A 57,671-nucleotide genomic window follows, 5' to 3' on the forward strand; every position below is an offset into this window, starting at 1 on the left:
CGCACCGGCGACACCACGGCGGCGGAGCGCCGGTCGTTCGGGAAAACCCCGCCGGACGTGCTGGTCACCACGCCGGAGTCGCTGTTTCTCATCCTCACGTCCTCGGCGCGGGAATCGCTGAAGGGCGTCGAGACGGTCATCGTCGACGAGGTGCACGCGGTCGCGGGCGGCAAACGCGGCGCGCACCTGGCGTTGTCGCTGGAACGGCTCGACGCGCTGCTGCCCAAACCGGCCCAGCGCATCGGGCTGTCGGCCACCGTGCGCCCGATCGACGAGGTGAGCGCGTTCCTCGCCGGCGGCCGTCCGGTCACCGTCGTGCAGCCGAAGCTCGCGAAGACGATCCAGGTGCGGGTCGAGGTGCCCGTCGAGGACATGGCGAATCTCGACGGCCCGGCGCCCTCGCCGATGGAGCGGCTCGACGACCTCACGTCGCTGTCGCAGCTGCCCTCGGAAGGCGGGATCGGCACCCAGGAAGAGGTGGCAGGCGCGGCGGTGCAGCGGCCGTCGATCTGGCCCGCGGTCGAGGAACGGGTGCTGGAGCTGATCCGCGCGCACCGCTCCACCATCGTGTTCGGCAACTCGCGGCGGCTCACCGAACGGCTCACCGCGCGGCTCAACGAACTCGCGTCCGAGCAGACCGGTCTGTCCCGGAGCGACGCGTTCCCGGCCGAGGCGGTCGGGCAGTCCGGCGTCACGACGGGCGCGGAGCCGGTCATCGCGCGGGCGCACCACGGGTCGATGTCCCGCGAGCAGCGCACCCATGTCGAAGAGGAGCTCAAGTCCGGGCGGCTGCCGTGCGTGGTGGCCACGTCGTCGCTCGAACTCGGCATCGACATGGGCGCGGTGGATCTGGTCGTGCAGATCGAGGCCCCGCCCACGGTGGCGTCCGGGCTGCAGCGCGTCGGCCGGGCCGGGCACCAGGTCGGCGCGGTGTCCTCCGGCGTGATGTTCCCGAAATTTCGCGGCGATCTGGTGTCGTGCGCGGTCGTCGCGGAACGGATGGCGACCGGGGCGATCGAGGCGGTGCGGTACCCGCGCAACCCGCTCGACGTGCTGGCCCAGCACGTCGTCGCGATGGTGGCGCTCGAACCGTGGACGGTGCCGGAGCTGGCGGCGCTCGTCCGGCGGGCGGCTCCGTTCAGCTCGCTGCCGGACGACGCGCTGCACGCGGTGCTCGACATGCTCGCCGGCCGCTACCCGAGCGAGGAGTTCGGCGAACTGCGGGCACGGATCACGTGGGACCGGGTCGGCGGCGAACTTCGCGGACGGCCGGGTTCGCAGCGGCTGGCGGTCACCTCCGGCGGCACGATCCCCGACCGCGGGCTGTTCACCGTGATGACGCCGGGCGACGAGGGCAAACCCGGCTCGCGCGTGGGCGAGTTCGACGAGGAGATGGTGTACGAGTCGCGGGTCGGCGACACGATCCTGCTCGGCACCTCGTCGTGGCGGATCACCGACATCACCCATGACCGGGTGATCGTCGTGCCCGCTCCGGGCCAGCCCGCCCGGATGCCGTTCTGGAAGGGCGACGCCGCGGGACGGCCGCTGGAACTCGGCCGGGCGCTCGGCGCCTTCGTCCGCGAACTGTCCACTTCGGACACCGCAGCGGCGCGAGAACGGGCCGCCGCGGCCGGGCTCGACCAGCGCGCCTGCGACAACCTGCTGGCGTATCTGGAAGAACAGAAGTCGGCGACCCGGCACGTGCCCAACGACCGCGTCATCCTGCTCGAACGCTACCGCGACGAACTGGGCGACTGGCGGATCGTGCTGCACTCGCCGTTCGGCGCGCAGGTGAACGCGCCGTGGGCGCTCGCGATCGCCGCGCGGCTGCGGGAAAACCGCGGCGTCGACGCCCAGGTGGCGCACTCCGACGACGGCATCGTGCTGCGGCTGCCCGACGCACTCGATGCCGACGGCGGCGAGGTCGCCATCACCGCCGACGACGTCCTGCTGGATCCGGAGGAGGTCGAGCAGTTGATCGTGGCGGAGGTCGGCGGCTCGGCGGTCTTCGCGGCGCGGTTCCGGGAGTGCGCGGCACGCTCGCTGCTCCTGCCGCGCCGGGATCCGCGGCGGCGCACGCCGTTGTGGCAGCAACGGCAACGGGCGTCGCAACTGTTGTCGGTGGCGGCGAAGTACGAGCGGTTCCCGGTCGTGCTGGAGGCCCTGCGCGAGGTTCTGCAGGACGTCTACGACGTCGGTGGCCTGCGGGAGCTGATGGCCGATGTCCGGGCGCGCAAGGTGCGGCTGGTCGAGGTGGAGACGCCTGCCGCGTCGCCGTTCGCACGGAGCCTGTTGTTCGGGTACGTCGGGATGTTCCTGTACGAGACGGACGCTCCGCTGGCCGAGCGACGAGCGGCGGCGCTGGCACTGGATTCCGCGCTGCTGGCCGAATTGCTGGGCACGGAAGCGATCCGCGAGCTGCTCGACCCCGAGGCCGTGGCCGAGGTCGAACGGTCGTTGCAGCGGCTCGATACGGATCGGCACGCCCGGTCCGCGGAAGACGCGGCGGACCTGCTGCGGTTCCTCGGCGATCTGTCCGTCGCGGAAGCCGCGGAACGCGGGATTCAGCAGGGATGGCTGGAAGAGCTCGCCTCGGCACGGCGCGCGATCCAGGTGCGGATCGGCGGCGAGGAGCGGTATCTGGCCATCGAGGACGCCGGGCGGGTGCGGGACGCGCTGGGCGTCGCCCTTCCGGTCGGCGTGCCCGAGGCGTTCACCGAGCCGGTCGCGGATCCGCTGGGCGACCTGCTCGGCCGCTACGCGCGCACCCGCGGTCCGTTCTCCGCGACAGCGGCGGCGGATCGGTTCGGGCTGGGCTCAGCGGTCGTCACCGGCGTACTCGACCGGCTCACCGGTGAAGGCAGGCTGGTCCGCGGCGAGCTGAGCCCGGTCGGGCATCCGGAAACCCATGGCGTGGGCGTCGAATACTGTGACGCGGCCGTACTGCGGCGGTTGCGGCGCGCGTCGCTCGCTCGGCTGCGGGCAGAAGTCGAGCCCGTGGAACCGGCGGCGTTGGGCCGGTTCTTGCCCTCGTGGCACGGAATCGGCGCACGGCTGCGGTCCGCGCCGACGGCCGACGACGTGCTGTCGGTGGTCGAACAGCTTGCCGGTGCGCCGTTGCCGGCGAGTGCGGTGGAGTCGCTGATCCTGCCGAGCCGGTTGCCGGGCTACTCCCCCGCGCTGCTCGACGAACTCACCACCGCGGGCGAGGTCACCTGGGCAGGCTGCGGTTCGCTCTCCGGCGGGGACGGCTGGCTGGCGCTGGCTCCGTCCGACGTCGCGGATCTGCTGCTGCCCGAGGTCGAGGAGAATCCGCCGGCCAGTCCGCTGCACGACGCGATCGTGACGGCGCTGGAAGGCGGAGCGTTGTTCTTCCGCCAGCTCGTCGACCGGGTCACGCCGGGTCTGGAGCAACCGCCGGACGACGGCGCCGTGGTGGCCGCGCTGTGGGATCTGGTGTGGGCCGGACTGGTCACCGGCGACACGCTCGCGCCGCTGCGCGCGCAGGTCGCGGGACACGGCGCACACAAACCGCGGCGGCAAGCGCCACGCGGCCGATACGCCCGCATGCGCGCCGGCCGTCCGGCGATGCCGTCGCGCACCGGGCCGCCGACCGCGGCCGGCCGTTGGGCGCTGACCCCGCCTCGCGAGGCCGACCCGACGCGCCGCGCACATGCCCGCACCGAGGCATTCCTGGAACGGCACGGGGTCCTCACCCGAGGAGCGCTCGACACCGAACGGGTCACTGGCGGGTTTTCCGGGATCTACAAAGTGTTGCGCGGCATGGAAGACACTGGACAGGTCATCCGCGGCTATGTCGTCGAAGGTCTCGGTGCCGCACAGTTCGCTGCGAAGGGCGCGGTCGACCGGCTGCGTGCCCTCTCCAGCACCGCGCCTGCATCAACGGCCCGAAACGACAACGCGCGTGCCGTCGTGCTCGCCGCCGCGGATCCAGCACAGCCGTACGGAGCGGCGCTGTCCTGGCCCGCCGCGACAGGCGACACGAAACACCGCCCAGCGCGCAAAGCCGGAGCGCTGGCGGTGCTGGTCGACGGAATCCCAGCCCTGTACGTCGAACGCGGCGGCCGCTCGTTGCTGAGCTTCACCGAGGAACGCAGTGCGCTGCAAGCCGCCGCGGCCGCGTTGTCGACCGCGGTCCGAGAAGGCTGGCTGGGCCAGTTGGCCGTTCAGCGCGCGGACGGAGAACACGCGCTGACCTCGGAACTGGCCGAGATCCTGCAAGAAGCGGGCTTCCGCGCGACTCCGAAGGGACTCCGGTTGAGAGCTTGACACTGCCGGGGCGGCGGCTCGGCCGAGCCGCGAACGCGAGCGCGTCCGGTCGGCTCTGCCGTGCGGCCAAGCGGGGTGCTCGGTGGACCCGCGCAAGGGAAGCAGGTGGTGTCACTAGACTTCTCGTGGCCCCTCGGTGGACAAAAGGACGTTCGATCATGGCGATGCGCGAGTTGCGCTACTTCGGTGACCCGGTGCTCAAGTCCGTGTGCGACCCGGTGACCACGTTCGACAGCAAGATCGAGGCGCTGGTGAAAGACCTCCTCGACAGCGTGCAGCCGGAGGGCCGGGCGGGGCTCGCCGCGCCGCAGATCGGGGTCGGGCTGCGGGTGTTCAGCTACGACGTCGGCGGGCTGACCGGGTACGTCATCAACCCGGAGATCGCCCACCTTTCCGAGGAAACGCACGAAATCGGCGAAGGCTGCCTGTCCGTGCCGGAACTGTGGTTCCCGACGGTCCGCGCGAAGCACGCCGTGGTGCGCGGCGTCGACCTGCGCAACGAGCCGATCGAGGTCGAGGGCGTCGACGTGCTGGCCCAGTGCCTCCAGCACGAAACCGACCACCTCGACGGCAAGCTCTACCTCGACCGGCTCACTCCCGACCGGAAGAAGCAGGCGCTGCGCGAGGCGCGGGGCAAAGACTGGTTCTGGAACCGCTGACCGCCCGCGGCGTCCGGGCGGCGGCGAGCCGGAGCACCGTGCCGTCGTCCGAGCCGGTTTCGACCCGCAGCCCGGCGCGAACAGCGGTCCGGGCCATGGCGTCGTTGCCCGGAAGGCGGACCGCAATCAATTCCGTGGTCCCGCCGGCCTCGGCGAGGGCGACCAGCCGAGCGAGCAACGCCGTGCCGATTCCCTGGCGCTGCCAAGCATCCTCGACGAGAAGCGATACCTCGGCCGTGCCGTCTCGCTGGGAAATCAACTGCCCGAACCCGATCACGTCCCGGCCGCACACCGCGAGCAGGCTGGTTCCGCGCGGCGGCATGAGCAAGCGGTGCAGCCATTTCCGGGGTACCGTGCGCAGCCCCGTGTGGTAGCGGTTGAACAACGTCTTCGCCGAACAGCGAAGATGCACCGCGCCGATCGCGTCCGTGTCCCGCGGGGTACCGACCCGCAAAATGACCGCCGCCCCGTCTGGACGGTCGAGCACGACCGGACCGGCCAAGTTCTGCTCCGCCGCTGCCAGCAGTTCCAGGAAGGCCGAGGCCTGGGCAAGTTCGGGTTCGGCGAACGCCACCCATCGCCGCCGAGCGACGAACGCCTGCCCGTCTCCGAAGGGGAAAACCGCCCGGTGCCCGCCTTCGGTACGCCCCGGGTTGGCCTCGCTTGCCGGGACGAGCGTCACGAGATCCGCGGACAGGACCACCCGCAACATCGGAGCGCGGCAATCCGGATCAACAATCGCCCGCCGCGCGGCGACGAGTGCTGTGGCGGCTGAGTCGCGAAGTCCGCGAACGGTGGTTTCGGCAACTGCCTCTCGCATGACGGCATCAGCTGTTGCCTGCGCCTTCCCGCCGTCAGGTTCGGCGGCCGTCTCGCCCTCGGCGGTGCGGGAAGTTGTTGCCGGAGTGGGCAATTCCCGAATGTCAGTCCCGATGCACCACTCGCCCGCGACTGGAAGCGAAGTAGTCGCCGAAGCACGGCCTGCCTCGGCATCGAGTCCGTAAGCGGCATCCCAGCCAGAGGCGGTCGCTGCTGAAGGGGCACGGAGTTCGTGCACGGAAGCCTCGGCGGACGTCTCCCCGCTGGTGAGGGACGCAGTGGTCCGCGAAGACTCGCGAGGTCCGGTATCAACGACTGCCGCAGAGTCGACCGGCCGCGAAGTGTCCTCGGCGCTCGTCTCCTTGCCGGTGAAGGGCGCTGGAGCACTGCGTCGTCCGGGATTCGCTCCAGGGGTTGCCTCCCGACCAGCAGTTGCTGGGACGTCGAGCGGCCCCGAAGACGGCTCAGCGAGGGACGCCGATGCGTCGCGTCGTCCGGCATCGGCACCAGAAGTTGTCTCCGCGTCAGCAACTGCTGGGGCGTCGAGCGGCGAGGTGGGTTCGGTGCGTGTCGCCGGGTCGGGGATTTTTCGGATATCCGCGGTCGTCGACCGGGCAGGGGCGGGTGTTTCCGGGATGGGGGTGAGCAGTTCTCGGGCGGCGTCGGCGATCGATTCTTCGGTGGCGAGTGTGGTGGCAACTGGGGCGGGGATGGTGGTTTCGGTCATCCCCAGGCAGTCGCCGCCTTCGTCGCGGAGGGCGTCTATCAGGAGGTGCTGGGGCAAGCCTGCTGCTGGGCGCAGTACGAATTCGTCCAGGACGCCGCCTGGGGCTGGGTATCTGGTCAGGCCGAGGATGCTGCATTCGAGGTCGGCCAGTCGGATGGCGAAGCGGGCCAGCGTGCCGGGGTGGTCGTCGGAGCGGACGCGTACCCGCCAGGCTTGGGTCGGCGGGAGGTTTTCGTTGGAGTGACGTGGGTTTCGCTCGGGGCGAGGCAGGTGTGCCGGTTCGTCGGGGGTGGCGTTCGCGAGGAGGCTGCGGGGTGTCGAAGGCATGTCCATGGACGTACCGTCGCCGACGCACGTAACCAGGGGTGTCCTGTGGTGTTTCGGGTGTGTCAGAGGGTGGTCGGAAATGTGTGATCTGCGGGAAACAGCGGTGGGGTCAGTTTGAGAGCAGGAGACCGAATTCGTTGTCTTCAGGGTCGGTGAAGTGGGCCTGAGAGGCGTTGGGCTGATGGGTACCGACTGGGTGAGCACCGGCGGCTTGGATGCGGGCGGCTTCGGCGGGGTGGTCGCCGGACAGGTCTAGGCAGAGGCGGTTTTTGCCGTGTTTCGGGGTGTTCACGCGCAGGAATTCGAGGGTGGGGCCGCGGCCGGCGGGGTTGCGCAGGGTGGTGATGGCGGGTTCTTCGGCGGTGATCGGCCATGCGGTGAGCGGGGACCAGAAGCGGGCTAGGCGTGCGGGGTCCTGTGCGTCGATGACGATCGCCGCTACGGCACCGGAATTGGCGTATTCCGCGCGGGGTTCCAGCACACAGAACTCGTTGTCTTCGGGGTCGGCCAGAACGATCCACGGGACGTGGTGCTGGCCGATGTCGATGGGGCGTGCGCCCAGGGAAACCGCTCGGGCTACCGTTTCGCGCTGGTTTTCGCCGGAGGTGCTGGAGAGGTCCAAGTGGAGCCGGTTTTTGGCGGTCTTCGGGCGGGAGGTCGCGGCGAAGAGCAGGGTGAGATCGCAGCCGTCGTCGGGTGCGGGTTGGACGGTGGCCTCGTCCGGGGATTCCGTGGTGAGCTGCCAGCCTAGGAGGCCGGACCAGAAGCGGGCCAGGCGTGCTGGCTGTTCGGCGGCGATGACCAGGTTGGCCAGACGTGGTGCCATGTCGCCACGGTAGCGGGCAGGGCCGACGAAAACGGCGGGTCGCGGCGGCGCAGCGGGTGCGGGATCGGGTGAAAGAACTGTGCCGGCAAGCGCGGGGGTATCACGCTTGCCGGCACAGCCGGATCGCCACGGTGGTCTGGAAACAGCGCAGAACCGGGAAGCTTCCCCGCTTTCGGTTCTCGAACGCTATCTGGTCGCCAGTCGCAGCAGGGCCCAGGCTTGGGCGGACAGCTCGTGGTCTCCGTCGGTGTGGACCATGGTCACCGGGACTCTTCCCCAGAGCCAGAGGTACACGTTCGCGGGCGAGCCGGTGACGATCGCGTCCGCGGCGTCGGCTTCTCGGGAAGAGCAGCGCCAGGCCTCTGTCTCGCCGGGGCCTGCTCTCGCGATCCAGCTGTGGCCGCCGGTGTGGAAACCCACTGTGCCGTTTCGGGTTCCCGAGACGCCCATGGTGGTGAGTTTGTGTCCGAAGTAGAGGGTGAGGGCCTCGTCGACGCCGTCGGCGGCCAGGTCGTCGGGCACTGTCGAGTCGCCGGTTCCGGCTGCGTTTTCGGCGTCCACTCGGTGCACGAGGGTTTCGTGGAGCATGCGGCGACGCCAGAAACCGTGGGTCGGATCGGCGGACCACCAGGTGGCGGCTCGGGTGGCCGGGTCGTGGTCGGCCAGTGCGGCTTCGAGTTCGGTGCGGGCCGCGGAGTAGAAGTCCGCCACTGGCTGGCCGGGCAGGGGCTCGCGCCACGGTTCTGGCCGGCGGCCTTCGCGGATCCAGCCGAGTACCTGCCAGTAGACGGAGCCGACGTGTTTGAGCAGCTCGTTCAACGTCCAGCCGGGGGCGGTGGGCACCGGCGAATCGGGTGACGCCGAGTGCGCCACCTCCCCCAGCAGGTGCGCCTCCACGGAGAACGCCTCGAGCAGCCGGCCGTGGTCGACCGTGCCGAGTTCACGCGACATGGGCTTCCCCGGTCATCGGCAGGCCGTGCACGACCCGGCGGACGAGTTCGAGGAACTGGGCGGTCGCCTCAAGCAGGCCCGTGGCGAGTTCGGCGGTGACGCGACCGCTGATGCCCGCTTCGGCGGCGGCCCGGGTTTCGGAGTGGTCGGCGAAGAACGCCGACCACTCGCGCAGTTCGGGGGCGACGGCGTCGAGCAGCACCCAGCCGCTGGCCGGACGGCCCCTGCCCCGGCGCGGACGGCCCCGGACGGCGAGCACCGCACCGGCGCCGCGCAGGGCGGCGAGGTAGGCGCCGATGAAGCGTTCGGCTGGGTCGCGTTCGTTTTCCGCGTGGTCGAGTCCGCGGTTGGCCTGGGCGAGGAGGGCGACTGCCTCGGGAGGGGCCGGCGGGCGCAGGGACAGCGGAAGCTGCGGCTGGCCCTTGGCGCCGGAGCGGCGGGCGGACGGTTCGGCAGAGGGCCGGACCGCTGCCCGGGTGCGGTGGACGACCTGCCTCGGGGGCGGACCGCTGGGCACGGGGGCTTCGGGGACGTGGTGCACGGTTGGCTTGGGGGTTGGGGCGCGTTCGGGCTGGGGAGCCGCGGCCGGGGTGTTCTCCGACGCGAAGGGCAGCGCGGGGTTGGTCGCCGGAGCGGCAGGGTTGACTGCCGAAGCGGAGGGCACCGGCTCGGGCGAGGAACCGAGGCCGGATTCCACGGCAGGAGACTGAGCAGAGTCAGCCGCCGAGCCGCTTCCCGGCGCGGGCGACAGGCTTGGGCCAGATTCCGCAGCACCGGACTGGGCGGAGCCGGCGGCAGAACCGCTCTCCGACGCGAGCCAAAGATCGAGCCCGGGCTGAGCGGAGCCAGCCGCCGAAGCAGGCGACGGAACCGACGCGGCAGAACCAGCACCCGGCGCCTGAGCAGCGCCGCCAGCAGCAGAAGCACCAGCAGCACCCGGCCGTTCCACCGGTGCGCCGAACGTCAGCTGTTCGCCCACCGCACCAGGTCGGGGTGCCTCGGCGGCACTGTCCGCGGGGGACACGACCGAGACGGACATGGCGACCCTCCTCCTGCTCGGGTGGGCCCGGCCGGGGGCCCGAGGTGCTTCCCCCACCCCGGGACCGGCCGGTGCGCTCCCACCGGGTATCGAACGTCTGTTCGATCTGTTTCCAGAGTAGCCGCGCCGGGCAATCCGCTCAACCCCGCTGGTGGAATCCGGGCACGTGGTGCGGGACACGGCTGCACCGGCGTGGTCTCATAACGGAGTGAGCACCCACGACCATCCCGCTGTCGCCAAGGTCACCGCCGCGCTGGGCGAGGCCGGGCTGCACGCCGCCGCTGACGGAGTGCGGGTGCTGCCCGCTGAAGCGCGCACCGCCGCGCAGGCCGCGGAGGCGCTCGGCGTGCCGGTCGGCGCTATCGCGAACAGTCTGGTTTTCCGCGCCCGCAGGAATGACGGGGCGGAGGTCGCGTTGCTCGCCCTTACTTCGGGGGCGCATCGGGCCGAGGAGTTCCGGCTGGCGGAACTCGCCGGGGTCGCGGAAGTCGGCAAGGCGGACGCGGCGTTCGTCCGGGAGCACACTGGGCAGCCGATCGGGGGTGTCGCGCCGATCGGGCATCCGGAGCGGCTCGTGACGCTCGTGGACACGGCGTTGCGCGGGTACGCCGAGGTGTGGGCCGCGGCGGGGCATCCGAAATCGGTCTTCCCGACGACGTTCGACGCGCTCGTCACGCTCACCGGGGGCACCCCGGGCGATCTCGCGGGCGAAGGGGAGGATGGTCGACTGTGACCGCGATGTCCTCCTCCGGGTGCTCCCGGTACGTGCAGCTCTCCGCCGACGAGTTCCGGTCCCGGCTGCCGGAAGCGCTGGCGATCTACGTGAACGCCATGCGCTACCCCGAGGGCACGGCCGAGCAGCGCGCGCCGATGTGGCTCACGCACGCGCTGCGCGAGGGTTGGCGCTGCATAGCCGCCCTCGACGACAACGGTGTCCTGCTCGGCATCGCGTACGGCTACAAGGGCCGCGCCGGGCAGTGGTGGCACGAGCAGGTCCGGCACGGCCTGACCCGCCGTTCCGGGACCGAGGAAGCCGAGCGCTGGCTGGCGGACTACTTCGAGCTCACCGAGATCCACGTGCGCCCGGAGAACCAGGGCAAGCAGATCGGCGAGGACCTGCTGCGCAGGCTGCTCGACGGCGTGCCCAGCGCGAACGTGCTGCTCTCCACTCCGGAGGGGACCAGCCGGGCGTGGAAGCTGTACCGGCGCATGGGGTTCGTCGACGTTCTGCGCGACTACCAGTTCACCGGCGATCCGCGGCCGTTCGCGATTTTGGGGCGGGCGCTGCCGCTCGAAGCGCGGTAGGACCGCCGCGCGCCCGGTTTCGGACCGGGCGCGCGGCGCGCTCGCCTACCGCATAACACGGCCCCCAGAAGGCCCGCGCACCGGCAAATCGCGGGCGATCAGGCGCGGCCGAGCGACGGCGCCACTGTCTTGGCCACGGCGACCGCCTTCGTACAGGCGGTGCCGGTGTCGAGTCCGCTGGCGGGCTCGCCGCTGAACTGCACGGAGACGATCTCGCCGTACCCGTGCGCCTCGTCGTCCTTCGGGGTTTCGATCTTGCGCCAGGTCGCGTCGCAGCTGACTACGCTGCTGTCTTCGTCCTTCTTCTGGATGGCCGTGACGCCGCTGCCGAGGTCGGCGGGCTGGCCGTCTTCGGCGTCGGCGGGCAGGCCTTGGTACAGGTGCACCGAAACCTGCGGGTAGTGGGTGTCGTCGCCGGACCAGAAGTCGCATTCGTGCAGGCTCTTGGGCTCCACAAAGGACTTCTGCCCCAGCGCGGTCTCCACGGCCTGCTTGCCGGCGACGGCACACGGGTCGGTCGTCAGCACGGAACCGGGCATCTGCTGGTACTGCGGCGGAGTGCTGTGCAGGGCCTGCACGACCTTGGCCAGCGCCGCGCGGCCGAGCGCGCACGCGTCGCCGCCCGGAGCCTTGGCCTGGAAGGTGATCCCCAGAGACTGCTCGAACGACGTCACGACAGAGACCCAGCACGACCCTGGCTTGTCGTTGTCGACGACCAGCGGAAGGCCTTCGAGCTTCTCGGCCGGGTCCTTCGACATGATCAGCTGGTCGCCGACGCGCAGCACCAGTTCGACGGTCTTGCCGCCGGAGTCCTTGACGTTGACGCTGCACTCGCCCCATTCGGAGGACGAAAGGCTCGACTGGTCCGGAGTGCCGAGGGCGCCGAGAGTCTTGGCGTCCAGCAGCGCGCACGGATCCACTGTTCGCAGGGCCGCCGCCTGGACGGCGGGGTCGGTGATCGGGGGTTTCGCTTCGGAGGCGGGAGAACCCGCGGCGGCGGTACCCGCGGTCGAGCCGCCACAGCCCGCGAGGGCGGCGAGCAGAGTCGCCCCCGCTGCCAGCGCCGCTGCCCGGAATATTCGGTTTTCGGTGATCATGCGCGGCACCGTAGCGGAATCTGCCACCGGTTCGTGGCGAAATCTCCAAGAATGCGGACAGTCCGTGAATGATGCTCACCGGGGCTCAGGTCGCCAGTAGCCGACCGCGAGTGCCGCGACGAGCAGCACCGCGCCGCCCCACGCGAACGTGCTCAGGCGCTCGTGCAGGAAAACTACCGAAAGCACCGTCCCGGTAAGCGGTTCCAGCAGCGCGGACAGTGCGCCCAGCACCGGGTGGGCACCGCCGAGACCGCGGAAGTACGCGGCGTACGCGACGGCTGTCGGGACAACGCCGAAGTACACCGCCAACAGCAGTACGTCGGCGTTGGCGGGCAGGCTCATGCCGAGCCAGAGTGCGGCGGGTGTCAGCAGCAAACCGCCGGTCAGGCAGCCGAATGCGGTGGTAGCCAACGGTTCTAGGCCATTGACGGGCTCCGCTGTGACGAGCGTGAGCACGGCGAAACCGGTCGCCGCGAGCAGCGCGAAGCCTAGGCCGCCGACAAGCCGAGCGGGTGACGTCGCGGTCTCCGGCGACCAGCGCAACAGCACGAGCCCCGCGACGGAGCCGCCGACGGACACCAGCGTCCACAGCTGGGGCGCGCGGCGGCGCTGCACCGCGGAGACCATCGTGAGCACAACGGGTGCGGCGCCGATCGTGGTCATGGTCGCGACGCTGACCGAACTGAGCGCGACGGCAGCGAAGTAGCTGGCTTGGAAAAGCGCGAAGAGGGCGCCGACGAGAAGGAGACGGCGCCAGGTTTCCTTGGCGGGAAGGCGAAGTCCGCCGGTGAGAGCGACGTACGCCGCGCTCGCGGCGCCGCCGATCAGCAGGCGGTAGGTGGCGACGGCGAGCGGGTGCAGGCCGGCTTGCTGGGCGAGAAGCGAGCCGGACAGGCCGCCGGTTCCCCAGAGCACGCCGGCGAGGACTAGGGCGGCCGACGAGCGGGCGCGCGAAGGTACGGCAACAGACATTCGGAAGTGGGCTCCTGCGTCGAAGGAATCGGAAATCGACGACGCGGGACAGCGTGTGCCGGCCGGTTCAGGACGTCATCCGGTGGCCGCGGGCCCGGTTCGGGCGCACGCGGCGAAAACTGCCCCGCTCAGGAGGCTGGTGGTGGGATGACGACGAGAAGCCACTGCACGGGCGGGAGCTTAACCAGAGGCCGGGGAGACGATCAACGGGTTTGCGGCCCAGCGGATCTCGCCGTCCTGCCATTCGCCGGTAGCGGAGAGCCCGATCGCGGCGGCGACGGCGGCGGAGGCCCGGTTTTCCGGGTGGATGTGGGCGATGATCTCGTCCACCGGTCGCTGGTCGAGCCACGCGACAAGTCCGCGCGCGGCTTCGGTGGCGATGCCCCGGCCCTGCCACGGAGTTCCCACCACCCAGGCGATTTCGGCGACAGCGCGGCTGACCGTCGCCTGAACAGTGCCCACAAGGCCGGAATCGCGCAGCCGGATCACCCAGTTCAGCCAGGACACCGCCGGATCGGGCGAGCCCGCGGTCATCCGCTGATAACGCGCGCGGAGAGCCGCCGCCGAGTCGGGAGCACCGCCGATGTACGTGTGCAGGGCCGGATCCGACAGCACCGACGCCATCTCCTCGGCGTGCGAGACGGACAGCGGCAGCAGGTCCAACCGGGTGGTTTCGATGAGCTGAGCGGTAAACATGCGCGGAAGACCCCCGGGCCGGTGCGGAACACCGGCCCGGGAAAGCAGTCTCAGTCCAGTTGCGCCAGCTGCTCGCGCAGGGTGTCCAGCCCCATGCCGCCCATCTGCAGGGCCTTCGTGTGGAACTGCTTGATGTCGAACGCCGGCCCCTGCCGCGCACGGGCCTCGTCGCGCGCGGCCAGCCAGAGGCGTTCGCCCAGCTTGTACGCGGGGGCCTGGCCCGGCCAGCCGAGGTAGCGGTCGATCTCGTCGTGGATGTGGGCGTGGTCGGTGATCGTGCGGGTCAGCATGAACTCCAGGCCCAGATCCGGCGTCCAGCGCTCGCCCTCGTGGAATCCGGTGCCCGCCGGGATTTCCAGTTCCAGGTGCATGCCGAGGTCGACCACGACGCGGGCGGCGCGGAAGAGCTGCTCGGACAGCATGCCGAGCAGGTTGCCGTCGTCCGACAGGTAGCCCAGCTCCTCCATGAGGCGTTCCGCGTACAGCGCCCAGCCTTCGCCGTGCGCCGAGATGAACGTCATCAGCCGCTGGTACTTCGTGAGGGTCTCGGCCTGGTTGACCGCGGTCGCGATCTGCAAGTGGTGGCCCGGGACGCCCTCGTGGTAGACCGTCGAAACCTCGCGCCAGGTCGTGAAATCGTTGCGGTCCGCGGGAAGCGACCACCACATCCGGCCGGGACGGCTGAAGTCCTCGCTCGGCCCGGTGTAGTACGCGCCGACGCCGCCGCCGGGCGGGGCGATCTTGCACTCCAGCGCCATCAGCCGGTCCGGGATGTCGAAGTGCTTGCCGCGCAACGACTTCAGCGCGTCGTCGGACAGCTGCTGCATCCACGCCTCGAACTGCGGGCGGCCCTGGATGCGGTAGCGCGGGTCGGCGTCGAGCACCGCCGCGGCTTCCGCCGGCGTCGAACCGGGCTTGATGCGGTTCGCGACCGCGCGCATTTCCGTTTCGAGGCGGGAGAATTCGTGCCAGCCCCACTCGTACGCCTCGCGCAGGTCCAGCTCCGCGCCGATGAAGTAGCGCGACCACAGCCGGTAGGTGTCCTCGCCGACGGCGTCCTTCACCGGGGCCTTCGGGGCCAGTTCGGCGCGCAGGAATCCGGCGAATTCCGCGAACGCCTCGTCCGCGGCTCGCGCGCCCGAGGCCAGGTCGGACTTCAGGGAGTCCACGCCCGCGTCGGCGACCATGCCGGCGAAGAAGCCAGGTCCGTCCTTGAGTCCGGCCCACGTTTCGCACTGCTCGGCGACCTTCGAGACCTGCCGCAGGGCGGAAACCCGCCCCTTGTCGGCCGAGGCCAGCAGCGACGCGCGGACCCCGGCCAGCGCCTCGGGCACCTTCGGCAGCCGGGCCGCGACGTTCGCCCAGTCGTCCGGGGTGTCGGTCGGCATGAGGTCGAAGACCATCCGCAGGCCCTGCACCGGGCTCTCGATCACGTTGAGCGAGGCCGCGTCGAGACCCGCGTCGTGGATCTCCAGCTCGAGACCGATCCGCTCGGTGAACACGGCCTTCGCGACCCGCTCCCCCGCGTCCGCCGGTTCCGCGGCGGTCACCGCGGCCAGCGCGCGCCGCGCCAGGTCCGCGCGGGCGTCGTGGCCCGCGGGCGAATAGTCGGTCAGCTGGTCGTCGTAGCCCGCGACGCCGAGCATGGTGGCCGCGACCGGGTCCACGGCCACGTAATCGTCGACGTACCGGTCGCAGATCTCCGGAACGCTCTGTTCGGTGGAAGCCATGTCCGGCACGCTACCGGCCGGACCTGGCCGCGGCCCACAGAGTACTGTGCCGATCGTTGCTAATCCGACCACAGCCACGGCCTAATGGCTTCGCAGCAACGGTTACGTGCGGGGTGGGGGTCGGCCTGCTTTTGGTCGGATTAGTAAGTGCGGGCGGGCACCAGCCCGAGCCGGGTGACCACCTCGCGCGTCGCCTTGGACCGGTTGAAGGTGTAGAAGTGCAGGTCGGGCACGCCTTCGGCGATCAGTTTCTCGCACAGTTCGGTGACCCAGTCGATCCCCGCCGCGCGGAACGCCTTGGGGTCGTCGGAGAACGGTTCGAGCCGGTCCAGCAGCCGCTGCGACGCGGGAGCGCCGGAGAGCTTGATCGTGGTGTGCAGCGTGCGCAGAGTGGTCAGCGGCATGATGCCGGGCAGCACGAGCGCGTCGCAGCCCGCGGCGGCGACCCGGTCGCGCAGCCGCAGGAAGTCCTCCGCCTCGAAAAACAGCTGCGCGATCGCGAAATCGGCTCCCGCGCGGAATTTGCGGACCAGGTGCTTCGTGTCCGATTCCAGGTCCGCCGAACGCGGGTGGCCGTACGGGAAGGCCGAGACGCCGACGCAGAAGTCGCCGAGCGAGCGGACCAGTCCGACCAGTTCCTCGGCGTAGGTGAGGCCCTCGGGATGCGGAACCCAGTCGCCGTAGACGTCGCCGGGCGGGTCGCCGCGCAGCGCGAGGATGTTGCGCACGCCGACCGCCGCGTACCAGCCGATCACGTTCCGCAGTTCGGCCACCGAATGGTCGACCGCCGTCAGGTGGGCCATCGGGCAGAGCGTGGTTTCGGTGGCGACGCGGGCGATGCTGCGGATGGTGCCGTCGCGGCTCGAACCGCCCGCGCCGTAGGTGATCGACATGTACGCCGGGTCCAGCGGTTCCAGCTCGCGGATGGCCTTCCACAGGACGGCCTCGTCGGCCTCGTCGCGGGGCGGGAAGAACTCGACGGAGAACGCGGGCCCGTCCCCCCGCAGCCTTTCGATCACCGACGTCATGGAGTGAAATGGTAGTGGCTCGCCGCGACGCGCGGCAGAGCTGACGGGTGGGCTTGGCCACGCGCGTACCGTCAGTGGGCGAACCCCCCCGGGGAGGCGAGCCCATGAGCAGTGAAGACGATCTGGCCTGGGACGAAGACGTGCGCGTGGCCGTCTACCGCGCGTTCTCCTCCCGCGGCCGCCCGCCCACCGCGCCCGAGCTGGCGGACGCCGCGCACGGGTCGCTCGCGGTGGCGAAACAGGCGTTGCACCGGATGGCCGACCCGAGATGGCTGTGGCTGGACGAATGCGAGCACGTGGCGCTGGCCGCGCCGTTCGCGGCGGTCCCGCTCGGGTTCGCGGTGATGGGCGAGCACACCATGTGGTGGGGCGGCTGCGCTTGGGATTCGTTCGCGATCCCGCACCTCGTCTCGGGCGAGCCCGAGGTGCTGGTGGCGACGCGCTGTCCCGGCTGCGGGGAGCCGTCCGCGCTGGTCGTGCGGCGGGACCGGCCGCCGAGCGGCGCGCAGGTCGCCTACTTCCCGGCCTCGCCCGAGCAGCTCGCGGGCGACCGGGGCAAGCAGCGGCTGTACTGTGCCGAGTCCTGTGTGGACAGTCCGGGCGAGCTGCTCGGGCTCGACGCGCTGTGGCACCTCGCGAAGGACTGGTACGAAGGCTGTCTCGAACCCGGCTACCGGCCGCGCGGACCGGCCGAGGCAGCGGAGTACTTCGCGGCGAGCGGGCGTCCTGACGCGTTCCGGAGCGGCTGAGCGCGTCTGGTGCGCCACATCCGGGGGCGCCCGGCGTGACCCCGGCCGCCCTCGTCCCGGAGGATGAGGGCATGGACGCGCCCGGATTCGACGCCGACCTCCCCGCGCACGTGGAGCGTGCGCTGGCCGATTTCCTCGGCCGGGCGGGGAGCGAGATCCTGCGCACCGAGCCGAGCGTCGCGGCCGGGATCGAGGCGCTGTCCGGTTTCGTGCTGGGCGGCGGCAAGCGGATCCGGCCGACCTTCGCCTGGTGGGGCTGGCGCGGCGCGGGCGGCGCGGCGTCCGGTCCGCTCGCCGAGGGCGCGCTGCAGGCGGTGGCGAGCCTGGAGCTGATCCAGGCGTGCGCGCTGATCCACGACGACCTCATCGACTCCTCGGACTCGCGCCGCGGCAGGCCGACCGTGCACGTGGCCGCCGAGAAACTGCACGCCGACCGGGGCTGGCTCGGTTCGCCGTCGGTGTTCGGGCTGGCCAGCGCGGTGCTGGTGGGCGATCTGGCGCTGGCCTGGGCCGACGACATGTTCGCCGACGCCCCGCTGCCCGCGGAGACGATCGCGGCGGCTCGGCCCGCCTGGCGCGCGATGCGCACCGAGGTGCTCGCCGGGCAGTACCTCGACGTCCGCACGCAGGCCGTCGGCGACGCTTCGCCCGAGGCCGCGCTGCGGATCGACCGGCTCAAGACCGCCGCGTACACCGTCCAGCGGCCGCTGCACCTCGGCGCCTCGCTCGCCGGGGCGGACGACCGGCTGATCGCCACCCTGCTGGAGTTCGGCGGCGACGTCGGCGTGGCGTTCCAGCTGCGCGACGACCTGCTCGGCGTGTTCGGCGACCCGTCGGTGACCGGCAAGCCCGCCGGGGACGACCTGCGCGAGGGCAAACGCACCCTGCTCGTGGCGCTCGGCCTGCAGCTCGCCGCGGAGAAGGGCGACCACACCGCGGCCAAGGCGATCGCCGACGCGATCGGGGCCGCCGACCTGACCAACGGCACCGTGGACCAGGTGCGCGAGGCGCTGACCTCGGTCGGCGCGGTCGCCGCGGTGGAGCGCCGGATCGACGAGCTGACCGCCTCCGCGAACGCCGCGCTCGACCGCGCGCACCTCGCCGAGCCCGCTCCGTCCGCGCTCGCCGAGCTGATCCGTCTGGCTACCCAGCGGAAGTTCTGATGCGGACGGTGAACGGGCCCGCCGACCACGTCGTGGTCGTCGGCGCCGGGCTGGCCGGGCTCTCGGCGACGCTGCACCTGCTCGGCGCGGGACGGCGGGTAACGCTGCTGGAGCAGCAGAAGATGCCCGGCGGACGAGCCGGCCAGCAGGACTTCGGCGCGAACGCGGTCGACACCGGGGCCAGCGTGCTCACCATGCCGGAACTGGTGGACGAAGCACTGCACGCGGTCGGCGAGTCGCTGGCCGACACAGTGCCGCTGACCAGGCTCGATCCGGCGTACCGGGCTCGTTTCGCCGATGGCAGCACGCTCGCCGTGCACACCGACGGCGAGGCGATGGAAGCCGAGATCCGGTCGTTCGCCGGTCCGGCCGAGGCGGACGGCTACCGGCGGCTGCGACGGTGGCTCACCGACCTGTACGCGGCACAGAAGGACCACTTCATCGGGGCGAACTTCGATTCGCCCCTGGATCTTGTCCGGCCGGAACTCGGGAAGCTCGCTGCGCTGGGCGGCTTCGGTCGGCTGGGGCCGCGCGTCTCCAGCTTCTTGCGCGACGAGCGCGTACGGCGGCTCTTCTCCTTCCAAGCGCTGTACGCGGGTCTCGATCCGACGCGCGCGCTCGGCGCGTACGGCGTCATCGCGTACATGGACACTGTCGGCGGCGTCTACTACCCGCGCGGCGGCATGGGCGCGATCGCCCGCGCGATGTCCGACGCTGCGACACGCGCTGGTGCCGAACTGCGGTTCGGCACGGAAGCCGCGTGGCTTGAGCGAGTGTCGTCCCGCGTACGCGCTGTACGCACGCGCTCGGGCGAGCGTATTGAGTGTGACGCCGTGGTGCTCGCGACAGAACTTTCAGCGGCGTACCGGCTGATCGGCGCGCGTCCGCGGCGTGTGCTGCCGTTGAAGTACTCGCCATCGGCGTTCGTGCTGCACGGGCACGCGGACCGTTCATGGCCGGAACTGGACCACCACACGATTTTCTTCGGCCAGGCGTGGGAGCGCACCTTCGCCGAGATCGTCCGCGAGGGCAAGCTGATGAGTGATCCGTCGCTGCTGGTCACGCGCCCGACCGCGACCGAGCCGACACTCGCGGGCGACGGCGGCGAGATCATTTCCGTGCTCGCTCCGGCCCCGAACCTGAACACCGGCCCGATCGACTGGGCGCGCGTCGGCCCGGCTTATCGCGAAGAACTGTTGCGGACGCTCGAATCGCGCGGGCTCACCGGGTTCCGTGACGAGTACATTGTGGACGAACAGCTGACTCCGGCCGACTGGGCCGCGCGCGGGTTGGCCGCCGGGACCCCGTTCTCGCTCGCGCACACCTTCCCGCAAACTGGTCCGTTCCGACCGGCGAACCTGGTGCGGGCGGCGGAAAACGTGGTGCTCGCCGGATGCGGGACGACGCCGGGTGTCGGCATCCCGCCGGTGCTGATCTCCGGACGGCTCGCCGCGGAACGGATCACCGGCCGGTGAGCGAGCTCGACGCGGCAGGCATCGCCGAGCCCGCGCTGCGTGCCGCCTACACGGAGTGCCGGCGCATCAACGCGCACCACGGCCGCACGTTTTTCCTTGCCACGCGGCTGCTTCCGGCGCGTGCGCGGCCGGCCGCGCACGCGTTGTACGGCTTCGCGCGGATGGCCGACGAACTGGTCGACAACCCCGAGCCCGGCACCGATCCGGCGGTCGCGCTGGACAAGGTCGCCGGGCTGGTCGACGAGGTTTACGACGGGCGGGCGCCGGTCGATCCGGTGCTGGCCGCCCTTGCGGATACGGTGCGCCGCTACGACATCCGCCGCGATCTCGTCGACGCGTTCCTGCATTCCATGCGGATGGACCTGACGGTCGCGGAGTACGCGACTTACGCCGACCTCGGTGAGTACATCTACGGTTCGGCCTGCGTGATCGGGCTGCAGATGCTGCCGGTGTTCGGGACCGTCGGGCCGCTGGAGGAAGCTGCGCCGAGTGCGGCGGCGTTGGGGGAAGCGTTTCAGCTGACCAATTTCCTGCGGGATGTCGGCGAGGATCTCGACCGCGGGCGGTTGTATCTGCCCGCCGAGGAGCTGGCGGCGTTCGGAGTGGACCGCGAGAGGTTGCTCGACGCGCGTCGGCAGGACCGTTCGGATCCTCGGGTGCGGGCGGCGCTGGCGGTGGCGGTTTCGCGGACGCGTGCGGTGTATCGGCGGGCTGAGGCGGGGATTTCGTTGCTGCGGCCGGAATCCCGGCCGTGTGTGCGGACGGCGATCACGTTGTACGAAGGCATTTTGGACGAGATCGAAGCGATGGACTACGCCGTGCTCAACCGCCGCGCGGCAGTGGGCAAGGGGCGACGGGTCGCGGTCGCGGTGTCCGCGCTGGCGCAGCGTGGGCTCAGTGCCAGACCGGGACGCCCTCGCTGACTCGGGCCGGTTCGACGCTGGCGTCGTAGGAGCGCAGCCAATCCGGGGTCAGGCGAATGAGCGCGAAGTCCTCGTCGAGGGCTCGGGAGCCCGGGAACTGCTCCAGGTACACCTGGCCTGCGTCGCGGCGGGCAGTGCCGGATTCGATGGCTGCTTCGCCTTCGACCTGGAGCGAAACCGTGCCGGTGCAGCCGATTACCGCAGCGGCGCGCGGATGTGCTCGGAGGTTGGCCACCTTTCGAGCGGTGCGGTGAGCGTTGAACAGCAGCGATCCGTCTGGGGCGATGGCGAAGCTGACCAGGGCAGCTTCGGGGTGGCCGTTCGAAGCAGTGGTAGCGACGACGCCTAGCGGGTTGGCTCGGACGAAGCTCGTGAAGTCCGCCAGGGAAAGAATCTCCATGCCGGTCAGGTTAGCCGGGCCCGATGGGCGGCGACTCGTTCCCTTGTGGCGCAACGGGAAGAGCAGTACCGGCGGGGGCTGCCGCCGCCTAGGTGGGCGAAGGGTTTCCCGCACGACGGCGACGCGCACAGACCGCCGGGGACGCTTTGGCGGTCGGCGAGCAGGGTGGCCAACGCCAGCGCGGAGGACGTGATCAGCCAGGCGCCCCATGGGCCGTCGTCGGATGCGTCGACGTGGAGGTGCCAGCCGAAGGTGTCGTCGTGTGCGGTCAGGCGCGGAGGTCCCGCGTAGGCGGTGAACAGCGCGTTCAGCACCTCGGCGGCCGACGCGGCGTCTGGCGCGGCGAAGACCTCTCTTAGCTCCAGCGCAGCGGCGCGCAGCTCGGCTACCTCGCGCGCGGAGAGCTGGGGTTGTGGTTCTCCGTGCGCGACCAGTACTGCGGCTACCGAATCCGGCGAAGGGTCCGCCGTCAACAGCACGTCGAGCAGCGCTACGGCACGGCGAACAGCGTCCCGGGCGGAGCGGCCCGCGGAATCCGGCTGCGTTCCAGGCATACACCACTGTAACATCTTGTCTATGTCAAGCCGTTACAGGTTCGCGGCGTATCTCACCGGGGCCACTGCCGCGCGCACTGGGGACGAGTTGTCCGGTCCGGCGGTGCTGCTGCTGGGCGTGGGTGCTTCGGGGGCCGTCGCGGGGTCGGCGTTGCTGGCCGGGCTCACGGTCGCGGCGGCGATGGGCGGGCCGTTGCTGGGCGCGGTGCTCGACCGGTCACGCATGCCTGGCCGGATCCTCGCGGTCGGGCTGGTCGGGTATGCAGTGGGGCTGACAGCGATCACAGTGCTTTTCGGGGCGGTGCCGTTTGCGCTGGTAGTAGCGATTGCGGTGGTGACGGGGCTGCTGGCGCCAGCGATCGGCGGCGGGTGGACGGCGCAGGTGCCCGCGCTCGTACCGGCGGCGAAGCTCGGCAAGGCGAGCACGCTTGACGCGATGACGTTCACCGCGGCAGCTCTGGTCGGACCGGGATTTGCGGGAGTGCTCGCCACGACAGCGGGGGCTCCGGCAGCAGTGGTTCTCGCGGGCGTGTTCGTGCTGGTTGCGGTGCCGTTCGCATGGCGGCTTCCCCGGAGTGCCGAAAAACAGCGGCCGCGATTCCGTGAAGCAGCGACCGTTCTCGTGCGCAATCCCGCGCTGCGGCAGTCCACCGCGACCTCGACGTTGTCGTGCGTCGGGATCGGGATGGCGTTCGTCTGCTATCCGCTGGTCGGCGCGCAGCGGCTGGGCAGCGCGGGGTACGGGACGTTGTTGCTCGTCGGGTTGTCAGTCGCGTCGTTGCTCGCGAACGCAGTCCTTTCGCGACGGTCGTATTCGCCGGACCGTGCGGTGCGGCTGAGCACCATCGCGATCGGTATTGGGCTTGCCGGGGCGGCGGTGGCACCGAATGCAGCGCTGCTGGTAGCGGCGGTTGCGCTCACGGGGGTCGGCGAAGGACCGCAACTGGCGTCGTTGTTCGCGGTTCGGCATCGGGAGGCACCGCCGGAAATGCGGGCGCAGGTGTTCACCACCGCGGCAAGCATCAAGATCGCCGGGATAGCGCTGGGGAACGCGGTGGCCGGGCCGTTGGCCGCCTGCTCCCCCGCCGCCGGATTGGCCGCGGCGGCGGGGACGCAGGTGGTCGCGGCGGTCGCGCATCCGTTGTGGACGGTCAGAAAGCAGCCAGTCCGTCAGGAGTTCCGTTCCCGGTCGGGCCGTCGTAGCCCGGCACACCAGTGCACAGGTAGTCGCCGCCGCAGTCTTCGAAGCCGACGTTGTTTCCGCTGACGACGTCGTTGAGCTGCCCCGAGTACAACCGCGAAGCGTCCGGATACCGGTCGTGGTGTCCGGCCAGCGCGATGACTCCCGCGATGAACGGCGCCGACGCGCTGGTCCCGCCGACTACTCGCCAGCCGGACAGGACTGTGGTCTCGTAAACGGCGGGCCCAGTGGCGGGATCGGCTACCGCGGCGACGTCGGCGACGGTCCGGCCGGGACAGTTCGGATCCTTCTGCCACGACGGTTTCGCCACCCAGGCCGAACATCCGCTCGACGCGCCGGTCCACACCGATTCGGTCCAGCCGCGTTCGTTGTCCGCTTTGGACAGCGACGTGCCGCCGACCGCGATGACGCTCGCGTACACCGCGGGCGCGCTGGGTGCGTCGAATCCGCCGTCGCCGCTCGACGCGACGATTGCGACGCCGGGGTGCTGATAGTGCGCGGCGAACTCGGCCGACCAGTGGCTTTCCGGAGCGCCGTAGCTGTTCGACACGATCGTCGCGCCGAGTTTCACGGCGGTGTCCACGGAGGCGCCGAGTGCTTCGAACGACGCGTCATCGCCTTCTACCAGCAGGATCTTGCACTGGGAGCAGGCGGCGGAGGCCATGTCGAGATCCAGCGCGGTCTCCACCGGCCAGTCGCCTTGCCGCGGCGGGAGTGGCGTCGCATCCCCGTTCTGGTTGACTTTGCGGAAGCAGCCATTCGCCGTGGTGCAGGGCGGGAGGCCGTAGGTTTGTCGATATACCGCCAGATCCGCTTCGGCGGTCGGGGCGTCGCCAGCGTCGACGATGGCGATCGTTTCGGCAGCGCCGCCGGTGTCCGGAAGGCGGTAGGCGGAACGCAGGTCAGCAGGGCTGTAGCCGGTGGCGCGCAAGGCAGACCGACTGTCCACTTTGGCATAGCAGCGGGCGAACCCCGGAGCAGCGGGACCGCAGACGTCCCGTGGGGCGGCGGACGCGACGGACGGGACGAGCGCACCGAGGAGAACCAGCACAGCCAGGACGCGTTTCATCGCTCGGCCTTCCCTACGGTGTAGGCGTTGCTGATCGTTTGAGTGATCGCGTTGCCCGCGAGATCCCGCGCGGTTACCTTCAGCGAGGGCGAAGTACCGGCCGGCGGATTCCGCCAGACCGCTGCGTATTCGCCGAAGAGACCGAAGACCTGCGCGGGCTGCCAGGTGGCCCCGTTGTCGACGGACACCGAAACCGTCGCCGAGGTGATCGGCGAATGCGAACCGGCACCGCTGTAGGACGCGTGGCCGACGTGCAGTTCGAGCACCTGTACCGGTGAGGACGACGTCGTGGAGAGATCGGAATCCAGCCGGTAGTCGACGGTCAGCGCACCGAGGATCCGGCACGGCTGCGCTGGATCGCTGGCCCGGCAGCGATGCGGGTTCGGCAACGCGGCACCCGCGGCCGGGTCGTACTGCAGGGTCAGTTCGGTGCGCAGCTTTCCGGCTTGGCTGACGCCGGGGTCAGCGGTCCGGTCGACGTCCAGTACGCCGCGGAAGGTCGCGCGCGTCTTCGGCACCTCGACCGACGCGCCGTAGGCGCCGTCCTGATCGAAGACCTGCTGCTCGTCGCGGTACAAGGAAAAATGCAGCCGCGGAGCGTAGAACAACGGGATCGCGGTGTGGTCCGGCACGCTGTCCCGCAATTCCGGGATGGCGACCGAAACGGTGCCGCCGGAGTAGCAGGCCTCGCACTGCCGGTCCCGCCGCCACTGGCCGAGACCGGCGGACAGCGGGCCGCGGGACCAGTCGACGGTCGTGGTGCTGCCCGGCCGATAAGGGTGCGGATCGGCGGTCATCAGCTGATACGAAGAGCCTTTTTGTTCGTACTGCACCCATTCCTTGGTGTGCGAGGTGCCGAGGTAGTCGGTCAGCACCCCGGGAGCGGGGACGAAGAAGCCGCTCGCGCCGAGGCCGTGCCGCTGGATCACCGGGTCGACCGGGCCGCTGTCGATCGCGACCGGCATCTTGTCCGCGGGATCGGCGTACATCCGGTCGCGGACCGTCGCGAGTTCGCTGTCCTCAGTGGAAAACGACTGGTTCTCGGAGATGCCTTCGGTGGCGAAGGAAAGATCGACGCGGTACCGGTCTTCGGGCTTGGGCGCTTTGCCGCCCCATTGCACGACGTAGTGCAACAGGCCCTGATCCGGCTTCGCCACCGGCCGCACGTACTGCTTGGTCCTGCTGCCCGCGATGCCGATGGCGAATCCGCGGCCGGCGGAGTCCTCGCGGAAGAAATTGGCGGTGAGCAAGTCCTGCGTCGTCGACTTCGGCGCGGCCACCTTGACCTCGGCGGTCGCGTACTTCTCCTCGACGGTCAGGGTCTGCACGTCCGGCGAATCGCCGACGACGAAGCCCTCGAGCCACGACGTCCGCGTGGCGACCACGCTTCCCGTGCTGTCGAAGTCGGAGAAGGTCGCGGACGCGGCGTAGCGCCCCTCGGGAACCGCGATCCGGGTGACGCCGTCGACGTCGACGTGCCGCAGCAGCTTGGCCGAGGAATCGGTGTTGATCAGCGAGACGATGCCGTTGACCGAGCGGCCCCGCAGATCGGCGAGGCGGAGTTCGAGGATCTTCATCGGGTAGCGCGGCTGCTGTTCGCGGGGCGCACCGGCCAGCCGGATCGTCGCGGGCAGCGCGCTGCTGCCGGCCGGACGTCCGGCGGACGCGTCGTCCGCGAGGCGTCGGTGCAGGTCAGCGGTGAATTCGGCGGCGGAAGCGAGGTACCCGGTCGCGGTGTTCCCAGCGGACGAGGTGAGCGTGATGCCGGGCAGCACCGCCGGGGCCGCGCCGGCCGGGAAGGTGACCTCCAGCGGCGTGTTCCCGGGCTGCGTCCGCGCCAGCGCGGTGACGTCGAACAGTGCTTTGTCCAGCTTTCCGAGAAACGGAACGGCGTCGCTCGGAATGACGTAACGGTCGCCGCCGTCGGCTTGATACGACTGAAAAGCGGTGCGCGGCGGCGACGAAAGGGCGTAATTCGTAGCGCCATTCGGTCCCGGGAAAACCGTGACCCGGTCCCCCGTCACCAGCGTCACTTCCCGCGCTCGCGGCGCCGCTGCGAAGGGCACGGTCTCGGCGACCGCAGGCGGTGGCAGCAAAGCGGAACCGCCCAGCACCAGGACGGCCGACACGAGCGCGCGGCGTCTTCCGGAAACCCGTCCTCCCATGCCCGATGCTCCTCTCCAGCATGCGGCCGAGCAGGATTTTCAGGACGGTTCACGACGATGGACCGAGCGAATTGACCGCGTCAACGGAAAACGCGGTTTCTGTCCGGACGGGCAATTGTTGTCAGCCCGCCGGCGAGCAATGCGGGAAGGAGCTAGAACGCCATCGCCTGCGCGCGCCGCTTCACCTCGGTGCCGTGGCTGGTGCGCAGCGCGTTGATCGGCGTGCTGCCCGGCAGCGTGTCGTCGGCGGTGAAGAGCCAGCGCAGCATCTCGGTGCGGCTGAACCCGGAGTCGGCGAGCACGGTGATGGTGCCGCCCAGTCCCTTGACGACGCCGTCCTTCACGAAGAAATCGCCGGGCACGCAGAGTTCGCCCTTGCGCCGGACAGCGATCAATTCGCCGTCCCGCAGCATCTGGCGCACCTTGTTGGCCGACACGCCCAATGCGGCCGCCACCTCCGGCAACGGCTTGACCGCGACCGCGGCGTCGAGGATGTCGTCGGCGACAGGAATCCCACTCACACGTGACACTGTGCCACATTCCCCCGTCCGGACCACTGCTACGCACGGGTGACCCGCCCCGGCACGCGCGGCCTTCCGTACGATTGCCCACCGTGACGCGCACCCAGCCCAGCCTCGTCGGCACCCTGCTCGAACGCCGGTACCGCGTTGACCAGCTGCTGGCCAGGGGCGGGATGTCGGCCGTCTACCGGGGCCTCGACACCCGTCTCGACCGGGCGGTGGCGATCAAGATCATGGATCCCCGGTTCGCCGACGACCGGTCGTTCGTCGACCGGTTCGTGCGCGAAGCGCGTTCGGCCGCCCAGTTGCACCACCCGAACGTGGTAGCCGTGCACGACCAGGGCTTCGACACCCCGGCAGGCCAGGACTCCGGCCTCGCCTTCCTGGTGATGGAGCTGGTCAACGGCGGCACGCTGCGCGATCTGCTGGACGAACAGGGCCAGCTCGACGTCTCGCTCGCGCTGAGCGTCGCGGAGCCGGTGCTGGCCGCGCTGGCCGCCGCGCACACCGCCGGGCTGGTGCACCGCGACGTCAAGCCCGAGAACGTGCTGATCGGCCGCAGCGGGCAGCTGGCGGGCGGCGTGGTCAAGGTCGGCGACTTCGGCCTGGTCCGCGCGGTGGCCAGCGCGGGCACCACCAGCTCCAGCGTCATTCTCGGCACCGTCGGCTACCTGGCCCCCGAACAGGTCGCCACCGGCGACACCACGGCCCGCAGCGACGTCTATTCGGCGGGCATCCTGCTGTACGAGATGCTCACCGGCCGGCTGCCCTACACCGGCGACACCGCGATCTCGGTCGCCTACCGGCACGTGAACGACGACGTCCCCCGGCCGAGCGAGCTGCGGCCGGACCTGCCGCCGGTGCTCGACGACCTGATCCTGCGCGCCACCCGCCGCGATCCGGAGCAGCGCCCGGCCGACGGAGGCGAGTTCCTGGCCCAGCTGCAGGCCGCGCGCGCCGAACTGGGGCTGCAGCCGGTCGCGGTGCCGGTGCCTCCGCCGCCGGACGGCGACCGGGTGTCGGACGTCGAACGCACCCTCCCGAACATCCCGGCCGTCCAGCAGAACGTCCCGCTGGGCCAGCAGACCATGCCGGTCTCCGGACCTCGCGGCACGCGCGCCATGACCCGCGCCGTGCCCGCGTCGCCGCCCCCGCCGGCACCGCCGCGCGCCGCGCCCGCCGCCGCGCCGGACGAGCCGCGAAAGCCGCGGGACAAGCGCAAACTGATCGCGCTCGCGGTCGCCGGGGTCCTGGTCCTCGGCGGGCTGATCGGCGCGTTCGCGTTCATCCTCAGCGATTCCAAGGTCACGACCACGACGGTGCCGAAGCTCGCCGGGCTGACCCAGGCCGAAGCGGGCGACCAGTTGCGCGCGGCGAAGCTGAACCCGCGCTACAGCCAGGAGTTCGACAACACGGTCGAGGCCAACAAGGTCATCAAGGTGGATCCGGCCCCTGGCACCACGCTCGACCAGGACGCCACCGTGTCCGTCGTGGTGTCGAAGGGCAAGCCGAAGGTGCCGAACATCCAGGTCGGCACCGCGCTCGACACGGCGACGAAGGCGATCCAGGAGCAGAAGCTCACGGTCGTCCAGGGCACGCCGGAATACAGCGACACCGCGCCGCAAGGCACCGTCGTGAGCGTGAGCCCGGCGGCGGGCACGCCGGTGGACGTCGGCGGCCAGGTCACGCTGGTGCTGTCCAAGGGGCCGGAACCGCTTCCGCCGGTCCCGGACGTCACCGGGCGGTCGAAGGACGAGGCGTTCCAGATCCTCAAGCAGGCCGGATTCCAGCCGCAGGACGGCGGCGAGGAGTTCTCGCAGACCGTGCCCGCGGGGGCGGTCACCCGCACCGACCCGGGCTCGGGTTCGCCGGGGACCAAGAAGGTCAAGGTCTACGTCTCGAACGCGGTGCAGGTCCCGGACGTCCGGTACCGCCCGTTCGACCAGGCCGCGGACCTGCTCAAACAGGCCGGGCTCGACGTCGACCGCAAGGGCGGCGACGGCAACGGCCACGGGCACGGCGGCGGCTTCAGCTTCGTGCTGGAGCAGGACCCGGCCCCCGGCTCGTTCGTGCCCAAGGGCACCAAGGTCAAGATCCGGGGGTTCGGCGGATGATCGGCAGCCGCGGCCGGGTGACCGGCACCGTCGGGCCGGGGCTGATCGGCGAGGTGCTGCTCAGCGTCCGCGGCGGCACCGAGGCCTTCTACGCCTATCCCGCCGACCCGGACACCAGTTTCGCCGTCGGTACACCCGTTCTGGTGGTCGATTTCGAGCCTCCGCGCACGGTCTACGTGGAAAGGTGGCAACCGTTGCGCGCTTGACCGCGTCGCAGTGCTGACGGCGCCTCAGCGCCGTGCCAGCTGAATACGGAAAGTGCGGCGAGGGCTATGGAAATCTGGGTCATCGTGGTGATCGCGGTCGTGGCCGTGATCCTGCTGTTCGGGCTCCTGCGGATCCTGTACAAGGTCGCGGAGCCGAACGAGGCGCTCATCATCTCCGGCTGGGGCGTCCGGGTCGAGCGCACCGAGACCGCCGACAGCCTCGGGTTCAAGATCGTCACCGGCCGCGGCGTGAACGTGCTGCCGGGCTTCCAGACCGCGCGCAGGCTGTCGCTGGACACCCGAGGGGTGAACCTGCAGGTCTCGTGCGTGACGAAACAGGGTCTGCCGGTCACCGTGCGCGCGGTCGTAATCTACAAGGTCGGCGACGATTTCGCCTCGATCGCGAACGCCGCCCGCCGGTTCCTCGACCAGCAGAAGGGCATGAACGACACCATCCACGAGCTGTTCTCCGGCCACCTGCGGTCGATCGTGGGCGGGCTGACCATCGAGGAGATGATCCACAACCGCGACGCGCTGACCGGCGAGGTCCGCCAGTCGTCGGCCACCGAGATGATCAAGCTCGGGCTGATCGTGGACTCGCTGCAGATCCAGGAGATCGACGACGAGTCCGGCTACATCGTCAACCTCGGCAAACCGCACGCGGCCGCGATCGCCGCCGCCGCGCGGATCGCCGAGGCCCAGCGCGACCAGGAGGCCACCGAGGCCGAGCAGGTCGCCGCCGCGCGCAAGGCGGGCGCGATCCGGGAAAGCCAGATCCAGCAGGCCGGGTACCAGGCCGAGGTGGACCAGGCCAAGGCGAAGGCGAGCCAGTCCGGCCCGCTGGCCGAGGCGACCGCGCGCCAGGAGGTCGTGGTCCAGGAGACCAGGGCCGCCGAACTCGAGGCGGCGCTGTCCGAGCAGCGGCTGCAGTCGCAGGTCCGCAAACCGGCCGACGCGAAGGCGTACGAAACGCGCACCACCGCCGACGCGGAACGCGACGCGCAAATCGCCCGCGCGCAGGCACAGGCGAAGGAAACCGAGCTGCGGGCGGGCGCGGACGCGACCCGGGTCAAGACCGCGGCGGACGCCGAAGCGCAGGCCACGAAGGCACGCGCGGAAGCCAGCGCGAGTGCGACGAAGGCCACTGGCGAGGCCGAAGCGGCGGCGGCCAAGGCGAAGGGGCTCGCGGACGCCGAAGCGGCGAAAGCCAAAGGTCTGGCCGAAGCCGAGGCGGCGAAAGCGAAGGGACTCGCCGAGGCCGAGTCGATCAAGGCGCGCGCGGCCGCACTGGCGGAGAACCAGGAGGCTGTGGTAGCACAACAGCTGGCCGAGCGCTGGCCGGAAATCGTCGAAGCCGGCGCACAGGCCTTCGGCAATGTCGACCACATGGTGGTCCTGAACGGCGCGGACGGGATGTCGGACATGTTCACCAAGGCGCTCTCCCTCGGCGGCACGGGCCTCGGCCTCGCCCGCCAGCTGATGGACGCCATGGGCCCCAAGCAGTCCGGTTCCGACGGCGGCCTCGCCCCTCGCGAGGACTGATGAGCTTCTTCACGGACGGTCCTCGCGAGCGACCCCTGTTCCCGGTCCGGGAACGGGAGCTGTTCGGCTACGAGGGCCGTCCGTGGACCGGCCCGCCCGCCGACCACATCGTGCCCGCGCTGGTGCCGTGGGCGACGCCGCTGGGCCGGTCCGAGCGCACCATCGTGGCGCTGCGCGCGGTCGAGGTGTGGCCGGAGGCGATGACGCTGCGGATCGCGGTGTATTCGCGCGACCGCATGGACGGCGCGCCGCTGATCGGCCACCGGCGCATCCCGGACTACAACTCGCTGCTGGTCGGCGTGCTGTTCCCGGACGGCGGCCGGGCCAGTTCCGAAACCGTTTCGGTGCCGAGCGCGGGCGAACCGCACGAGCCGGTGCTGCGCGTCGAGGAAGGCAGCGGCTCGGAGTTCCGCTACGAGCATCCGGTGTTCGTGTGGCCGCTGCCCAGCGCCGGTCCGCTGAAGGTGATCGTGCAGTGGCTCGACCGCGAGATCGCCGAAACGCACACCAAACTCGACGGCGGCCGGCTGCGCGCTGCCGCGCTTGAAGCCGGCGAGCTGTGGCCGGGGCTGCCGAAGCGGCCGGGCAACGGCGTCGCGATGCGCCAGATCGCCGCCGAGGTGAACGACGCCGCCGCCGGTCCGGGTCCGGCCGCCGGACCGGGACTGCCGCAGCGGCAGCCTCGGCGCGCCACGGGCGAGTGAAATCCCGGGGAATTAGCGTCCTGGAAACATAACGGCCGTCCGCCGGTCATACCCGAGTAGTGTCGTGACATTCGCCCTCGACATTCGCACCCGACGCCGGACGTTGGAAGGTGGACCATGGCACCTGCCCCGCTCAGCTCGCTCGATGTCGCTTTTCTTTGCCTCTCCAGGGAAACCGCGCCGATGCAGATGGGCGCGGCCCTGGTTTTCGCGCCGGACGGACCGGTGGATCCGGACCGGCTGACCGCACTGCTCGCGCGCCGGGCGGCGAATATTCCGCCGCTGCGCCGGAAAATCCGCGCGGGACTGTTCCCGCCCGGGTCCGCGACCTGGGTGGACGACCCGGATTTCCGGGCAGTGAAACACATTCGCCACCACCGGCTGACCGCGCTGTACGACCCGGACCCGCTGCCGGAGTTCGCGGCGAGGTGGATCGCCGAACCTCTTGACCCGCACCGTCCGTTGTGGGAACTCACTGTGGTGACAGGTTTTCCGGACGGAAGCTTCGCGGTGCTGCTCAAACTCCACCACGCGCTGACCGACGGAGCGGGCGCGTACGCCGTGACGGTAGGACTCCTAGACGGATTGCCGATCCCCGAGCCCGCGCCGGCGATTCCACAGCCGCGTTCGCCGATGAGCGCGGTGCGGGATACGTTGGAGACAGCGGGAATCGCGTCGTCTGTGGTCCGGGCGGCGCGTCCGCCGTGCCTGCCGCTGGCCGCACCCGCCACCGCCGAACGGCGCCTCGGTTTCGCCCGGCTGGCGTCGGCCGATCTTCGCCGGATCCGGCGAACGCACGGCGGGACCACGAACGACGTGGTGCTCGCGGTGCTTTCCGGTGCCTTGCGCGAATGGCTTATCAACCGCGGCATTCGCGCGACGGGACGGTCGCTGCGCGCGCTGATTCCCGTGAGTGTGCGCGGGAGAGCGGCCGGGCAATGGGGCGGGAACAAGCTTTCCGGCTATTTGTGCGATCTGCCGATCGGAATGGACGATCCGGTGCGGCGGCTGACCGAGGTGCGCGCCGCGATGACGCGCAACAAAGCCGCCGGCCCTTCACGCGGAGCCGGGGCGTTTCCGCTGCTGGCCGACCGGATGCCCGCGGCACTGCACCGGCTCGGGACGCGGACCGCGGGGCTGGCCGCGCCGCTGCTGTTCGATCTGGTGGTGACGACCGTGCCGGTGCCGCCCGCCCGGCACGCGCTCGACGGTGCGCCCCTGACGGAGGTCTATCCGTTCGTGCCGCTGGCTCCGCATCAGGCGGTGGGCATCGCGGTGGCGCCTTATCGCGACAGTGTCCACATCGGACTGCAGGCGAACGCGGACGCGGTGGCGGATCTTGGCTCCCTGCGGGACGCGGTGGCCAAATCGGCGGCGGAACTGCTCGACGCCTCGTGAGCGGTACGCCGCGGCTTCGGGTTGTGCGCGGTCTAGCGCCCCAATGCGGCATTGGGTGCGCTCAACGCACCGAACGCCACATTGGGTGCATCTGACGCACCCAATGCCACATTGGGGTTTCTCAGCAGTGCCGGGTGCGGCGGTGCTGGCCAGAGGATGTGGAGCACCGGCTGGGCCGATGGGCCGCGCGGCGCCGTCCCCGCGAAGGCATCGCGTGCCGGTCCCTGCGACCGGGGGGGCGAGAGCCCCCCACCCGCTACTGGGAAACCAGCCCGGTGTCCGCTCCAACCGGGATCAGCACTCTCGGTCGGAAGGTCAGCCGCGCAGCATCTCCGCGACCAGGAAGGCCAGCTCCAGCGACTGCTGGGTGTTGAGCCGGGGGTCGCAGGCGGTCTCGTAGCGGCCGGAGAGGTCGACGTCGGAGATTTCCTGTGCCCCGCCGAGGCATTCGGTGACGTCCTCGCCGGTCAGCTCGACGTGGATGCCGCCGGGATAGGTGCCGAGCTTGCGGTGCACCTCGAAGAAGCCCTGGACCTCGTCGACGATGCGGTCGAAGTGCCGGGTCTTGTAGCCGGTGGACGATTCGTGCGTGTTGCCGTGCATCGGGTCGCACTGCCAGATGACCTTGTGCCCGGACGATTCGACCTTCTCCACGATCGCGGGCAGCACCTCGCGGACCTTGCCGTTGCCCATCCGGGAGATCAGCGTGAGCCTGCCCGGTTCGTTGCGCGGGTCGAGCCGCTCGACGTACTCCAGTGCCTGCTCGGGCGTGGTCGTCGGGCCGATCTTGAGCCCGATCGGGTTCGACAGCAGTTCGGCGAACGCGATGTGCGCGCCGTCGAGCTGCCGGGTGCGCTCGCCGATCCACAGGAAGTGCGAGGACAGGTTGTACAGCTTCGGGTTCGCCGCGTCGGCCTGGTCCAGCCGCAGCATCGCCCGCTCGTAGTCGAGCAGCAGCGCCTCGTGGCTGGCGAAGATCTCGGTGTACTGCAGGGAGGTGTCGGTGACGCCGCAGGCGTTCATGAACCGCAGGCCGCGGTCGATCTCGGCGGCGAGCGCCTCGTACCGCTCCCCCGCGGGCGACGAGGACACGAAGTCCTTGTTCCAGTCGTGCACCTGGTGCAGGTCGGCCATGCCGGCCCCGGTGAGCGCGCGGACCAGGTTCATCGCCGCGCCCGCGTTCGCGTAGGCGCGGATCATCCGGCCCGGGTCCGGCACCCGCAGCTCCGGCTTGGCGACGAGCGAGTTGATGATGTCGCCGCGGTAGACCGGCAGCCCGAGCGCGTCGGTGCCGGACGAGCGTGGTTTCGCGTACTGGCCCGCGATCCGGCCGACCTTCACCACCGGCAGGCTGGCCCCGTAGGTGAGCACGACGGCCATCTGCAGCAGCGTGCGCAGATTCGCCCGGATGTGCGGTTCGGTGTTGGACTCGAACGTCTCCGCGCAGTCGCCGCCCTGCAGCAGGAAGGCTTCTCCGCGGGCCACCATGGCGAGCCGGCTCTTCAACCGGTCGATCTCGGCGGGCACGGTGATCGGCGGCACGCTCTCCAGCACGCCCCGCACCCGCTTGGCGAGCGCGGCGTCCGGCCACTCCGGCTGCTGCGCGGCGGGCAGCGACAAGGCGGTGTCGAGGCGGTCCCGCAGCTCAGGAGGCAACGGCGGCAGCTCGGGAAGAGTGTCTACGGGAACGTCGACTGTCCAGTTCACGCGTCTCAGGATAGGGTCTGCCCGCTGTGACCGGGCCGGTGGGCGGCGAGGGTCACGCGTCCGGGGCGTCTTGCCGGTAGAGAGCGCCGAATCGGTCGGCCACGTCGAGAAGACCTGCGAGTTCGTCCGTATCAAGGGCTGGGACGATGACGGACCAGTGGTCGAGGCTGACCGCCTCGGCGAGGATCCGGCGGCGCTCGTCCGGCGGGGCGGCGGCGGAGATCTCGACCAGGAGCCGGGCGCGGTCGTCGGCGGATTCGACGAGCCGGGCTTGCGCGAGCGCGCGGGGCAGGTCGTGCTTGGCCAGTTCCGGCAGGAACGCCAGGGTGAGCCGCTCCCGTTCCTGAGCGGCTTCGACGCGCTCGAGGACGGCTTCGGCCTGGCCGACATGCCCGGCCGCGGCCAGACCGCGGACCAGGACTCGCCGGGCATGCGCCCGGACCCCCTCGTTCAGGTATCCGCACAGCTCGAGGGCCGCGGCGGCCTCCCCTCGCGCTGCCAGATCCTCCATCGCGTCCTCGATCGCCAAGCCGACGTTGGCCTCGTCCGGAGCGGCTGCCACGAGTTCGACGATCTCGGCGGTTTCGCCCACAGCGGCCAGCATCGCGATGGCCGCGTGCCAGGTGCTCCAGGAGGACTCCTGATCCGAGAACACCTCCTTCACCCTGCCCCGGACGTACTCCGTGAGCCGGGCCAGCCCGGCGTGGTCGCCCTCGGCCCGGAGCCTGCGGGCCAGCAGAGCCACGGGTTCTCGCATCGGCGACCAGAATTCGACACCGCGGATCAGTTTCTCGGCGATCCGCGGATCTCCCTTTTCGGCGAGAAGGCACGCCAGCGACTTGATCTCGGTCAGCCCCTGCCATTCCGAGCGCACCAGCGGGGCGAGCAGTTCGGCCCGGCGGACGTCCCCTGCCTCGACAACGGTTTTGCTCAGCGCGTCGATCGCCGCCGCCGCGCGCGGATCGCCCACCGGACGGCGAGTCACCGATTCCGCCCGCTCCGCCGCCTGGCGCGCGCGGGTGCGATCCCCCGCTGCCAGCAGAGCGTCCGCCAGGAGCACGAACCGGTCCGCGTCGCTTTGCAGTTCGAGGGCGGACCGGTGGGCGGAGGGGTAGCGGGCGGTCCAGCGGAAGGCCTGGTCCGCCTCGCCCGCGGCGACAAGCGCCGGAACGAACCGGTTCACCGCCTCGCGCCGTGCGTAGGGGTTGGTCATCGAGTCGAGCACCGCGGGAATGTCCGCCCGCTTGCCCGTCGCGGCCAGAAAATCGACCAGGACAGGCACGAAACTGTGCTCGCGGTCGATATCGCCGAATCTCGCGGCGACACCTGCCGGGTTGTCCGCCGCCGCCAATTCAGCGGCGAGGTCGAGGCGGAGCACCACTCCGGACGCGCAGTGCTCCTGCGCGAAGGCGCGCGCCCGCTCGGTTTCGCCCCGCTGGGCGAGCCGCTGCGCTATCTCCGCGAACGTCGCGTCCCGGCTCAGGTCGCGAGTCACGGCACCGGCCAGTTCGACGGCCGCGGCCAAGTCGTCGACAGCCAGCACCGCCAGTTCGACGAGCGTCCGGTCCCGGAGGTCTTCCCGGGAAATCTCCCTGGCCAGCTGTCCGGCCCTGGAAACGTCCGATTCGGCGACGGCAGCGATCCGCCGGCGTTGATCCGCGCTGACCCGGTCGACGATCCGCGCGGCAGCCGCATGGTCCCCGCGACGCACCGACGCCACGGCGGTTTCGCCGAGCAAGGCGTCGCGCAGATCCGGGTCGTGCTCGTCGTCGGCCAGTCGCTCGGCTCGGTCGGACTGTCCGGCGCGGACCAGCTCTCCGGCCAGCGTGAGCAGGGCACGCGAGCGCGACCCGGGATCGGTCATGGACTGCGCCAGCGCCACGGCGTGGTCGAACTGCCCCAGGGCGGCCCATACCGCGGGCAAGCGGACCGGCGTGATCTTGTTGCGGTCGCGGAAATTGTCCCGGTACGTGTCGAGTGTGATCAGCCGGAGGAGGTCGGGTTCGGCGGAGGCGAGCAATGCCGCGCGGGCCGCCTCCAGCTCGCCCATCGCGGCCAGATCGCCGCCGGAGACGTCCAGCAGGCGTTCGTGCCTCGCCGGGTCTCCGGCAAGGTCGACCAGCGCGGCCACGTTTCCGGCTTCCTGGACGAGCCGGAAGTAGCCGCGCAGCAGGAATTGGGGAGTGTCCGGCGGCCAGCCCGCCGAGCGGTATCCGGCGGCCCATTCGTCGATCGCCTCGCGGTAACGGGACAGTTCGTCGCCGAAGGCTTCGACCGCCTCCCGTTGCAGATTCTCGTGGCCCAGCAGGAAAACCGCCGGGGCTTCGCGTGGCCGCCAATGCGCTGGGCGCCGGGTGAACGACCGGCTGGCCACGCTGTTCAGGACCCGCTCGACGTCGCGGGGGCGTTGCCGAGTCAACTGCGCCAGGTCGTCGCTGCTGAGCCCGCCGCGGGCCGCGACCAGGAAGCCCAGCAGGTCTTTTTGGTCCTGGAGCAGTGCATCGAGTTCGCGTTCCATGTCGGCCTTCGCCGCGACAGCCGCGGGTGAAGGTGCGAGGGAGCGCTCGATGCCGGGAGCCCGCAAGGGATGATCACCGCGCACATCCGGCGGGACGTCGGGATTGAGGCGGCTCGCGACGATCACGCGGAGGCCGTTTTCGGGGAACGGCAGCAGCGCGGCGATGCTGTGGCCGCCGGAGCGGGCGCCGCGGTCCTCGTCCAGGCCGTCCACTACCAGCACCAAGCGCTCGCCGCGGGCTCGGCAGTGTTCGGCGGCTTCAGCGAAGACCGCGTTGAGGTTCCGGGCTTCGGGATCCTTTGCCGCCCCCAGGATCTCCGCCAGTTGCTCTTGGACGACGTCCACGAACGTCTCTCGGGTGTCGTCGCCGAGCGAACGTGCGGTGACGAAGAACGACACCACGCGCACTCCGTCGGGCGGCGAGAGCACGAACGAGGCCATCAGGGCCGACTTGCCAGTCCAGGGAGCCGCGCGCCACCACACGTAATCCGGCCCGTCCGGGGCGGTGCAGAACCGGCCCAGTTCAGCCAGTTCCGGCTCGCGGCCGATGAGCTGGTCCGGGGCCACCTGGCGCACCCATTGCCGGTAGCGGGACCGGGCGGGCGGAACCGAGTGGACGACGACCGAGTCCGCGTGGCCCACCTGCACGACCTTGCCCGTGACCGGACCCAGGACCTGGTTCGTGATCCGCTCGTCCACCTGGGCGTCCCCCTCCGACGCGGTTCAGCTTCCCACGAACCGTGTCGGCCCGGTCACAGTGGATGGAAGTTGACACCGGTGTCAGGAAATAGCGTCGGTCCCGATCCGACCGGGCCACAGGAGGGAATCAGCGGATGAGCACTGTCTTGGGATACCGGGCGTTCGGCGCGGCCGACGTCCAGGAGTACTTCGACCGGCCGGACCCGGCACCCGGTCCCGCTGAGGTTCTGGTCCGGGTCGCGGCCGCGGGGGTGAATCCGCTCGATCATCTGCTGCGGTCCGGCCATGTCCCCGATTTGAACGGGCATCTGCCGTTTCCCCAGGTCATCGGGATGGAGGCGGCGGGGACGGTGCTCGCCGTGGGCGAGGACGCGACCGGGCTGGAAGTCGGCGACCGGGTCACCGGGTTCGCGTTGACCGGGGCGGGCACGTACGCGGAAACGACCCTGCTGCTCGGCGAATCCACCGCGCGCATTCCGGATTCCCTGCCGTGGACCTGGGCGGCGACCATCCCCGTCGCGGGCACCACGGCGCTGGACGTGCTCGACCAGCTCGACCTGCCGAAGGGCGCGTCGCTGCTGGTGAACGGAATCGGCGGCGGGGTCGGCATCGCGGTGGCCCAGCTCGCGCGGGACCGGGGGCTCGTCGTGACCGGTACGGGCAGCGCGGCCAAGCGGGAACTCGCGACGAAGTACGGCGCGGCGTTCGTCGACTACACGGCAGGCAGCGTCGTGGGCAGTTTCGACGCCGTGGTCGACACCGTCGGCGGTCAGTCTTTGCGCGACGTCGCGTCGTTGGGGAAGAAGCTCGTCGCCGCCGGGGATCCGTCGGTGACCGAACTCGGCGGCGAGTTCGTCCGTCGTCGCCTCGACCGGGCGAGCCTGGAGCGGGTCGCCGAGTTGATGGCCCAGCGGCGGCTCGATCCGCACATCACCGGGACTTATCCGCTCGCGCGGGCGCAGGAAGCGTTGGCGCTCGTCGAGTCCCGGCACGCGTCGGGCAAGCTAGTCATCAGCATCTAGCACGAGACGCCTTCGCCCTGCCGGTATCGGGTGTTCGCCTCGATCAGCACGTCCAGTGCGTCGCGGGCATCGGCGAGCCGGGCGATGTCGGCGGTCAGCCGGTCCCGCTCCCCCACCATGGTGGTGAAAGCGTCTTCGATGACGGCCGCGTCGTCGCTGTGCACACAGGGCAGCAGCCGGGCGATCACCTTGCTGGGCAAGCCCGCGCCGAACAACCGGCGGACGAGTTCGACCCGCTCGACCTCGGTCGCCAGGTACTGCCGCTGCCCGCCCGCGGACCGCGTGCTGCGCACCAGGCCCTGCTGTTCGTAGTACCGCAGCGAGCGGGCGCTGACCCCGGTCTTCCGGGCTAATTCGCCGATCCGCACAGAACCCAGCTTAAAGAAACGGGCCCCGGCGCGCCGTTGCGCCGGGGCCCGAGCCAGGGGGAATCACATCACACCACCGCGAGCGGCAACGCGGTCGGGTGCACGGGAGCCGGAAGGTCCGAGGCACCGGTCAGGAACGTGTCCACCGCAGCCGCCACCGAGCGGCCCTCCGCGATGGCCCACACGACCAGCGACGCGCCGCGGTGGGCGTCGCCGCAGACGAAGACCCCGGGGGTTTCCGTCTGCCAGTCCGCCCCGCACGACAGGGTGCCGCGGCGGGTCAGGGTCAGGTCCAGGCCTTCCAGCAGCGGCATTTCCTCGACGCCTTCGAAGCCGATCGCCAGCAGGACCAGGTCCGCGGGCAGCGTTTCGACCTTCTCGTTGACCGGGATGACCTCGCGGCGGCCGGTTTCCGGGTCCTTCTGCACGCGGACTTCCTGCAGTTCCACGGCCTTGACGTGCCCGTCGCCGTCGTCGACGAACCGCTTGACCGCCACCGCGAACTTCCGCTCGCCCGCCTCCTCGTGCGCCGGGTAGGTGCGCAGGATGTACGGCCAGGTCGGCCACGGCGAGCGCTCGTCGTCGCGGACTTCCGGCGGCGTGGGGTACTGGTCGAGCTGGGTGACCGACAGCGCGCCTTGGCGAGTCGCGGTGCCGTAGGAGTCCGCGCCGGTGTCGCCGCCGCCGATGATCACGACGTGCTTGCCGTTCGCGTCGACCGGGGACGGGCCGTCGCCCTCCACGAACTTGTTGGCGGGCACCAGGTGTTCCATCGCCAGGTGGATGCCCTGCAGCGATCGGCCCGGCGTGGCGCGGTCGTCCCGGCCGCGCAGCGCGCCCACGGCGAGCACGACCGCGTCGTACTGCGCGCGCAGGTCTTCCACCGACAGGTCGACGCCGACCTCGCAGCCGGTGACGAACTTCGTGCCCTCCTTGCGCAGTTGCGCGAGCCGCCGGTCGAGGACCTTCTTCTCCATCTTGAACTCGGGAATGCCGTACCGCAGCAGGCCGCCGAGCCGGTCGTCCCGTTCGAAGACGGTGACCTCGTGGCCCGCGCGGGTCAGCTGCTGCGCCGCGGCGAGCCCGGCCGGACCGGAGCCGACGACGGCCACCTTGCGGCCCGAGGACACCTCGGCAGGCTGCGGCTGCACGTATCCGGCTTCCCACGACTGCGCCGCGATCGTCTCCTCGACGCGCTTGATCGCCACCGGCCCGCCGGACAGCGGCGAGATCGACAGCACGCAGCCCGCCTCGCACGGCGCGGGGCACAGCTTCCCGGTGAATTCCGGGAAATTGTTGGTGGCGTGCAAGCGATCGCTGGCCGCCGCCCAGTCGCCGCGGCGGACGAGGTCGTTCCATTCCGGGATCAGATTGCCCAGCGGACAGCCGGAACCGCCGGAGTGGCAGAACGGGATGCCGCAGTCCATGCACCGCGACGCCTGCGTGCGCACCTGCTCGTTGCGCTCGTCCGCCGGAACGTCGGCGTAGACCTCGCCCCACGAGGAAAGCCGTTCCTCGTAGGACTTCTTCTTCGGTTCTTGCCGTTCGTGCTTGAGAAAACCGGTGGGGTCAGCCACGAGCCGCCTCCATGATCGCTTCGTCGACGTCTCGGCCGGCTGCACGCGCCGCCTTCGCCGCATCGAGAACCCGCTGGTAGTCGCGCGGCATCACCTTGGTGAACGCCGCCGAGCGCCGGGTCCAGTCGCCCAGGAGCGACGCGGCCACGGCCGAGCGGGTGAGGTCGTGGTGCTGCTGCACGATCTGCTTGAGCCAGGCCAGGTCCTCCGGGTCCGGCGGAAGCAGGTCCACCATGTCCTGGTTGACCTTCGCGCGGTCGAGGTCGAGCACGTACGCGCTGCCGCCGGACATCCCGGCCGCCAGGTTCCGCCCGGTCGGGCCGAGCACCACCGCGCGGCCGCCGGTCATGTACTCGAACGCGTGGTCGCCCACGCCCTCGGCCACGACCGTCGCGCCGGAGTTGCGGACGCAGAACCGCTCGCCGACCTGGCCGCGCAGGAACAGCTCGCCGGAAGTCGCGCCGTAGGCCAGCGTGTTGCCCGCGATCGTCTGCTGTTCCGCGGCGAAGCTCGCGTCCGGATGCGGGCGGACCACGATCCGGCCGCCGGACAGGCCCTTGCCGACGTAGTCGTTCGCGTCGCCGACCATTTCCAGCGTGATGCCGCGCGGCAGGAACGCGCCGAGCGACTGCCCGGCCGAACCGGTGAGCAGCACGTGGATCGTGCCGTCCGGCAGGCCCTCGCCGCCGTAGCGGCGGGTGATCTCCGAGCCCAGCAGCGTGCCGACAGTGCGGTTCACGTTGCGCACCGGCAGTTCCAGGCGCACCGGATGCGCGTCCTCCAGCGCCGCCTCGGCGAGCTGGATGAGCGTGCGGTCCAGAGCGTGCGCCAAGCCGTGGTCCTGCTCGCGCACGCGCCGCTTCGCGCCGCCGTACGGCGTCTCCGCGGGCATCTCGAAGACCGGGCCGAGGTCGAGCCCGGAGGCCTTCCAGTGCTGCACGGCCTCGTCGGTGTCGAGCATCTCGGCGTGCCCGATCGCCTCGTCGAGAGTCCGGAATCCCAGCTGTGCCAGGGTTTCCCGCACTTCCTCGGCGACGAACTCGAAGTACCGCACCACGTGGTCGGCCTGCCCGGTGTAGCGCTTGCGCAGCTCCGGGCTCTGCGTGGCGACGCCGACCGGACACGTGTCGAGGTGACACACGCGCATCATGATGCAGCCCGCCACGACGAGCGGCGCGGTCGCGAAGCCGTACTCCTCGGCGCCGAGCAGCGCGGCGATCACGACGTCGCGGCCGGTCTTCATCGCACCGTCCACCTGCACCGTGATCCGGTCGCGCAAACCGTTGAGCAGCAACGTCTGCTGCGTTTCGGCGAGCCCGATCTCCCACGGCGTGCCCGCGTGCTTGAGCGAGTTCATCGGCGACGCGCCGGTTCCGCCGTCGTGCCCGGAGATCAGCACGACGTCCGCGTGCGCCTTGGACACGCCCGCCGCGACCGTGCCGACCCCCAGCGAGGACACCAGCTTCACGTGGATGCGGGCCTGCTCGTTGGCGTTCTTGAGGTCGTGGATCAGCTGCGCCAGGTCCTCAATGGAGTAAATGTCGTGGTGCGGCGGCGGGGAAATCAGCCCGACGCCCGGCGTCGAATGCCGCGTGCGGGCGATCCACGGGTACACCTTGTTCGGCGGCAGCTGCCCGCCTTCGCCCGGCTTCGCGCCCTGCGCCATCTTGATCTGGATGTCGTCGGCGTTGACGAGGTACTCGCTCGTGACGCCGAACCGGCCTGACGCGACCTGCTTGATCGCACTGCGCCGCTGCGGGTCGTACAGCCGCTCCGGGTCCTCGCCGCCCTCGCCGGTGTTCGACCGGCCGCCGATGCGGTTCATCGCGATGGCGAGGGTTTCGTGTGCCTCGGCCGAAATCGAGCCGTACGACATCGCCCCGGTGTTGAACCGGCGCAGGATCGCCGACGCGGGCTCGACCTCGTCCAGCGGGATCGGCTCGCGCGCGCCGTCGCGGAACTTGAACAGCCCGCGCAGCGTGCCGCCCTCGCGGTAGAGCCGGTGCACCTCTTCGGTGTACTTGCGGTACACCTCGTCGCGCCCGGTCTTCGACGCGTGCTGCAGCAGGAACACCGTCTCCGGCGTGAACAGGTGCAGTTCGCCCTCGCGGCGGTACGCGTACTCGCCGCCGGTCTCGAGTCCGCGGTGGACCCGGTCGGTCGGGTTGTCCGGGTACGCCCGGCGGTGCCGCACCGCGACCTCTTCGGCGAGCACGTCCAGCCCGACGCCGCCGAGCTTCGACGACGTTCCGGTGAAGTACTCGTCGAGCAGTTCCTGGCTCAGGCCAAGGGATTCGAACACCTGCGCCGCGGTGTACGCGCCGACCGTCGAAATGCCCATTTTGGACATGATCTTCAGGACGCCCTTGACGAGCGCCTGCACGTAGCTGCGGACCGCCTTCGCCGGCTCGATGCCGGTGATCGCGCCCTGGCTGATCATGTCTTCGATGGTTTCGAAGGCGAGGTACGGGTTCACCGCCGCCGCGCCGTAGCCCAGCAGCAGCGCGATGTGGTGCACCTCGCGGGCGTCGCCGGTCTCCACGACAAGCGCGACGCGCAGCCGTTCCTTGGTGCGCACGAGATGGTGGTGCACCGCGGAAACCAGCAGCAGCGACGGGATCGGCGCCATCCGGTGGTCGGAATCGCGGTCGGACAGCACGAGTGTGCGCGCACCCGCCGCGATCGCCTCGGACGCGTCGCGCCGCACCCGCTCGATCGCCGCCGCGAGCGCGTCCGCCCCGCCGTCCGCTTCGTACAGTCCGGAAAGGACGCTGCAGGCGAAACCGGGCAGGTCGCCGTCGTCGTTGATGTGGATGAGCTTGGCCAGCTCGTCGTTGTCGATCACCGGGTACGGCAGGTTCAGGTGCCGGCAGGAGGCGGGCCCGGGCGCGAGCAGATTGCGCTCCGGCCCCATGATCCGGCTCATCGACGTGACCAGCTCTTCGCGGATCGCGTCCAGCGGCGGGTTGGTCACCTGCGCGAAGTTCTGCTTGAAATAGTCGTAGAGCAGCCGCGACCGCTTGGAGAGCACCGCGACCGGGGTGTCCGATCCCATCGATCCGATCGGCTCGGCCCCGTTGGCGGCCATCGGCGCGAGCAGGATCTTCAGTTCTTCTTCGGTGTAGCCGAAAGCGAGCTGGCGGCGCAGCACCGAATCGTGACTCTGCACCACGTGGTCGCGGTCGGGCAGCTCGGCGATCTTCAGCAGGCCGGCGTGCAGCCAGTCGCTGTACTGCTGCTTGCGCGCCAGCGCGGACTTGACCTCTTCGTCGTCCACGATCCGGCCCGCGGCGGTGTCCACGAGGAACATCCGGCCGGGCTGCAGCCGTCCCTTCGCGACGACGTTTTCCGGTGCCACGTCAAGGACTCCGGCCTCGCTGGCCAGCACGACGCGGTCGTCGGCGGTGCGCCACCAGCGCGCCGGGCGCAGTCCGTTGCGGTCGAGCACCGCGCCGACGAGCGTGCCGTCGGTGAAGGTGACGCACGCCGGACCGTCCCACGGCTCCATCAGACTGGCGTGGAACTGGTAGAAAGCGCGCCGTTCCGGATCCATCGAAGTGTGGTTCTCCCACGCCTCCGGGATCATCATCAGCACCGCGTGCGGCAGCGAGCGGCCCGCGAGGTGGAGCAGCTCCAGCACCTCGTCGAAGGACGCCGAGTCCGACGCGTCGGCCGAGCAGATCGGGTACAGCCGCGAAAGATCGCCGGGGAGCAGATCGGATTCGAGCAGCGCCTCGCGGGCGCGCATGCGGTTGCGGTTGCCGCGGATCGTGTTGATCTCGCCGTTGTGCGCCACGAACCGGAACGGGTGCGCGAGCGGCCACGACGGGAAAGTGTTGGTGGAGAACCGGGAGTGCACGAGCGCGATCGCGCTGGTGAGCCGGGAATCGCGGAGATCGGGGAAGAACCGGGGCAGCTGCTCGGGCGTGAGCATGCCTTTGTAGACGATCGTGCGCGCGGACAGCGACGGGAAGTACGTGCCGCAGCCGGACGCGAGGCTCTCGTGCTCGACGCGCTTGCGCAGGCAGAAAGCCAGCCGGTCCAGTTCGAGGCCGGTTTCGCCGTGCGGGGACGACACGAACAGCATCGCGAAATGCGGCATCACCGAACGCGCGGTGGGGCCGATGTCCGCGCCGTCGGTGTCCACCGGAACCTCGCGCCAGCCAAGGACGGCGAGCCCTTCTTCGGCCGCGATCCGCTCGGTGAGCCCGATCGCCTTGCGGCGCTGCTCGTCGTCGGCGGGCAGGAACGCGATCCCGGCGGCATACGAGCCGCCCGCGGGCAACGGGAAACCCGCCTCGGCGCGCAGCAGCTCGTCGGGCAGCTGAAGCAGGATCCCGGCGCCGTCGCCGCTCGTCGGCTCGGCTCCCGCGGCTCCGCGGTGGTCGAGATTCGTGAGCGCGGCGAGACCGTCGGTGACGATGCCGTGCGTGCGGCGGCCCTGGACGTCGGCGACCATGGCGACGCCGCAGGAATCCTGCTCGGTGTCCGGGTCGTACAGACCCTGCTTGCCGGGGATGGCGGAGAAGATCATGGAAAAGGGACCTCCTTCGTCGTTTCGTGCGGTGGCCGGCGAACCGGCCGCGGGGAGCGCACGGGACGACGATGGCCCGCTTGTTAGCGCGACTTTAACACCTGGGAAACACCCCAGCAGCGCCTCGGAGCTCCCCGAACGGGGAAGAACGGTAACGATCCGGCAGCGCGGAACGACATAGTTCCGGATGGGTTCTGAGATGCTTCGGTCTGCGAAGCATAAGCCCCGGAGCCGCCGCGCGCACCCGGCACGTGACGAAGTCGATGCGCCCGCTTCGTCCCCTTCGCCCGATCCTCCCAGGTAATCGCACAAATTTCTGGGAACCGCCCACACTCGGTGATCGTCGGTTGCCATAGTGTTCGGCAACCAACAGCTCACGGGGAGGGCGGTTTCTTTCATGTCCGGCATAGAAGTCGACGTCGAGACGATGAACCAGTACGCCGAGGTGCTCGACAGCCTCCACGAGAAGATCAGCAAGATCAACGACTACATGCGCTCCACCGCGTGCGACACGTCCGGGTTCACCGGCCTGTTCGTGGTGCTGCAGCCGGTGGTGCAGCTGGTCGCGAACCTCTACGGCGGAACGCTCGACTTCGGCCACTCGCGGCTGACCTCGCTTTCGGACGGGGTCAAGCAGGCGGCGCAGGCCTACGCGCACCACGACGCCAATTCCGCGCAGTTGCTCCAGCAGTTCATCGACCAGTTCGACGGCATCGACTCCGGCCGCGGCGCGGCCTGATGCGCATCCGCACCACACGGCTCTGACGAGGGGGAACAGACATGGCACGGCACGGCGGAGGCCATGGCGGCAGCCACGGCGGCGGCCACCACTCCGGGGGAACGGGGACGACGCATCCGCCGTCCCATTCCGGCGGCAACCAGCCGCACCCCGGGAATCAGCCGCATCCCGGCAACCAGCCGCCTCCGGGCGGCCAGCAGCCCCGTCATCCGGGCGGCGATCAGCACCCCGGCACCGGCCCGGACGGACGCCGTCCGTCCGGCGGGGACGACCGGACGCATCCGAGCGGCACCGGCGGAAACTCCGGTGACGACAACGGCAACGGCCGGGATGGCCGAGACGGTCGAGACGGCCGAGACGGCCGGGATGGTCGCGACGGCCGGGATGGCCGAGACGGTCGAGACGGTCAGGACGGCGGCGACGGCCGGGATGGCCGTGACGGCGGCGAAGAAGGCGGCGACGGCCGGGGCCGTGACCGCGGCAACGAGGGCGGCGACGAAGGCGGCGGCCGGGGCGGCGACGAAGGCGGCTCCGGCAGCGAAGGCGGCGACGGGGGCGGCGAAGGCGGCACCGGCGGCGACGAGGGCGGTTCCGGCAGCGAAGGCGGCGAAGGCGGCGGCAACGGCGGCGAGGGCGGCACCGGGGGTTCGGGCGGCGAGCCCGGCGGAGTCCCCGGCGGCACCGGCGACTTCGACCGCGGCGATTCGATCGTCGAATTGCTGCAGCCGCCGGAAGACACCTCCGGCGAGGACGTCCAGGCGCTGGTGAAGGACGCCGGCGTCGAGGTGATGGCCGTCGAGTGGGTGTACCAGAAGTTCACCGGCACCACGCTCACCCAGCAGTTCATCGAACCGCTCACCGGCGATTTCTCGAAGATGTCGGCCGACGCCGAGGCATGGCGCAACATCTCCGAGGCGATGAAGGCGTTCTCCGAGGTGATGGTCGCCAACGAGAAGACCGTCAGCGATTCCTGGCACGGCATGGCTTCCTTGGAGCACAAGGCCTACGTGCAGGCCGGATGGCGGGCCGGGCTCGCGGCCGAGGCCGGGATCGCGTCGCTGATCGCCAAGGGCTTCGACCTCCTGTCGGACACGTCGAAGAAGCTCGCGGCCAAGGCGCTCGACCTGCTGAAGAGCCTGATCGACCGGCTGCTGGTGATGGCCGCGGAGGCGTGCGTCCCGATCGCGGGCTGGATCGCCGACGCGATCACCGCGTTCAGCGAACTGCTGCCGCTGATCAACGCCCTGATCTCGATCATCGAGATGATCCAGGACATCATCACGAAGGTCCAGGACATCTGGAACTCGATCAAGGACATCGGGTCGCAGCTGCAGAAGATCAAGGACGTCGGCAGCATCGGCGATCTCGTCGACATCGCGAAGAACATCGGCGGCGACGTCGGCGACATCAAGGACAACGCCAAGGGCATCGGCCAGGACGCCAAGGACGCCGTGCAGGCGGGCAAGGACGGCGTCCACGAGTCGCGCGAGGCGCACGCGGAAAACCGGCGCTCGCGCGAAGGCGGGGACGACGAGGGCGACCGCACGTCCGGCGACAGTAATTCCGGCGAGAACGGCAACCGCCGCTCCGGCGACGAAGGCGACCGTTCGCAAGGTGACGGCGAGCGGGGGCAGAACCAGCGGTCCCAACCGGACGGTCCGCAGCACCAGCCCCCGCAGAACCAGCAGAACCACCAGCCGCCGCAGCAACCGAACCACCCGCCGTCCCAGCCGAACCACCCGCCCGCGAACCACCCGCCGTCCCATTCGCCCCGGCGCTCGGCGAGCGGCCGGATCCACGGCCGCATCGACTAAGGAGGAACTGCCGAGATGTCCCAGCCCGTCACCGCGGACGATTCGTGGAAGACGCCCGAGCTGCGGGAGGCCGAGGCCGCGCTCGACCGGACGGTCCGCAAGTCCCAGCAGCTGCTGAAGGACCTGGAGAAGATCAAGCTCCGTCCGCTGCCCAAAACCGACACCCCGGAACGGATCGAGGCGATCAAGCGCGCCGCCTCGCGTCCGGACGCGCCCGCTCAGCTGCGGCTGGTCAAGCGGAAGGTCGAAGCGGGCGAATTCTCCTGGGAGGACGTCGCCGCCGGCCGGGCGTTCGCCGACCCCGAGGTCCGCGCGCTCGCCGACGAGAAGCTCAGCGAGGCCAAAGACATCCTCGAGGAACTGCAGGAGGGCCAGAGCCCCGAGGAAATCCTCGAGGCGCGCACCGGCGGCGCCGGGAACCCGTTGTCCGGCACCGGACGTTCGACCTATCCGGACACGCCGGACAAGCCCGCCGGGTTCTCCGCCGCGGACCCGCTGGCGAGCAGCGGCCGTCCGCAGCCCCCGGCCCCGCCCGCGCCGGAGCCGCCCGAGTACTCGAACGACAATCCGCTCGCCGACCGGACGCCGCCGCCCCCGGCTCCCGCTCCGGAGCCGCCCAAGGAGGAACCGCCCGCTCCTCCCGCTCCGCCGCGGCACCGCGCGCCGGAACCGCCGCCGGAGGACGATTTCGCCAATCCCCTCGCGGACCGAGGCGACCGGCCGAAGCGGTCCGCGCCGCAGCCGCCGCCGTCGCCGGGCCGCCGTGCCCGGCGCCAGGACTCCGGCGATGACGACGACTACTTCGGCGGCTCGTTCCTCAGCTGACCCCCGCTCCGCTCCCGCGGAGGTCCGCGCGCGAAACGAGGCCCCCGCCCAATCCGGGCGAGGGCCTCGTTTCCGTTGCGGTGCTCAGGACTTCTCGGGCTTGCCGTTCTCCCCCGGAGAGGAGCCCGCGTCCACAGTGTCCTCCGGTGCCTTCTCGTCCGGTTCCGGCTTCTCCCCCGCATCGTCCGAAGTGGACTCGACGGCGGCGTTCCGCTCGTCTCCCTTGCTGCGCAACGTCTCCGGGGCCTCGCGCGGACCGCGCTTGGCCGCGGCGACGAAGTACGCCATCGCGCCGATGAACAGCAGGATCGAGGTCCACACGTTGACCCGCAGGCCGAGGATGTGGTTGGCGGTGTCGGTGCGCATCAGCTCGATCCAGCAGCGCCCGACGGTGTAGCCCGCGACGTACAGCGCGAACGCGCGGCCGTGGCCGAGCTTGAACTTGCGGTCCGCCCACACCACGAGCAGCGCGATGAGCAGGTTCCAGATCAGCTCGTACAGGAACGTCGGGTGCACCGGGCTTTCCGGCAGCGGGATGTGCCCGGTCGCGACGCCGCCGAGGGCGTCCGGGGCCCCGGTCTCCGGGTTGAAGCGCTGGTAGATCTCCAGGCCCCAGGGCAGGTCGGTGTGCGCGCCGTACAGCTCCTGGTTGAAGTAGTTGCCGAGCCGCCCGATCGCCTGCGCGACGATGATGCCGGGCGCGATCGCGTCGGCCATCGCGGGCAGCGGGATGCCCCGGCGGCGGCAGGCGATCAGCGCGCCGACCGCGCCGAGCGCGACCGCGCCCCAGATGCCGAGGCCGCCGTCCCAGATGGCGAAGGCGTTCCAGGGGTTCTTGCCCTCGGTGAAGTACAGCTCCGGGTCGGTGACGACGTGGTAGAGCCTGCCGCCGACCAGGCCGAACGGCACCGCGAACACCGCGATGTCGAGCACTGTGCCTTTGGTGCCGCCCCGCGCCTCCCAGCGCCGCTCGCCCCACCAGATCGCGACGATGATGCCGGCGATGATGCAGAGCGCGTACGCCCGGATCGGGATCGGGCCCAGGTGCCAGACGCCTTGGTCGGGGCTCGGGATCGTGGCCAGGAATGCTGCGGAGTACACGCGGCCACCGTAGCGCGTCGGCCCCCGGTCGTGGTCCCGGTGCCGCGGAACCCTTAGTCAAGACCCGGTCACAGCCCGGTCACGGCCGTCTCCGGATACTCCTGGTCCGAGGCCGCGGCCAGGTATCCGGCCAGCAGCGCGTCCGCGACCTGGCCGACCGCGGCGTCCTCGGGCAGGAAGGTTTCGCCGTGCAGGCTGGGCGAGCCCGCGGTCTCGCCCAATCCGACGAAAAGCATCAATCCGCGGACGCCGTCGCCGCAGTAATGCGCGAAATCGTCCGCGCCGAAAGACCGGAAATCGACGTCGACGTCCGCGCCGCCGCGTTCGAGCCACGTTCTCGCGGCAGCCGCCAGCGCCGGGTCGTTGACCAGGACGGGCTCGCACGGGCTGATCCGGAGGTCGGCCGTGCAGCCGTAGGCACGGGCGGTGGCGTGCACGACGTCCTCGAGAGCCTCCAGCGCACGTTCGCGGTCGCTCGCGCGCATCAGCCGCAGCGAACCGAACGCGGACGCCGTGTTCGGCACGACGTTCGCCGCCGTGCCCGCGTTCAACCGGCCGACCGTGCAGACCGCGCCGTGCATCGGGTCGATCCGGCGGCTCGCGATCTGCTGCAGGCTCACCACTAGCTGGCTGAGCGCCAGCACCGGGTCGCGCAAGAGATGCGGATACCCCGCGTGCCCGCCCTGGCCGTGCAATACGACCTCGAACTCGTCGGTCGACGCGTTCACCGGCCCAGGAGCGGCCGAAACGACGCCGTAGGGCAGCCGCGGCTGGACGTGCGCGCCGATCACCGTGTCGATGCCGCGCTCTTCCAGAATGCCCGATTCGACCAGATCCAGCGCCCCGGACGGCGACGTTTCCTCGCGCGGCTGCAAGATCGCGTACAACGGGCGCGGGAGTTCGACCCGCCGCGCCGCCCGGCAGACCGCGGTCAGCGCGGCGAGGTGGACGTCGTGGCCGCAGGCGTGCATCAGACCGGTCTTCGCGGCCCATTCGACGCCGGTGCGCTCTATGACCGGGAGCGCGTCCAGTTCGGCGCGCAGGGCTACGGCCGGCCCCGGGTGCGGCGCGGCGATCTCGATCAGCCGCCCGGTCTTCGCGACCCGCTCGCCCTCGCCGAGCGCGGCGGCCACGATCCGGGCGGTGTCGTCCTCGTCGCCGGACGCCCGCGGGTCGGCGTGGATCCGGTGCCGGAGTTCTACCGCGGCGGGCAGTTCCCCGGCCAGCGCGGCCCGCCATGCCTCGACCAGGTCGTTCATTTCCGCTCCAGCCGATAAATCCGTGCGGCGTTCTCGTGTCCGGCCAGCCGGGCCAGCCGGAGCGCGTCCGCTTCGGACAGTGCGTCGGCGGCGAGAGCGGTGCGCAGGAAGTCGGACAGTCCTTGCCGGAACAGCGCGGTGCCCAGGTGATAGAGCTCGGCCAGGCCGAACGCGTCCGTGGAGAACAGCAGTTTCCCGAACGGCGCCAGTTCCAGCGTCTCGGCCAGGATCGCGGGGGCGCGGAAGCCCGCATTGTGCGTTGCGAGGCCTACGTCGACGAAGACGTGCTCGAAGACCTGCGCGAGGTAGGCGGCGTTGCGGTGGAACGGATAGTTGTGCAGCAGCAGGATCGGGACGCCCGCGTCGCGGGTCGCGCGCAGCAAACCGGTGAGCCGCAAGGGATCGCAGCGGTGGAGGTCGACGTCGGAGTCTCCGTAGCCGACGTGGAACTGCACGGGCAGCCGCCGGTCGATGCCCGCCCAGACCAGGTGGCGGTGCAGCACCTCGTCGGCCAGCCGGACCGGTTCGCCCGCTTCGATCCCGGCGAGCCAGCGTCCAGCGGCGGCTTCGACCTCGCCGGGAACCGGACGTTCCCCGGACAACTCCAGCCCGACCCGGTACGCCGCGATCGACTTGACGCCCACCGCGTTCCCGGTGCGCCGGTCGAGTTCGGCAGCGAAGTCCTCGGCGAAACCGGCGGCGCTGGTGCCGCGGATGACGTCCTCGGCGACCTGTTCCAGCCGGACGATGTCGTGCGCGCGGGCGTCGGCCAGTTCGGCGAAGTCCGTCGTGGCGGTGAGGGATTCCGGGAGGAAACCGCCGTCCAGCAAGTAATCCGTGCTGCCGGTGCCGCGCAGGAACCGCCGGTTGACCTCTCTCGACCCCAGCTCAGCGCGGCGAGCGAGATAGTCGTCGGCCGGGGCGTGCTTCGGCAGATCGAGGATCGGCGCACAGCGTTCGCGCACGGCGAGGCCGATGAGCGAATCGAACAACGACGTCCCCAGCGGCGACACGGTGTCCGCCTCGGTAAGCATCCGCTCGAACCCGTCGCGGTCGACGCCGCCGGTACGCACGCCGTGGCAGTGATGGTCGACCAACGGCAGGTCCGCGACGAAATCCAGCAGATCGGTCATGCGTCTCCTTCAGCGAGCCTCTCCCCCACCCTACGGGCGAATCCGGGCGCCGAGGCCACCACGACGACAGCCAGCACCAGCACCCCGCCAGCCACCACCGGGAACCATCGCGGCGGGCCCTCGGCCGGGTACGGCACGACGTTGACGTACACGGTGTAGCCGAGCAGCACCAGCGCGCCGATCGGGAAGACCAAATGCCACCACGGCACGCGCATCCGCCGCCGCACGAACAGCAACAGGATCGCGCCGACGGTGGTGAGCAGGTAGATCACCAGCAGGAGCAAGGTTCCGATGGATCCGGCCCAGGAGAAGGTGTCGTCCGCGGTCGCGCCGAAGAACACCGCACACACCAGGATGATCAGCGCCGCCGCGAGCGCGACCACGGTCACGGCTACGGCGGGGATGCCTTTGGCGGAGATCCGGCCGATGCCGCGGCCGTCGAAGGCGTCTCGGCCGAGGGCGAACAGCAGGCGCGAGCCGCCGACGACGCAGGCTAGGCAGCAGCCGAACGCGCTGATCGCGGCGCCCGCGCTGATGACGTCGCCGACCCACGGGCCGACGAAGCGGCTGCCCAGGTCGCCCAGCAGCGAAGGGGAATCGTGGAACGCGGTGGCGTCGCTGCCGAAGGCCATCATCTCTACGGCGGTCACGAGGACGAAGTAGGCGCCGCCGAAGATGGCGGTGCCGAGGATCGCGCGCGGGATGTTGCGGCGCGGGTCGCGGGTTTCCTCGCCGAGCGTCGCGGCGGCTTCGAAACCGGCGAACGATAGGAAACCGAACACTGCGCCGAGGAAAATGCCGGAGATTCCGGTGTCCGGCACGAAAACCCGCAGCGTGAACCGGCCGCTCGGGGCGTCGCCTGCGATCAGCCGGACCAGGATGACCACGGTGACCAGCAGAATGAGCGCGATGGTCGCGCCCTCGACGGCGAGCAGTGTGCTGGTGCCGCGGCGGGCCGGGGCGGCTGCGAGCAGCCAGCTGCCGATCAGCGCGACCGCGGTCAGCACGAACGGCCCCCACGACGGCGGATGCGGCCAGATCCCGACCTGTGTGAGGAACGCGGTGCCGAGCACGCCCGCGGCGGAACTGGTGACCACGGCGTAGAAGGTGTACGTGCCGAGAAGGCCGATCCCGGACACCACGCCCGCGCGCGGGCCGAGCGTGGCGCCGACGAACGCGTAGACCGAGCCGGCGTGCTGGTAGTGGCGGCAGAGCTGAACGAAGCCGTATGCGACCAGCAGCACTCCGGCCGCCGAAAGGAGGAACGCCAGCGGCACCGCGCGTCCGGCGGCCGCGGCTGTTTGCTGTGGATTGATGTTCGCGGCCATGCTGGGTGCCATGAGCGCGACGGACAGCCCGACGGCCTGCCAGACTGACAAGGTGCGCCGCAATTCGGGACGGTCTCCGGACACGGATGCGCTCCTTTCCCCGCGGAGTACACAGTGAACATCCGAGGCGGCGCGGACAACCAGCGCCGACTGGCTGAACCTCGTCCGGCATCGAAGGAGCGCGCCTTGTCGTCCACCCCCTCGAAACTCGACCGCGACCGGCTCGCGGAACTCGGCGCTGCCGCCGCGGGCCGGATGGAGCAGGCGGGCGTCGAACTCGTCGCGCTGAGTTTCGTGGACAACTCCGGGATTTCGCGCGTCAAAGCGGTGCCGGTGACGAGGCTGGCGACGGTCGCGGCGTGGGGCGTCGGCGCGTCCAACTCGTTCGACTTCTTCCTCGGCACCGACAGCATCGCGAACGGCGAGCATTCCCTCGGCCCAGTCGGCGACCTGCGACTGCACCCCGACCTCGACGCGCTCACCGTCCTCGCCGCACAACCCGGCTGGGCGTGGGCCCCGGCGTGGCGCTACGACCAGGACGGACAGCCGCACCCGCAAGACACGCGCGCGCTCGCGGCGACCGCCGTGGACCAGCTCGCCGACCGCGGCCTGACCGCGCGGACGGCGTTCGAACTGGAGTGGATCGCGACCGACGCGGACGGAGTCCCGCTGCCCGGCCCGGCCTACGGATACTCCCGGTTGAGCGCGAACCACGAGTACCTGCGCGCTCTCGTGTCCACTTTGGAACGTTCTGGGGTAGAGGTGGAGCAGATCCACCCGGAGTACGCGGCGGGCCAGTTCGAGCTGTCGATCGCCGCGGCGGACCCCTTGCGGGCAGCCGATTTAGCCGTGCTGACAAGGGAAACGGTGCGAACGGTGACCGCTGCGCACGGGTTGCGCGCGTCGTTCACGCCGAAGTTCGAACCCGGCGGCGTCGGCAACGGCGGGCACGTGCACTTGAGCCTCTGGGACGGCGAGCGGAATCTGTGCGCGGGCGGGACCGGAGCTTTGGGGCTGACCTCGACCGCGGAATCCTTCGGTGCGGGGATTTTCCGCCGGTTGCCCGCGTTGCTGGCGGTGGGCGCGCCGTCGGTGGTCAGCTATCTGCGGCTGGAACCGCACCATTGGGCAGGCGTGTTTACCGCGTGGGGCCTGGAAAACCGCGAAGCACCGCTGCGCCTGATCCGCGGTGCGGCCGGACAGCGCGACACCGCGGCGAATCTGGAAGTGAAGTGCTTCGACCTCACCGCGAACCCGTATCTGGTAGTGGCCGGCCTGCTTTTCGCCGGACTGGCAGGCTTGACCGCCGAGGCGCGCCTGCCGGAGCCGGTCAGCGTGGATCCTGGCTCGCTCTCCCCCGCAGACGCCGCAGCCGCTGGCGTCGCCAGGTTGCCGGAGTCGTTGTCGGACGCGGTCGACGCGTTCGAGGCCGACGAGGTGCTGCGGACGGCGTTCGGGCCTCAGCTGGCCACCACGTTGACGGACGTGCGCCGCGCCGAGGTGGCCGAGCTGGGATCGCTGAAGCCCGCGGAGTTGTGCCAGGCAATGCGTTTCCTGCACTGAACCCGCTCAACGAAGCAAGGCCGCCACCCGGGACTGCAACTCGGGCAGCATCGCGTACAGCTTGTCGCCCGGGCAGTCCGTGTTGTAGAAGTCGCGGTGTCCCTTGATTTCCTTCACCGGGATGCCGTACTGGCGGCACACGTACGCCACGAACACCACCAGCGAATCGAACTGCGCCTTCGGCGGGGCGACCTGCATGTAGGTGCCCTCGTTCTCGATGCCGATCGCGTTGTCGTTCTGGCCGGGGCAATGCGCCGCGCGGACGATCTTCTTGCCGCTGCGCAACGCGTCCAGGCTGCCGTGGCGGCCTTCGAGGCGATAGCCGCCGCGAGAGACCGTGAAATGCTGGCCGGTGTCGGACCAGCCGTTGTTGTCGATGTGGTCAGCCTGATCGTTGCGCGCGACCTGGAACGCGTGCTCGAGCGAGTAGTCGGTGCTGTTGGGACAGTCGATGTGGTGGATGAGCACGCGATTGGCGGGATGGTCGAGCGTGGTGAGCGGATCCGCAGGCGGGCGCGCACCCCATTCGGCACAGCTGTAGATGCGCGGCGCGTCAGCGGCGTCCGCGAGACCGGGCAGCAGGAGTCCCGCCGCCGCGGCAGCGCTCACGCCGGCCGCCCCGCGCAGGAACGTCCTCCGGGGAACTTGTCCGATGTCGAAAGCCATGCGCCTCACTGTGCGCGGACGGCGTACACGATGCGTACAACTGGCCGCTCAAGCGCAGATCCAGCTCCGCGGGGAAAGGTTCGGCCAGGGTGAGCAGGCCGCCTTCGCTCTTCGCGTGCGGGAGGTAGTCGCCGTCGGAAAGCGCGTACACGGTGGCGGCTTCCTGCTCCGGGTCGACGAGCAGGTAGTACGGGATGAGGGCTTCGGCGTAGCGGGCCTTCTTGAGAATCCGGTCCTGCACTCGGGCGGACGGGGATTCGATCTCCGCGGCCAGCAGAACCTCGGACGCTGGGTACCAGGTCGTCGCCACATCCGGGCAGGTGACGATCACGAAGTCCGGGATCAGCAGCCGGTTTTCGCCGCAGCGGACAGCGACGCCAGGGAGCAGCTCAGTGCCCTTCGGCAAGGCTGGCACCGCTGCGAGCTGCAATCGCTGCAGCCACTGCTGGTGGAGCGCAGTCGGCGCCGGACCCATCACCAGGGTTCCGTCGACTCCCTCGATCCGATTGCCGAGGAGCTGTTCGTTAGGCAAGGCGAGTACTTCTGCCAATCCGGGAGCTTCGCCCAGATTGCTGTCGTCGTCTGCATACCGAGAGAGTACGAACGACCACCGACAGTTTCCGGCCCTCGACCCGAGGTCAGGCCGGAGCGACCGCCTCGCGCACGCCCTGCGCCAGCTCCGAAGCCAGCTTCCGCACGCCATCCGGACCGTCCGCCGCGGCGGTGACCAGCGCGGATCCGACGATCACCGCGTCCGCGAACCCGGCCACCTGCGCGGCCTGCTCCCGCGACCGGACGCCGAGGCCCACGCCGATCGGCAGCTCCGTGTGCTCGCGAGTCCGCCGCACCAGGTCCTCCGCGTGCACACCCACCGCGTCGCGGGCGCCGGTCACGCCCATCACCGCGGTCGCGTACACGAAGCCCGACGAGGCCGCCGTGGTTTTCGCCAGGCGCTCCTCCGACGACGACGGCGCGACCAGGAAGATCCGGTCCAAACCGTGCTCGGCGGACGCGGCCATCCACTCGTCGGCCTCGTCCGGGATCAAGTCCGGCGTGATCAAGCCAAGGCCACCGGCGGACGCCAGGTCGCGTGCGAACGCGTCGACCCCGTAGCGGTGCACGGGGTTCCAGTACGTCATCACGACCGCGCGACCGCCGCGCGCGGAGACCGATTCCACGACCTCGAACAGCTGCTTGAGCCGGAATCCGCTGGCCAGCGCCGCCTCGGCGGCCGCCTGGATGGTGGGGCCGTCCATCACCGGGTCGGAGTACGGGACGCCGACCTCGACCAGGTCCGCTCCGCCGTCGATCGTCGCGGCCAGCAGGTCTTTCGAGCCGTCCACGGAGGGGAATCCGGCGGGCAGGTAGCCGACCAGCGCGGCCCGGTGTTCCGCTCGCGTCGCCGCGAACAGCTCGTCGAGCCCGCTCACTTGCCCTCCCCGTCCACGAGCCCGAACCACTGGGCCGCGGTGTCCATGTCCTTGTCGCCCCGGCCCGACAGGTTGACCACGATCAGCCCGTCCGGGCCCAGCTCGCGGCCCAGTTCCAGGGCGCCGGCGAGCGCGTGCGCCGATTCGATCGCCGGGATGATGCCCTCGGTGCGCGACAGCAGCCGGAAGGCGTCCATCGCGGCCGCGTCGGTGACCGGGCGGTACTCGGCGCGGCCGGAGTCCTTGAGCCACGCGTGTTCCGGGCCGACGCCCGGATAGTCGAGCCCGGCGGAGATCGAATGCGATTCGACCGTCTGGCCGTCCTCGTCCTGCAGCAGGTACGACATCGCGCCGTGCAGGTTGCCCGGGCTGCCCTTGGTGAGCGTCGCGCCGTGCCGGGTGCCCTCGATGCCCTCGCCGCCCGGCTCCAGGCCGACCAGCCGCACCGACGGGTCGTCGTAGAAGCCGGAGAAGATGCCGATGGCGTTGGACCCGCCGCCGACGCACGCCGCGACGACGTCCGGCAGCCTGCCCGCCTTCTCCAGGATCTGCGCCCGCGCCTCCTCGCCGATGACGTGGTGGAAGTTGCGCACCATCATCGGGAACGGCGACGGGCCGGCGGCGGTGCCGAAGAGGTAGTGCGTGGTGTCGGCGTTGGTGACCCAGTCGCGCAGCGCCTCGTTGATCGCGTCCTTGAGCGTGCGCGACCCGGTTTTCACCGGCACGACCTCGGCGCCG

At 70.6% G+C, this 57,671-nt stretch carries 46 protein-coding genes (2 of these 46 cut by a window edge); 19 read left to right on the plus strand and 27 right to left on the minus strand.

Annotated features, from left to right (window positions below; genetic code table 11):
* A protein-coding gene (locus H4281_RS11520) for an ATP-dependent helicase (RefSeq protein WP_182890842.1) crosses the window boundary here: on the plus strand, positions 1-4,290 show its 3' portion. Its footprint begins 372 nt before the window's first position; the window shows 4,290 of its 4,662 coding nt (coding positions 373-4,662); its start codon lies beyond the left edge, outside the window; its stop codon occupies positions 4,288-4,290.
* Between the two features lie 158 nt (positions 4,291-4,448).
* On the plus strand, positions 4,449-4,949 hold the full coding sequence (gene def, locus H4281_RS11525; RefSeq protein ID WP_037809726.1) for a peptide deformylase: 501 nt from the start codon (positions 4,449-4,451) through the stop codon (positions 4,947-4,949).
* Here the strand turns inward: def and H4281_RS11530 are convergent.
* The 4 genes from H4281_RS11530 to H4281_RS45525 form a co-directional block, all read right to left on the minus strand.
* Positions 4,882-5,661, minus strand: coding sequence for a GNAT family N-acetyltransferase (locus H4281_RS11530; RefSeq protein ID WP_237601027.1), 780 nt, complete (start codon positions 5,659-5,661; stop codon positions 4,882-4,884). The genes def and H4281_RS11530 overlap by 68 nt on opposite strands.
* Before the next feature lie 1,270 nt (positions 5,662-6,931).
* On the minus strand, positions 6,932-7,648 hold the full coding sequence (locus H4281_RS11535; RefSeq protein WP_182890844.1) for a VOC family protein: 717 nt from the start codon (positions 7,646-7,648) through the stop codon (positions 6,932-6,934).
* Positions 7,649-7,834: 186 nt separating this feature from the next.
* Positions 7,835-8,599 carry a maleylpyruvate isomerase N-terminal domain-containing protein gene (locus tag H4281_RS11540; RefSeq protein WP_182890845.1) on the minus strand — a complete coding sequence of 255 codons (765 nt, stop codon included), beginning with the start codon at positions 8,597-8,599 and terminating at the stop codon, positions 7,835-7,837.
* The gene (locus H4281_RS45525) at positions 8,589-9,296 is read right to left on the minus strand and encodes an SAV_6107 family HEPN domain-containing protein (protein WP_237598656.1); all 708 of its coding nucleotides are present in this window, start codon (positions 9,294-9,296) and stop codon (positions 8,589-8,591) included. The genes H4281_RS11540 and H4281_RS45525 overlap by 11 nt, the downstream gene beginning before the upstream one ends.
* Positions 9,297-9,846: 550 nt before the next feature.
* Between H4281_RS45525 and H4281_RS11550 the strand changes: the two genes are divergently transcribed.
* On the plus strand, positions 9,847-10,371 hold the full coding sequence (locus tag H4281_RS11550) for a YbaK/EbsC family protein (RefSeq protein ID WP_182890846.1): 525 nt from the start codon (positions 9,847-9,849) through the stop codon (positions 10,369-10,371).
* A complete protein-coding gene (locus H4281_RS11555; RefSeq protein WP_182890847.1) occupies positions 10,368-10,943 on the plus strand; it encodes a GNAT family N-acetyltransferase in 576 nt (191 codons plus the stop codon). The genes H4281_RS11550 and H4281_RS11555 overlap by 4 nt, the downstream gene beginning before the upstream one ends.
* A gap of 98 nt (positions 10,944-11,041) precedes the next feature.
* Here H4281_RS11555 and H4281_RS11560 read toward each other — a convergent pair whose 3' ends face one another.
* The 5 genes from H4281_RS11560 to H4281_RS11580 all read right to left on the minus strand — a co-directional run bounded on the left by H4281_RS11560 (position 11,042) and on the right by H4281_RS11580 (position 16,466).
* The gene (locus H4281_RS11560) at positions 11,042-12,040 is read right to left on the minus strand and encodes a DUF3558 family protein (protein ID WP_182890848.1); all 999 of its coding nucleotides are present in this window, start codon (positions 12,038-12,040) and stop codon (positions 11,042-11,044) included.
* Positions 12,041-12,115: 75 nt separating this feature from the next.
* Positions 12,116-13,012, minus strand: coding sequence for a DMT family transporter (locus tag H4281_RS11565; protein ID WP_182890849.1), 897 nt, complete (start codon positions 13,010-13,012; stop codon positions 12,116-12,118).
* A 180-nt stretch (positions 13,013-13,192) separates the two neighbouring features.
* A complete protein-coding gene (locus H4281_RS11570; protein WP_182890850.1) occupies positions 13,193-13,708 on the minus strand; it encodes a GNAT family N-acetyltransferase in 516 nt (171 codons plus the stop codon).
* A gap of 50 nt (positions 13,709-13,758) precedes the next feature.
* Positions 13,759-15,438, minus strand: coding sequence for a DUF885 domain-containing protein (locus tag H4281_RS11575; protein WP_182890851.1), 1,680 nt, complete (start codon positions 15,436-15,438; stop codon positions 13,759-13,761).
* A 140-nt stretch (positions 15,439-15,578) separates the two neighbouring features.
* Entirely contained in the window at positions 15,579-16,466 is an 888-nt protein-coding gene (locus tag H4281_RS11580) for a methylenetetrahydrofolate reductase (RefSeq protein ID WP_182890852.1), read from the minus strand.
* 104 nt (positions 16,467-16,570) lie between these two features.
* Here H4281_RS11580 and merB point away from each other — a divergent pair, with 104 nt between their 5' ends.
* From merB to H4281_RS11600, 4 genes are all read left to right on the plus strand, one after another.
* On the plus strand, positions 16,571-17,215 hold the full coding sequence (gene merB, locus H4281_RS11585) for an organomercurial lyase (RefSeq protein WP_182890853.1): 645 nt from the start codon (positions 16,571-16,573) through the stop codon (positions 17,213-17,215).
* Between the two features lie 71 nt (positions 17,216-17,286).
* Positions 17,287-18,378: a polyprenyl synthetase family protein gene (locus tag H4281_RS11590; protein ID WP_182890854.1), complete on the plus strand. Its 1,092-nt coding sequence runs from the start codon at positions 17,287-17,289 to the stop codon at positions 18,376-18,378.
* Positions 18,378-19,853, plus strand: a complete 1,476-nt coding sequence (gene crtI, locus H4281_RS11595) for a phytoene desaturase family protein (protein WP_182890855.1) — start codon at positions 18,378-18,380, stop codon at positions 19,851-19,853. Before H4281_RS11590 ends, crtI begins: the two co-directional genes overlap by 1 nt.
* A complete protein-coding gene (locus H4281_RS11600) occupies positions 19,850-20,776 on the plus strand; it encodes a phytoene/squalene synthase family protein (protein ID WP_182890856.1) in 927 nt (308 codons plus the stop codon). The genes crtI and H4281_RS11600 overlap by 4 nt, the downstream gene beginning before the upstream one ends.
* Here H4281_RS11600 and H4281_RS11605 read toward each other — a convergent pair.
* Positions 20,748-21,176: a pyridoxamine 5'-phosphate oxidase family protein gene (locus H4281_RS11605; RefSeq protein WP_182890857.1), complete on the minus strand. Its 429-nt coding sequence runs from the start codon at positions 21,174-21,176 to the stop codon at positions 20,748-20,750. The genes H4281_RS11600 and H4281_RS11605 overlap by 29 nt on opposite strands.
* 5 nt (positions 21,177-21,181) lie before the next feature.
* Positions 21,182-21,730 (minus strand): CGNR zinc finger domain-containing protein, encoded by a 549-nt coding sequence (locus tag H4281_RS11610; RefSeq protein ID WP_182890858.1) that lies wholly within the window; start codon positions 21,728-21,730, stop codon positions 21,182-21,184.
* Positions 21,731-21,752: 22 nt separating this feature from the next.
* Here H4281_RS11610 and H4281_RS11615 point away from each other — a divergent pair, with 22 nt between their 5' ends.
* A complete protein-coding gene (locus tag H4281_RS11615; RefSeq protein WP_182890859.1) occupies positions 21,753-22,997 on the plus strand; it encodes an MFS transporter in 1,245 nt (414 codons plus the stop codon).
* Here the strand turns inward: H4281_RS11615 and H4281_RS11620 are convergent.
* From H4281_RS11620 to H4281_RS11630, 3 genes are all read right to left on the minus strand, one after another.
* Positions 22,882-24,000, minus strand: coding sequence for a S53 family peptidase (locus tag H4281_RS11620; protein WP_182890860.1), 1,119 nt, complete (start codon positions 23,998-24,000; stop codon positions 22,882-22,884). The two genes, H4281_RS11615 and H4281_RS11620, sit on opposite strands and share 116 nt — an antisense overlap.
* Entirely contained in the window at positions 23,997-26,165 is a 2,169-nt protein-coding gene (locus H4281_RS11625) for a hypothetical protein (protein ID WP_182890861.1), read from the minus strand. The genes H4281_RS11620 and H4281_RS11625 overlap by 4 nt, the downstream gene beginning before the upstream one ends.
* A 152-nt stretch (positions 26,166-26,317) precedes the next feature.
* Positions 26,318-26,686, minus strand: coding sequence for an Rv2175c family DNA-binding protein (locus tag H4281_RS11630; protein ID WP_182890862.1), 369 nt, complete (start codon positions 26,684-26,686; stop codon positions 26,318-26,320).
* A 92-nt stretch (positions 26,687-26,778) separates the two neighbouring features.
* Here H4281_RS11630 and pknB point away from each other — a divergent pair, with 92 nt between their 5' ends.
* From pknB to H4281_RS11655, 5 genes are all read left to right on the plus strand, one after another.
* On the plus strand, positions 26,779-28,800 hold the full coding sequence (pknB, locus tag H4281_RS11635; protein ID WP_182890863.1) for a Stk1 family PASTA domain-containing Ser/Thr kinase: 2,022 nt from the start codon (positions 26,779-26,781) through the stop codon (positions 28,798-28,800).
* The gene (locus tag H4281_RS11640) at positions 28,797-29,006 is read left to right on the plus strand and encodes an NfeD C-terminal domain-containing protein (protein WP_101434904.1); all 210 of its coding nucleotides are present in this window, start codon (positions 28,797-28,799) and stop codon (positions 29,004-29,006) included. The genes pknB and H4281_RS11640 overlap by 4 nt, the downstream gene beginning before the upstream one ends.
* A 66-nt stretch (positions 29,007-29,072) precedes the next feature.
* The gene (locus H4281_RS11645) at positions 29,073-30,548 is read left to right on the plus strand and encodes an SPFH domain-containing protein (protein WP_182890864.1); all 1,476 of its coding nucleotides are present in this window, start codon (positions 29,073-29,075) and stop codon (positions 30,546-30,548) included.
* Positions 30,548-31,252, plus strand: a complete 705-nt coding sequence (locus H4281_RS11650) for a hypothetical protein (RefSeq protein WP_182890865.1) — start codon at positions 30,548-30,550, stop codon at positions 31,250-31,252. The genes H4281_RS11645 and H4281_RS11650 overlap by 1 nt, the downstream gene beginning before the upstream one ends.
* A 117-nt stretch (positions 31,253-31,369) precedes the next feature.
* On the plus strand, positions 31,370-32,650 hold the full coding sequence (locus H4281_RS11655) for a wax ester/triacylglycerol synthase domain-containing protein (RefSeq protein WP_182890866.1): 1,281 nt from the start codon (positions 31,370-31,372) through the stop codon (positions 32,648-32,650).
* Between the two features lie 315 nt (positions 32,651-32,965).
* On the opposite strand, the gene H4281_RS11660 is transcribed toward H4281_RS11655, so the two are convergent.
* Both H4281_RS11660 and H4281_RS11665 read right to left on the minus strand, forming a co-directional pair.
* Positions 32,966-34,357, minus strand: coding sequence for a class II 3-deoxy-7-phosphoheptulonate synthase (locus tag H4281_RS11660; RefSeq protein ID WP_182890867.1), 1,392 nt, complete (start codon positions 34,355-34,357; stop codon positions 32,966-32,968).
* Positions 34,358-34,409: 52 nt separating this feature from the next.
* The gene (locus tag H4281_RS11665; protein WP_182890868.1) at positions 34,410-37,574 is read right to left on the minus strand and encodes a P-loop NTPase family protein; all 3,165 of its coding nucleotides are present in this window, start codon (positions 37,572-37,574) and stop codon (positions 34,410-34,412) included.
* Positions 37,575-37,708: 134 nt separating this feature from the next.
* On the opposite strand from H4281_RS11665, the gene H4281_RS11670 reads away from it, so the two are divergent.
* Positions 37,709-38,596 (plus strand): NADP-dependent oxidoreductase, encoded by an 888-nt coding sequence (locus H4281_RS11670; RefSeq protein ID WP_182890869.1) that lies wholly within the window; start codon positions 37,709-37,711, stop codon positions 38,594-38,596.
* Here the strand turns inward: H4281_RS11670 and H4281_RS11675 are convergent.
* From H4281_RS11675 to gltB, 3 genes are all read right to left on the minus strand, one after another.
* Positions 38,593-38,964 (minus strand): MerR family transcriptional regulator, encoded by a 372-nt coding sequence (locus H4281_RS11675; RefSeq protein WP_182890870.1) that lies wholly within the window; start codon positions 38,962-38,964, stop codon positions 38,593-38,595. The two genes, H4281_RS11670 and H4281_RS11675, sit on opposite strands and share 4 nt — an antisense overlap.
* Before the next feature lie 68 nt (positions 38,965-39,032).
* Positions 39,033-40,541, minus strand: a complete 1,509-nt coding sequence (locus H4281_RS11680) for a glutamate synthase subunit beta (RefSeq protein ID WP_182890871.1) — start codon at positions 40,539-40,541, stop codon at positions 39,033-39,035.
* Positions 40,534-45,075 (minus strand): glutamate synthase large subunit, encoded by a 4,542-nt coding sequence (gene gltB, locus H4281_RS11685; protein WP_182890872.1) that lies wholly within the window; start codon positions 45,073-45,075, stop codon positions 40,534-40,536. The genes H4281_RS11680 and gltB overlap by 8 nt, the downstream gene beginning before the upstream one ends.
* Positions 45,076-45,472: 397 nt before the next feature.
* On the opposite strand from gltB, the gene H4281_RS11690 reads away from it, so the two are divergent.
* From H4281_RS11690 to H4281_RS11700, 3 genes are read left to right on the plus strand one after another with little or no spacing between them, the layout of a single operon-like run.
* Positions 45,473-45,814 carry a hypothetical protein gene (locus tag H4281_RS11690; protein ID WP_037809678.1) on the plus strand — a complete coding sequence of 114 codons (342 nt, stop codon included), beginning with the start codon at positions 45,473-45,475 and terminating at the stop codon, positions 45,812-45,814.
* 41 nt (positions 45,815-45,855) lie between these two features.
* Positions 45,856-47,628, plus strand: coding sequence for a hypothetical protein (locus tag H4281_RS11695; protein ID WP_182890874.1), 1,773 nt, complete (start codon positions 45,856-45,858; stop codon positions 47,626-47,628).
* A gap of 15 nt (positions 47,629-47,643) precedes the next feature.
* Entirely contained in the window at positions 47,644-48,453 is an 810-nt protein-coding gene (locus H4281_RS11700) for a hypothetical protein (protein WP_182890875.1), read from the plus strand.
* A gap of 84 nt (positions 48,454-48,537) precedes the next feature.
* Here H4281_RS11700 and lgt read toward each other — a convergent pair whose 3' ends face one another.
* The 4 genes from lgt to H4281_RS11720 all read right to left on the minus strand — a co-directional run bounded on the left by lgt (position 48,538) and on the right by H4281_RS11720 (position 53,358).
* Entirely contained in the window at positions 48,538-49,554 is a 1,017-nt protein-coding gene (gene lgt / locus H4281_RS11705; protein WP_182890876.1) for a prolipoprotein diacylglyceryl transferase, read from the minus strand.
* Positions 49,555-49,622: 68 nt separating this feature from the next.
* Positions 49,623-50,813, minus strand: coding sequence for a M20 metallopeptidase family protein (locus tag H4281_RS11710; RefSeq protein WP_182890877.1), 1,191 nt, complete (start codon positions 50,811-50,813; stop codon positions 49,623-49,625).
* On the minus strand, positions 50,810-51,946 hold the full coding sequence (locus tag H4281_RS11715) for an amidohydrolase family protein (RefSeq protein ID WP_182890878.1): 1,137 nt from the start codon (positions 51,944-51,946) through the stop codon (positions 50,810-50,812). The genes H4281_RS11710 and H4281_RS11715 overlap by 4 nt, the downstream gene beginning before the upstream one ends.
* On the minus strand, positions 51,943-53,358 hold the full coding sequence (locus H4281_RS11720; RefSeq protein ID WP_182890879.1) for an APC family permease: 1,416 nt from the start codon (positions 53,356-53,358) through the stop codon (positions 51,943-51,945). The genes H4281_RS11715 and H4281_RS11720 overlap by 4 nt, the downstream gene beginning before the upstream one ends.
* 171 nt (positions 53,359-53,529) lie before the next feature.
* Here H4281_RS11720 and H4281_RS11725 point away from each other — a divergent pair, with 171 nt between their 5' ends.
* Positions 53,530-54,837 (plus strand): type I glutamate--ammonia ligase, encoded by a 1,308-nt coding sequence (locus H4281_RS11725; protein WP_220507141.1) that lies wholly within the window; start codon positions 53,530-53,532, stop codon positions 54,835-54,837.
* A 6-nt stretch (positions 54,838-54,843) separates the two neighbouring features.
* Here H4281_RS11725 and H4281_RS11730 read toward each other — a convergent pair whose 3' ends face one another.
* The 4 genes from H4281_RS11730 to trpB form a co-directional block, all read right to left on the minus strand.
* Complete coding sequence (locus H4281_RS11730; protein ID WP_312872092.1) at positions 54,844-55,446, minus strand: peptidoglycan recognition protein family protein; 603 nt, start codon at positions 55,444-55,446, stop codon at positions 54,844-54,846.
* Positions 55,391-56,035: a Uma2 family endonuclease gene (locus H4281_RS11735; protein ID WP_246411626.1), complete on the minus strand. Its 645-nt coding sequence runs from the start codon at positions 56,033-56,035 to the stop codon at positions 55,391-55,393. Before H4281_RS11735 ends, H4281_RS11730 begins: the two co-directional genes overlap by 56 nt.
* Before the next feature lie 106 nt (positions 56,036-56,141).
* Entirely contained in the window at positions 56,142-56,933 is a 792-nt protein-coding gene (gene trpA / locus H4281_RS11740; protein WP_182890881.1) for a tryptophan synthase subunit alpha, read from the minus strand.
* A protein-coding gene (gene trpB / locus H4281_RS11745; RefSeq protein ID WP_370648166.1) for a tryptophan synthase subunit beta crosses the window boundary here: on the minus strand, positions 56,930-57,671 show its 3' portion. Its footprint extends 476 nt past the window's final position; the window shows 742 of its 1,218 coding nt (coding positions 477-1,218); its start codon lies beyond the right edge, outside the window; it ends in the stop codon at positions 56,930-56,932. Before trpB ends, trpA begins: the two co-directional genes overlap by 4 nt.

This window comes from Amycolatopsis dendrobii (genome assembly GCF_014145675.1).
GTDB classification, from domain to species: Bacteria; Actinomycetota; Actinomycetes; order Mycobacteriales; family Pseudonocardiaceae; genus Amycolatopsis; species Amycolatopsis dendrobii.

Bases quoted from the DNA above. Each gene is read 5' to 3' on its own strand.
- def (WP_037809726.1), top strand. From the start codon at position 4,449: ATGGCGATGCGCGAGTTGCGCTACTTCGGTGACCCGGTGCTCAAGTCC.
- H4281_RS11530 (WP_237601027.1), bottom strand. From the start codon at position 5,661: ATGTTGCGGGTGGTCCTGTCCGCGGATCTCGTGACGCTCGTCCCGGCA.
- H4281_RS11535 (WP_182890844.1), bottom strand. From the start codon at position 7,648: ATGGCACCACGTCTGGCCAACCTGGTCATCGCCGCCGAACAGCCAGCA.
- H4281_RS11540 (WP_182890845.1), bottom strand. From the start codon at position 8,599: ATGTCGCGTGAACTCGGCACGGTCGACCACGGCCGGCTGCTCGAGGCG.
- H4281_RS11560 (WP_182890848.1), bottom strand. From the start codon at position 12,040: ATGATCACCGAAAACCGAATATTCCGGGCAGCGGCGCTGGCAGCGGGG.
- H4281_RS11565 (WP_182890849.1), bottom strand. From the start codon at position 13,012: ATGTCTGTTGCCGTACCTTCGCGCGCCCGCTCGTCGGCCGCCCTAGTC.
- H4281_RS11570 (WP_182890850.1), bottom strand. From the start codon at position 13,708: ATGTTTACCGCTCAGCTCATCGAAACCACCCGGTTGGACCTGCTGCCG.
- H4281_RS11575 (WP_182890851.1), bottom strand. From the start codon at position 15,438: ATGGCTTCCACCGAACAGAGCGTTCCGGAGATCTGCGACCGGTACGTC.
- H4281_RS11580 (WP_182890852.1), bottom strand. From the start codon at position 16,466: ATGACGTCGGTGATCGAAAGGCTGCGGGGGGACGGGCCCGCGTTCTCC.
- merB (WP_182890853.1), top strand. From the start codon at position 16,571: ATGAGCAGTGAAGACGATCTGGCCTGGGACGAAGACGTGCGCGTGGCC.
- H4281_RS11590 (WP_182890854.1), top strand. From the start codon at position 17,287: ATGGACGCGCCCGGATTCGACGCCGACCTCCCCGCGCACGTGGAGCGT.
- crtI (WP_182890855.1), top strand. From the start codon at position 18,378: ATGCGGACGGTGAACGGGCCCGCCGACCACGTCGTGGTCGTCGGCGCC.
- H4281_RS11605 (WP_182890857.1), bottom strand. From the start codon at position 21,176: ATGGAGATTCTTTCCCTGGCGGACTTCACGAGCTTCGTCCGAGCCAAC.
- H4281_RS11610 (WP_182890858.1), bottom strand. From the start codon at position 21,730: ATGCCTGGAACGCAGCCGGATTCCGCGGGCCGCTCCGCCCGGGACGCT.
- H4281_RS11615 (WP_182890859.1), top strand. From the start codon at position 21,753: ATGTCAAGCCGTTACAGGTTCGCGGCGTATCTCACCGGGGCCACTGCC.
- H4281_RS11620 (WP_182890860.1), bottom strand. From the start codon at position 24,000: ATGAAACGCGTCCTGGCTGTGCTGGTTCTCCTCGGTGCGCTCGTCCCG.
- H4281_RS11625 (WP_182890861.1), bottom strand. From the start codon at position 26,165: ATGGGAGGACGGGTTTCCGGAAGACGCCGCGCGCTCGTGTCGGCCGTC.
- H4281_RS11640 (WP_101434904.1), top strand. From the start codon at position 28,797: ATGATCGGCAGCCGCGGCCGGGTGACCGGCACCGTCGGGCCGGGGCTG.
- H4281_RS11645 (WP_182890864.1), top strand. From the start codon at position 29,073: ATGGAAATCTGGGTCATCGTGGTGATCGCGGTCGTGGCCGTGATCCTG.
- H4281_RS11650 (WP_182890865.1), top strand. From the start codon at position 30,548: ATGAGCTTCTTCACGGACGGTCCTCGCGAGCGACCCCTGTTCCCGGTC.
- H4281_RS11655 (WP_182890866.1), top strand. From the start codon at position 31,370: ATGGCACCTGCCCCGCTCAGCTCGCTCGATGTCGCTTTTCTTTGCCTC.
- H4281_RS11670 (WP_182890869.1), top strand. From the start codon at position 37,709: ATGAGCACTGTCTTGGGATACCGGGCGTTCGGCGCGGCCGACGTCCAG.
- gltB (WP_182890872.1), bottom strand. From the start codon at position 45,075: ATGATCTTCTCCGCCATCCCCGGCAAGCAGGGTCTGTACGACCCGGAC.
- H4281_RS11690 (WP_037809678.1), top strand. From the start codon at position 45,473: ATGTCCGGCATAGAAGTCGACGTCGAGACGATGAACCAGTACGCCGAG.
- H4281_RS11695 (WP_182890874.1), top strand. From the start codon at position 45,856: ATGGCACGGCACGGCGGAGGCCATGGCGGCAGCCACGGCGGCGGCCAC.
- H4281_RS11700 (WP_182890875.1), top strand. From the start codon at position 47,644: ATGTCCCAGCCCGTCACCGCGGACGATTCGTGGAAGACGCCCGAGCTG.
- H4281_RS11710 (WP_182890877.1), bottom strand. From the start codon at position 50,813: ATGAACGACCTGGTCGAGGCATGGCGGGCCGCGCTGGCCGGGGAACTG.
- H4281_RS11715 (WP_182890878.1), bottom strand. From the start codon at position 51,946: ATGACCGATCTGCTGGATTTCGTCGCGGACCTGCCGTTGGTCGACCAT.
- H4281_RS11725 (WP_220507141.1), top strand. From the start codon at position 53,530: ATGGAGCAGGCGGGCGTCGAACTCGTCGCGCTGAGTTTCGTGGACAAC.